This is a genomic window from Ruegeria sp. CH11, from assembly GCF_056537105.1.
This window is the reverse complement of sequence record NZ_JBQFQX010000019.1, coordinates 1-56,235: the sequence shown is the minus strand read 5'-3', so window position 1 is coordinate 56,235 and position 56,235 is coordinate 1. Positions and strand designations below refer to the sequence as shown.

60 protein-coding genes (1 of these 60 only partly in view) are annotated in these 56,235 nt (G+C 55.2%); 33 read left to right on the top strand and 27 right to left on the bottom strand.

Annotated elements, in window-relative coordinates; genetic code table 11:
• Positions 1–263: the 3' end of a DUF7986 domain-containing protein gene (locus ACR0LX_RS20085; protein WP_174819503.1), read on the top strand. It extends 1,144 nt beyond the left edge of the window; the window shows 263 of its 1,407 coding nt (coding positions 1,145–1,407); its start codon lies beyond the left edge, outside the window; it ends in the stop codon at positions 261–263.
• 482 nt (positions 264–745) lie between these two features.
• Here the strand turns inward: ACR0LX_RS20085 and ACR0LX_RS20080 are convergent, their stop codons facing one another.
• Entirely contained in the window at positions 746–1,045 is a 300-nt protein-coding gene (locus ACR0LX_RS20080; RefSeq protein ID WP_170417797.1) for an MBL fold metallo-hydrolase, read from the bottom strand.
• 84 nt (positions 1,046–1,129) lie between these two features.
• Between ACR0LX_RS20080 and ACR0LX_RS20075 the strand changes: the two genes are divergently transcribed.
• The gene (locus ACR0LX_RS20075) at positions 1,130–2,041 is read left to right on the top strand and encodes a homocysteine S-methyltransferase family protein (RefSeq protein WP_170417800.1); all 912 of its coding nucleotides are present in this window, start codon (positions 1,130–1,132) and stop codon (positions 2,039–2,041) included.
• A gap of 464 nt (positions 2,042–2,505) precedes the next feature.
• Here the strand turns inward: ACR0LX_RS20075 and ACR0LX_RS20070 are convergent, their stop codons facing one another.
• The 8 genes from ACR0LX_RS20070 to ACR0LX_RS20035 are packed head-to-tail and all read right to left on the bottom strand — an operon-like array spanning position 2,506 to position 9,886.
• The gene (locus tag ACR0LX_RS20070; RefSeq protein WP_170417803.1) at positions 2,506–3,333 is read right to left on the bottom strand and encodes a citryl-CoA lyase; all 828 of its coding nucleotides are present in this window, start codon (positions 3,331–3,333) and stop codon (positions 2,506–2,508) included.
• A complete protein-coding gene (locus tag ACR0LX_RS20065; protein WP_170417806.1) occupies positions 3,330–4,526 on the bottom strand; it encodes a CaiB/BaiF CoA transferase family protein in 1,197 nt (398 codons plus the stop codon). The genes ACR0LX_RS20070 and ACR0LX_RS20065 overlap by 4 nt, the downstream gene beginning before the upstream one ends.
• Positions 4,526–5,971, bottom strand: a complete 1,446-nt coding sequence (locus ACR0LX_RS20060; protein ID WP_170417809.1) for an aldehyde dehydrogenase family protein — start codon at positions 5,969–5,971, stop codon at positions 4,526–4,528. The genes ACR0LX_RS20065 and ACR0LX_RS20060 overlap by 1 nt, the downstream gene beginning before the upstream one ends.
• A complete protein-coding gene (locus tag ACR0LX_RS20055; protein ID WP_170417812.1) occupies positions 5,968–6,663 on the bottom strand; it encodes a hypothetical protein in 696 nt (231 codons plus the stop codon). Before ACR0LX_RS20055 ends, ACR0LX_RS20060 begins: the two co-directional genes overlap by 4 nt.
• Positions 6,660–7,670: an agmatinase family protein gene (locus ACR0LX_RS20050; protein WP_170417815.1), complete on the bottom strand. Its 1,011-nt coding sequence runs from the start codon at positions 7,668–7,670 to the stop codon at positions 6,660–6,662. Before ACR0LX_RS20050 ends, ACR0LX_RS20055 begins: the two co-directional genes overlap by 4 nt.
• Positions 7,667–8,542 carry an arginase family protein gene (locus tag ACR0LX_RS20045; protein WP_170417818.1) on the bottom strand — a complete coding sequence of 292 codons (876 nt, stop codon included), beginning with the start codon at positions 8,540–8,542 and terminating at the stop codon, positions 7,667–7,669. Before ACR0LX_RS20045 ends, ACR0LX_RS20050 begins: the two co-directional genes overlap by 4 nt.
• Entirely contained in the window at positions 8,542–9,216 is a 675-nt protein-coding gene (locus ACR0LX_RS20040) for a hypothetical protein (RefSeq protein WP_170417821.1), read from the bottom strand. Before ACR0LX_RS20040 ends, ACR0LX_RS20045 begins: the two co-directional genes overlap by 1 nt.
• Positions 9,209–9,886, bottom strand: a complete 678-nt coding sequence (locus tag ACR0LX_RS20035; RefSeq protein WP_170474326.1) for an arginase family protein — start codon at positions 9,884–9,886, stop codon at positions 9,209–9,211. The genes ACR0LX_RS20040 and ACR0LX_RS20035 overlap by 8 nt, the downstream gene beginning before the upstream one ends.
• A gap of 178 nt (positions 9,887–10,064) precedes the next feature.
• Between ACR0LX_RS20035 and ACR0LX_RS20030 the strand changes: the two genes are divergently transcribed.
• Positions 10,065–10,772: an IclR family transcriptional regulator gene (locus ACR0LX_RS20030; protein ID WP_170417827.1), complete on the top strand. Its 708-nt coding sequence runs from the start codon at positions 10,065–10,067 to the stop codon at positions 10,770–10,772.
• An 8-nt stretch (positions 10,773–10,780) separates the two neighbouring features.
• Here ACR0LX_RS20030 and ACR0LX_RS20025 read toward each other — a convergent pair whose 3' ends face one another.
• Genes ACR0LX_RS20025 through ACR0LX_RS20010 form a run of 4 tightly spaced genes read right to left on the bottom strand, consistent with a single transcriptional unit; the run spans position 10,781 to position 14,701 of the window.
• The gene (locus tag ACR0LX_RS20025; RefSeq protein ID WP_170417829.1) at positions 10,781–11,584 is read right to left on the bottom strand and encodes an ABC transporter permease; all 804 of its coding nucleotides are present in this window, start codon (positions 11,582–11,584) and stop codon (positions 10,781–10,783) included.
• 10 nt (positions 11,585–11,594) lie between these two features.
• Entirely contained in the window at positions 11,595–12,497 is a 903-nt protein-coding gene (locus tag ACR0LX_RS20020) for an ABC transporter permease (RefSeq protein WP_170417832.1), read from the bottom strand.
• Entirely contained in the window at positions 12,494–13,582 is a 1,089-nt protein-coding gene (locus tag ACR0LX_RS20015) for an ABC transporter ATP-binding protein (protein WP_170417835.1), read from the bottom strand. Before ACR0LX_RS20015 ends, ACR0LX_RS20020 begins: the two co-directional genes overlap by 4 nt.
• Positions 13,583–13,642: 60 nt before the next feature.
• On the bottom strand, positions 13,643–14,701 hold the full coding sequence (locus ACR0LX_RS20010) for an ABC transporter substrate-binding protein (RefSeq protein ID WP_170417838.1): 1,059 nt from the start codon (positions 14,699–14,701) through the stop codon (positions 13,643–13,645).
• 520 nt (positions 14,702–15,221) lie between these two features.
• Between ACR0LX_RS20010 and ACR0LX_RS20005 the strand changes: the two genes are divergently transcribed.
• The gene (locus ACR0LX_RS20005; protein ID WP_093037018.1) at positions 15,222–15,854 is read left to right on the top strand and encodes a tyrosine-type recombinase/integrase; all 633 of its coding nucleotides are present in this window, start codon (positions 15,222–15,224) and stop codon (positions 15,852–15,854) included.
• Between the two features lie 122 nt (positions 15,855–15,976).
• On the opposite strand, the gene ACR0LX_RS20000 is transcribed toward ACR0LX_RS20005, so the two are convergent.
• The 5 genes from ACR0LX_RS20000 to repA all read right to left on the bottom strand — a co-directional run bounded on the left by ACR0LX_RS20000 (position 15,977) and on the right by repA (position 22,617).
• Positions 15,977–17,638 (bottom strand): caspase family protein, encoded by a 1,662-nt coding sequence (locus tag ACR0LX_RS20000; protein WP_170417841.1) that lies wholly within the window; start codon positions 17,636–17,638, stop codon positions 15,977–15,979.
• Between the two features lie 329 nt (positions 17,639–17,967).
• Complete coding sequence (locus ACR0LX_RS19995; RefSeq protein ID WP_170417844.1) at positions 17,968–19,077, bottom strand: Fic family protein; 1,110 nt, start codon at positions 19,075–19,077, stop codon at positions 17,968–17,970.
• Between the two features lie 154 nt (positions 19,078–19,231).
• Positions 19,232–20,287, bottom strand: a complete 1,056-nt coding sequence (locus ACR0LX_RS19990; RefSeq protein WP_480785203.1) for a helix-turn-helix domain-containing protein — start codon at positions 20,285–20,287, stop codon at positions 19,232–19,234.
• 177 nt (positions 20,288–20,464) lie between these two features.
• Complete coding sequence (gene repB / locus ACR0LX_RS19985; protein ID WP_170417850.1) at positions 20,465–21,433, bottom strand: plasmid partitioning protein RepB; 969 nt, start codon at positions 21,431–21,433, stop codon at positions 20,465–20,467.
• Positions 21,433–22,617, bottom strand: a complete 1,185-nt coding sequence (gene repA, locus ACR0LX_RS19980) for a plasmid partitioning protein RepA (RefSeq protein WP_170417853.1) — start codon at positions 22,615–22,617, stop codon at positions 21,433–21,435. Before repA ends, repB begins: the two co-directional genes overlap by 1 nt.
• A gap of 836 nt (positions 22,618–23,453) precedes the next feature.
• Here repA and ACR0LX_RS19975 point away from each other — a divergent pair.
• Positions 23,454–23,711: a type II toxin-antitoxin system ParD family antitoxin gene (locus tag ACR0LX_RS19975; protein ID WP_170417856.1), complete on the top strand. Its 258-nt coding sequence runs from the start codon at positions 23,454–23,456 to the stop codon at positions 23,709–23,711.
• The gene (locus ACR0LX_RS19970) at positions 23,708–24,052 is read left to right on the top strand and encodes a type II toxin-antitoxin system RelE/ParE family toxin (protein WP_170417859.1); all 345 of its coding nucleotides are present in this window, start codon (positions 23,708–23,710) and stop codon (positions 24,050–24,052) included. Before ACR0LX_RS19975 ends, ACR0LX_RS19970 begins: the two co-directional genes overlap by 4 nt.
• Before the next feature lie 54 nt (positions 24,053–24,106).
• Here ACR0LX_RS19970 and ACR0LX_RS19965 read toward each other — a convergent pair whose 3' ends face one another.
• Positions 24,107–25,162, bottom strand: coding sequence for a tyrosine-type recombinase/integrase (locus ACR0LX_RS19965; protein ID WP_170417862.1), 1,056 nt, complete (start codon positions 25,160–25,162; stop codon positions 24,107–24,109).
• A 184-nt stretch (positions 25,163–25,346) separates the two neighbouring features.
• The gene (locus ACR0LX_RS19960; RefSeq protein WP_170624856.1) at positions 25,347–26,681 is read right to left on the bottom strand and encodes a tetratricopeptide repeat protein; all 1,335 of its coding nucleotides are present in this window, start codon (positions 26,679–26,681) and stop codon (positions 25,347–25,349) included.
• A 99-nt stretch (positions 26,682–26,780) separates the two neighbouring features.
• Here ACR0LX_RS19960 and ACR0LX_RS19955 point away from each other — a divergent pair, with 99 nt between their 5' ends.
• The 3 genes from ACR0LX_RS19955 to ACR0LX_RS19945 are packed head-to-tail and all read left to right on the top strand — an operon-like array spanning position 26,781 to position 29,484.
• The gene (locus tag ACR0LX_RS19955; RefSeq protein ID WP_170624857.1) at positions 26,781–26,999 is read left to right on the top strand and encodes a hypothetical protein; all 219 of its coding nucleotides are present in this window, start codon (positions 26,781–26,783) and stop codon (positions 26,997–26,999) included.
• Positions 27,000–27,024: 25 nt separating this feature from the next.
• Positions 27,025–28,491, top strand: coding sequence for a guanitoxin biosynthesis MBL fold metallo-hydrolase GntH (gene gntH, locus ACR0LX_RS19950; RefSeq protein ID WP_480588556.1), 1,467 nt, complete (start codon positions 27,025–27,027; stop codon positions 28,489–28,491).
• 12 nt (positions 28,492–28,503) lie between these two features.
• Complete coding sequence (locus tag ACR0LX_RS19945; protein ID WP_170624858.1) at positions 28,504–29,484, top strand: CobW family GTP-binding protein; 981 nt, start codon at positions 28,504–28,506, stop codon at positions 29,482–29,484.
• 347 nt (positions 29,485–29,831) lie between these two features.
• Here ACR0LX_RS19945 and ACR0LX_RS19940 read toward each other — a convergent pair whose 3' ends face one another.
• Positions 29,832–31,070, bottom strand: a complete 1,239-nt coding sequence (locus ACR0LX_RS19940; protein WP_170624859.1) for a tetratricopeptide repeat protein — start codon at positions 31,068–31,070, stop codon at positions 29,832–29,834.
• Between the two features lie 106 nt (positions 31,071–31,176).
• Between ACR0LX_RS19940 and ACR0LX_RS19935 the strand changes: the two genes are divergently transcribed.
• The 4 genes from ACR0LX_RS19935 to ACR0LX_RS19920 all read left to right on the top strand — a co-directional run bounded on the left by ACR0LX_RS19935 (position 31,177) and on the right by ACR0LX_RS19920 (position 34,870).
• Positions 31,177–31,551 carry a hypothetical protein gene (locus ACR0LX_RS19935; RefSeq protein WP_170624860.1) on the top strand — a complete coding sequence of 125 codons (375 nt, stop codon included), beginning with the start codon at positions 31,177–31,179 and terminating at the stop codon, positions 31,549–31,551.
• A gap of 21 nt (positions 31,552–31,572) precedes the next feature.
• A complete protein-coding gene (locus tag ACR0LX_RS19930; RefSeq protein ID WP_170624861.1) occupies positions 31,573–33,213 on the top strand; it encodes a sulfatase-like hydrolase/transferase in 1,641 nt (546 codons plus the stop codon).
• A gap of 67 nt (positions 33,214–33,280) precedes the next feature.
• Complete coding sequence (locus ACR0LX_RS19925; RefSeq protein ID WP_170624862.1) at positions 33,281–34,027, top strand: hypothetical protein; 747 nt, start codon at positions 33,281–33,283, stop codon at positions 34,025–34,027.
• A gap of 198 nt (positions 34,028–34,225) precedes the next feature.
• On the top strand, positions 34,226–34,870 hold the full coding sequence (locus ACR0LX_RS19920; RefSeq protein WP_170624863.1) for a hypothetical protein: 645 nt from the start codon (positions 34,226–34,228) through the stop codon (positions 34,868–34,870).
• A 45-nt stretch (positions 34,871–34,915) separates the two neighbouring features.
• Here the strand turns inward: ACR0LX_RS19920 and ACR0LX_RS19915 are convergent, their stop codons facing one another.
• Positions 34,916–36,121, bottom strand: coding sequence for an adenylate/guanylate cyclase domain-containing protein (locus tag ACR0LX_RS19915; protein WP_170624864.1), 1,206 nt, complete (start codon positions 36,119–36,121; stop codon positions 34,916–34,918).
• Here ACR0LX_RS19915 and ACR0LX_RS19910 point away from each other — a divergent pair.
• The 19 genes from ACR0LX_RS19910 to ACR0LX_RS19820 all read left to right on the top strand — a co-directional run bounded on the left by ACR0LX_RS19910 (position 36,110) and on the right by ACR0LX_RS19820 (position 51,789).
• Entirely contained in the window at positions 36,110–36,721 is a 612-nt protein-coding gene (locus ACR0LX_RS19910) for a lipid-binding SYLF domain-containing protein (protein ID WP_480785202.1), read from the top strand. The genes ACR0LX_RS19915 and ACR0LX_RS19910 overlap by 12 nt on opposite strands.
• Positions 36,722–36,780: 59 nt before the next feature.
• Entirely contained in the window at positions 36,781–37,806 is a 1,026-nt protein-coding gene (locus ACR0LX_RS19905) for a DUF3300 domain-containing protein (RefSeq protein ID WP_480785201.1), read from the top strand.
• Positions 37,807–38,198: 392 nt separating this feature from the next.
• A complete protein-coding gene (locus ACR0LX_RS19900) occupies positions 38,199–38,555 on the top strand; it encodes a hypothetical protein (RefSeq protein WP_142638830.1) in 357 nt (118 codons plus the stop codon).
• 48 nt (positions 38,556–38,603) lie between these two features.
• Positions 38,604–39,017 (top strand): thermonuclease family protein, encoded by a 414-nt coding sequence (locus ACR0LX_RS19895; protein ID WP_170602109.1) that lies wholly within the window; start codon positions 38,604–38,606, stop codon positions 39,015–39,017.
• A 463-nt stretch (positions 39,018–39,480) separates the two neighbouring features.
• Positions 39,481–40,164: a lytic transglycosylase domain-containing protein gene (locus tag ACR0LX_RS19890; RefSeq protein ID WP_367396996.1), complete on the top strand. Its 684-nt coding sequence runs from the start codon at positions 39,481–39,483 to the stop codon at positions 40,162–40,164.
• Entirely contained in the window at positions 40,161–40,442 is a 282-nt protein-coding gene (locus ACR0LX_RS19885) for a hypothetical protein (RefSeq protein ID WP_170474368.1), read from the top strand. The genes ACR0LX_RS19890 and ACR0LX_RS19885 overlap by 4 nt, the downstream gene beginning before the upstream one ends.
• A gap of 3 nt (positions 40,443–40,445) precedes the next feature.
• Complete coding sequence (locus tag ACR0LX_RS19880; RefSeq protein WP_170474365.1) at positions 40,446–40,724, top strand: VirB3 family type IV secretion system protein; 279 nt, start codon at positions 40,446–40,448, stop codon at positions 40,722–40,724.
• Complete coding sequence (locus tag ACR0LX_RS19875) at positions 40,717–43,083, top strand: VirB4 family type IV secretion/conjugal transfer ATPase (RefSeq protein WP_480785200.1); 2,367 nt, start codon at positions 40,717–40,719, stop codon at positions 43,081–43,083. Before ACR0LX_RS19880 ends, ACR0LX_RS19875 begins: the two co-directional genes overlap by 8 nt.
• Entirely contained in the window at positions 43,080–43,217 is a 138-nt protein-coding gene (locus tag ACR0LX_RS19870; protein WP_170425207.1) for a hypothetical protein, read from the top strand. Before ACR0LX_RS19875 ends, ACR0LX_RS19870 begins: the two co-directional genes overlap by 4 nt.
• The gene (locus tag ACR0LX_RS19865) at positions 43,217–43,963 is read left to right on the top strand and encodes a type IV secretion system protein (protein ID WP_152460682.1); all 747 of its coding nucleotides are present in this window, start codon (positions 43,217–43,219) and stop codon (positions 43,961–43,963) included. The genes ACR0LX_RS19870 and ACR0LX_RS19865 overlap by 1 nt, the downstream gene beginning before the upstream one ends.
• Positions 43,960–44,460, top strand: coding sequence for a hypothetical protein (locus ACR0LX_RS19860; protein ID WP_152460681.1), 501 nt, complete (start codon positions 43,960–43,962; stop codon positions 44,458–44,460). Before ACR0LX_RS19865 ends, ACR0LX_RS19860 begins: the two co-directional genes overlap by 4 nt.
• A complete protein-coding gene (locus ACR0LX_RS19855; protein WP_152460680.1) occupies positions 44,457–45,512 on the top strand; it encodes a TrbL/VirB6 family protein in 1,056 nt (351 codons plus the stop codon). Before ACR0LX_RS19860 ends, ACR0LX_RS19855 begins: the two co-directional genes overlap by 4 nt.
• 26 nt (positions 45,513–45,538) lie before the next feature.
• Entirely contained in the window at positions 45,539–46,174 is a 636-nt protein-coding gene (locus tag ACR0LX_RS19850) for a VirB8 family type IV secretion system protein (protein ID WP_170624898.1), read from the top strand.
• Positions 46,174–46,989, top strand: a complete 816-nt coding sequence (locus ACR0LX_RS19845; RefSeq protein ID WP_152460678.1) for a TrbG/VirB9 family P-type conjugative transfer protein — start codon at positions 46,174–46,176, stop codon at positions 46,987–46,989. The genes ACR0LX_RS19850 and ACR0LX_RS19845 overlap by 1 nt, the downstream gene beginning before the upstream one ends.
• Positions 46,989–47,669, top strand: a complete 681-nt coding sequence (locus ACR0LX_RS19840; RefSeq protein ID WP_152460677.1) for a hypothetical protein — start codon at positions 46,989–46,991, stop codon at positions 47,667–47,669. The genes ACR0LX_RS19845 and ACR0LX_RS19840 overlap by 1 nt, the downstream gene beginning before the upstream one ends.
• Positions 47,670–47,680: 11 nt before the next feature.
• Positions 47,681–48,514 (top strand): TraB/TrbI/VirB10 family type IV secretion system protein, encoded by an 834-nt coding sequence (locus ACR0LX_RS19835; protein ID WP_170575215.1) that lies wholly within the window; start codon positions 47,681–47,683, stop codon positions 48,512–48,514.
• A 205-nt stretch (positions 48,515–48,719) separates the two neighbouring features.
• A complete protein-coding gene (locus tag ACR0LX_RS19830) occupies positions 48,720–49,733 on the top strand; it encodes an ATPase, T2SS/T4P/T4SS family (RefSeq protein ID WP_152460675.1) in 1,014 nt (337 codons plus the stop codon).
• A gap of 12 nt (positions 49,734–49,745) precedes the next feature.
• Complete coding sequence (locus ACR0LX_RS19825; RefSeq protein ID WP_152460674.1) at positions 49,746–49,904, top strand: DUF4177 domain-containing protein; 159 nt, start codon at positions 49,746–49,748, stop codon at positions 49,902–49,904.
• Positions 49,897–51,789 (top strand): type IV secretory system conjugative DNA transfer family protein, encoded by a 1,893-nt coding sequence (locus tag ACR0LX_RS19820; RefSeq protein WP_170474331.1) that lies wholly within the window; start codon positions 49,897–49,899, stop codon positions 51,787–51,789. The genes ACR0LX_RS19825 and ACR0LX_RS19820 overlap by 8 nt, the downstream gene beginning before the upstream one ends.
• A gap of 214 nt (positions 51,790–52,003) precedes the next feature.
• Here ACR0LX_RS19820 and ACR0LX_RS19815 read toward each other — a convergent pair whose 3' ends face one another.
• The 3 genes from ACR0LX_RS19815 to ACR0LX_RS19805 form a co-directional block, all read right to left on the bottom strand.
• Entirely contained in the window at positions 52,004–52,426 is a 423-nt protein-coding gene (locus ACR0LX_RS19815; protein WP_170474328.1) for a c-type cytochrome, read from the bottom strand.
• Positions 52,427–52,587: 161 nt separating this feature from the next.
• Positions 52,588–53,055, bottom strand: a complete 468-nt coding sequence (locus tag ACR0LX_RS19810) for a DUF411 domain-containing protein (RefSeq protein ID WP_170417767.1) — start codon at positions 53,053–53,055, stop codon at positions 52,588–52,590.
• A 74-nt stretch (positions 53,056–53,129) separates the two neighbouring features.
• Complete coding sequence (locus tag ACR0LX_RS19805; protein WP_170417770.1) at positions 53,130–53,759, bottom strand: cation efflux transmembrane domain-containing protein; 630 nt, start codon at positions 53,757–53,759, stop codon at positions 53,130–53,132.
• Between the two features lie 74 nt (positions 53,760–53,833).
• Between ACR0LX_RS19805 and ACR0LX_RS19800 the strand changes: the two genes are divergently transcribed.
• Positions 53,834–54,250, top strand: a complete 417-nt coding sequence (locus ACR0LX_RS19800; RefSeq protein ID WP_170417773.1) for a MerR family transcriptional regulator — start codon at positions 53,834–53,836, stop codon at positions 54,248–54,250.
• Positions 54,251–54,459: 209 nt separating this feature from the next.
• Here the strand turns inward: ACR0LX_RS19800 and ACR0LX_RS19795 are convergent, their stop codons facing one another.
• Both ACR0LX_RS19795 and ACR0LX_RS19790 read right to left on the bottom strand, forming a co-directional pair.
• Positions 54,460–55,497, bottom strand: a complete 1,038-nt coding sequence (locus ACR0LX_RS19795; protein WP_170417776.1) for a hypothetical protein — start codon at positions 55,495–55,497, stop codon at positions 54,460–54,462.
• 87 nt (positions 55,498–55,584) lie between these two features.
• Positions 55,585–56,235 (bottom strand): hypothetical protein (locus ACR0LX_RS19790; protein ID WP_480785199.1); only part of this gene is annotated, 651 nt, incomplete at its 5' end.

Below are 56,235 nucleotides of genomic sequence, written 5' to 3'. Positions count from 1 at the left end.
GCGATACGCTTGACCAGCCGATTCCTGCCCTGGATGGCAAGACCCCGCGCCAGGCCGTTCGCAGCACGGCGGGCAGGAAGAAAGTCATAGACTGGCTGAAGACAATCGAAAACCGCAGCGCGCGCCAGACCGGCTCTCCGGTGGCTGAGTATGATTTCGGCTGGATGTGGGACGAGCTTGGTCTGTCAGACTACCGAAATTGGACCAGCGATGGTTCTTGCAAAAACCGTTCCAAAGCTTCGCCTCCTGAACCCATCGACTAACCCATGTTTTCCCGGCTGCGTCTTGCAGAGATGTGGCAAGGGTTATGCTGTCGCTGCGCGTCCAGATGGTTTGCCTCGTGACAGCTGGGGCACAACAAAATTTCAGTCTCCGTGGACACACCGGTTTCATAATCGAAACAGTACTCTTGTCCACATATTTCCAGCACCTCTCCACTCTTGGCCAGTTCCGAACTTGTCACCTCGCAGTGATCACAAATTCCGTCCAAGAGAGCTGATTGGAGTTCAGAAAGAACCACTGTTTTCTGAAAATTGCACACTCTGTCACTCATAACTGCTTCAGGCTTTCACAAAATGGTGAAGAGAGAAAGCTTGTGAAACAAGAATTCAAGGGAATGTGACATAGCCCAATGGGTTCGAGATTTAGTTTCGCCGATCATTGCCTGTAAGCTGCGCGGCGCGTCGAACTTTCACGTCAGCCGCCATCCCACAACAGACCCGCGCACATCAAAATACAACCTGGGCTAGTCCTCCCAGCGAAACGCGTCGTTGTCCGCCTTCACCCGACCAATAGACGGCAAAGCGAAGTGGTTTCCCAGCACAATACATCCCGTTTCCGAGGCGCTTTCCAACAGTTTCCGACGGGATGTCACGGCCATCTCAGCATCGGAATCAAACATAAAATGCCACTCGGGATGCCAGCACTGGGCGGTTGTATGGATTGCATCACCTGTAATCAGAGCGCGCCGGTCGCCACTGGTGATTTCGACCGAGACATGACCTGGTGTTTGGCCTGGCGTGGGGATCAGAGTGACGGAATACACCCTGTCGCAGTCCTAAGGTTCACAGGAGGCCCGAGACAAAGTAGGTTTCTTGTGCAGAGGTAACGGCAATAGGCGTGGATCAGAATGGCGCGACAGCTCCCACTCGAAGGTAACAAGCCCTTTCTGGTTTACGCCGGCACTGGCACCGACCTGATTTTCAATCATGGAATTGAGCTTCCCGGTTTCGCGTCGTTTCCATTGCTGGAAGAACCTGGCACCAGGGTGATACTGGCCGGTCAAATGCAGGCTCTTGTCGATCTGGCCCGTGAAATGAATGTCGGATGCATCCTTGATGCGCCCACATGGATGGCGAACGCCGACCGGGCAGCGCCCTTGGGGTACGATGCAGAGCGGCTCGCCGAAGTAAACAAAGATGCGGTCAGTCTAATGGAAGACGTGCGCCAAGCTGCCGCTCGCGATGATGTACTGGTGTCGGCCTGCATCGGCCCGCGCCATGATCCTTACGCCGACATCCCGCCGGTACCCGTCGAAGATGCACGTCAATACCACGCCGCTCAAATGCACAGCCTGAAAGACACAAGCCTCGATCTGGTCACCGCTTATACATTCAACCGCCCAAGCGAGGCAGCGGGATGCATCCTCGCCGCCCGGGACGCTGAACTGCCGATCATCATGTCTCTGGTTGTTGAGACAGACGGGTGCCTGGCAGACGGGACCAAACTTGTGGACGGAATTGACCAGATCGACGCAGCAACCGACTCGGCGGCGCTGTTTTTTATGGTCAACTGCGCTCACCCTACCCATTTCGCCGGAGCGCTTGGCAACCACCCCCGGCTGAGAGGCCTTGTGGCGAACGCTTCGAGTTGCTCGCATGCGGAACTTGACGAAGCAGATGAGCTGGACGAAGGCGATCCAGCTGAACTTGGTAAACAGATTGCCGCGATTGCGAGGCAGAATCCGTCGATCCAAGTATTTGGAGGATGCTGCGGTACCGACATGCGCCATCTGAAATCGATGATCAGCGAACTAGCATAGCCAACTTGGTTCAATCTGAGCGATAACGCTGAGATCTAAGGTGATCCCGTAATTTCTTTCCACAACTTGTTAGGAGATCGGCCCATTCCTGCCGTTGACCGAGGGCGCGCATCGCTGCGGTGCGGCCCACCAGACCGGACTTTAGCTGCGACTGCGAAATCCAGCGATCGACAAACTCACGCATCGCGGACCAAGTGTGAATTCGCCGCGCTTGTCGCGATGGCAGCTCGGTGCGCTTCGCTGACGTCAGAACAAGCGTGAAAATGTATCGATTCTCGCCTGGATTGAAATACCTTCAAAGACAACACCAAAGAAGTGAATCTTTGTTCAGACTAACATGTTGGGTCTGCTTCTAGGGGGGGATGCCCAATGACCGAGACCGGCAAAACAGTCCACACGCCAGTGGCGCTTCAATGCCAAGTTCGGTGTGAATTTAGGCGTTCGCACCATCAATGGTCATCGGGTTAGCGCTCCGATTTGACACCAATATATTCCGGCAGATAACGCGGCGGCATTGGCCCCTTGTTCCGCCCGCCCTGTTGAATCTGTTCCCAGCCATGAGACAAGACGCCAACCGAGCGGGAAAGACAGAACAATCCCCGGGAAAGCGGTGCCGGGAACCCCAATTCGCAAAAGATAACAGCCGTGGCCCCATCGATATTCATCGCGATATCGGCACCGCGCTTACGTCCGATTTCCGTCTGTATAGCTTCACCGATATCGGCAAATCGCCCTTCTACAGTGCCTGACATCGCGGCCTCGCGTACCAACGCCATCAATCGCGGTGCGCGGGGATCGACGGGCTTGTGGAAACGGTGGCCAAAACCCGAGACGATCTTGCCATTTTCCTCACACCAGGCGGCGATACCGTCGCGGACGGCAACTTCCTGTTCAGCGCCGTCATCCATCCGTTTGGCGACGTCGAAATAAAGCTCGGCGCATTGTTCACCGGCGCCGCCATGCACGTCACCCAACATGTTGACCCCGGTGGCCATGACGTTGTTGAGCCCCAGCCCACAGGTCGCGGCCATACGCGCTGCGGCTATCGATGGCGCCTGCGGACCATGATCCACGCCCGCCACCAGCGCGCATTCAAAAAGCGCCGCCTGTTCTGGCGTGGGCAAATTGCCGCGCACCATGAGCCAGATCATCTGAGCAAAGCTGACGTTTCCGATCAGGTCCTGGATCGGGTGGCCGCGAAAGGCGATCCGCCCCGGAGCCATGTCGATAATTTCGGTGCGCCACCAGTGGCAAATGGCATCGGCGTCATTGCGTCCTGCGGGGTCCGTCATATCGCGCCATCCTTTGCCAGTTTTTCAATGTCTTCCGGTGAAAGACCTAACTCGCTCCAGATTTGAGAGTTGTGCTGCCCCAATGTGGGCGGTGGTGCATCGACGGTGGGCGCGCTGCCGTCCAATTTGATCCCGGTCGTGGCAACCTGAATGTCGCGTCCGACGCCGGGGACGTTTTCAAACTGGTCGAGGAAACCGCGGTCTGCAACCTGCGGCATTTCCAATACTTCCGGCACTGTCAAAACCGCTCCTGATGGCACACCAATGCTATTGAGTTCCTTGGCCCAGTCGCGCGGTGACCGGGTCTTCAACACGGTCTCCAGCTCAGTTTTCAGAGCCAGCCTATTGCGTTTGCGATCCTCGCGCGTGGCATATTCAGGCCGCTCGCGCAGCGCGGCCAATCCCAGGTGGTCCGTCAGTAGCTCCCATTGCTGGTCTTTGTTTGCGGCAATGTTGATCAACCCGCCCTTCGCTTCAAACGCACCGGAAGGCGCCGAAGTGGGGTTTTCATTGCCATTGGCAGTCGGATTGACGCCGGCGATCAGATAGTTCGACACCACCCAGCCCATTGTCGCCAGCACCGATTCCAGCATCGACACATCAATAAAGGTGCCGCGCGGATTGGCGTTCAGAGCAGATGAAATCGCAAAGGCTGCGGTGATGCCCCCCACAGTGTCTGCCACCGGATATCCAACGCGCAGCGGCGCGCTGTCGCTATCCCCGGTGATCGACATCACACCCGAGGTTCCCTGTATGATCTGGTCATAAGCCGGGCGGCGTATCCACGGGCCCTCTTGGCCAAAGCCGGAGATAGCACAATAGATGAGGGTCGGATTGGCCTCTTTCAGGGTCTGGTAGCCCACGCCGAGGCGCGTCATGACGCCGGGCCGGAAGTTTTCAACCACGACATCTGCAGTTTCGACCAGTTTCAGAAAAATCTCTCGACCCCGTGGGTTCTTGAGGTTGACCGTGACCGATTTCTTGCCCGCGTTCTGGGCGAGAAAGGACACGCCCATGTTGACTTTGTTCAGCTCTGGGTCGGCCCCCAGTTGGCGGGCGAGATCGCCCCGACCGACGGCTTCGACCTTGATAACCTCGCCGCCCAGATGCGCCAGATGATGACAACAGAACGGACCGGCAAGGACATTGGTCAGATCAAGAACACGAATGCCCTTCAAAGGTGTCTGCGACATTATCCGCGCCCCGCGTGTACAACCTTGGCCGCCGTGAAAAACTCGCGGCAATAGCTGCCTTTTTCCGGTGCACCATAAGAGGATCCCTTTCGGCCCGTAAAGGGTGCGTGGAAATCCATGCCGGCGGTGGGCAGATTGACTTGTATCATGCCTGCTTCGGCGTTCTGCGAGAAGTGATCGATTTTGGCGGGATCCCGCGTGACAATTCCTGCGGACAATCCAAATTCGCAGTCGTTGGACGTGGCCAGGGCGGCGTCGTAATCCGGCACGCGTAACACGGCGGCGATGGGCCCAAAGATTTCGTCTCGTGCCACGGCTGCGTCGGGTGACACATCCGTAAACAACGCAGGCGCAAAGTAATGGCCGGTTGTTTTGGATTTGACCTCGCCACCACCTGCGGCAAGCGTTGCACCGTCATCCACAGCCTGAGACACGTATCGTTTGTCGATGGCGAGCTGCGCTTCACTGGCGACCGGACCAATCTGGGTTTCCGGAGCGCGCGCATCACCGATCCGAAGGTCTTTCATTGCCGCGCAAAGACGGTCAACAAATGCGTCGTGAATGCCCTCGGTCACAATCAGGCGGGAAGACGCTGTGCAGCGTTGTCCGGTTGAGAAAAAGCTGCCCTGAACGGCGCAGTGCACCGCCAGATCCAGATCGGCGTCATCCAGCACGATCAAGGGGTTCTTCCCCCCCATCTCCAGCTGCATTTTCGCTCCTCGCGCAAACAGCGCCGCCCCCATATGGCGACCGACGGGTGTGGAACCGGTGAATGTGACCCCGGACACCTTGGGGTGCGTAACGATTGCCTCCCCAACCTCACGGCCTTTTCCCATCACAAGGTTGAACACCCCCTCAGGCACGCCCGCACGGGCAATAATATCGGACAACATCCATGCCGATCCGGGCACCAGTTCGGCAGGTTTGAACACAACCGTATTGCCATAGGCCAGAGCGGGTGCGATTTTCCATGCGGGGATCGCCAGTGGGAAATTCCAGGGCGTGATTACGCCCACAACGCCGATTGGCTCGCGTACAACATTTAGCGACACACCTTCGCGCAGAGATTGGTAGGTGTCGCCGGTCGCACGATACGCCTCAGCCGCGAAATATTTGAACAAATGCCCGGCGCGATGCGCTTCGGCCTTGGCTTCGGGCAAGGTTTTGCCCTCTTCGCGGGCCAGCATATCGCCCAGCTCGTCTACACGGGCGAGGATTTCCGACCCGATCCGGTCGAGCGCTTCGAACCGGACCAGAGGCGATGTCTTGCGCCAATTCGGCAGGGCCGCGGCCGCGGCCTCGATTGCGTCAACCGTTTGATCGGCGCTTGCCCGGGCATACTCGCCGATCGTGTCGTTCAGGTCGGACGGGTTGACATTGGGGGCCGCGTCGCTGCTAGCAACCCATGATCCGGCGATAAAGTTGGCAAAGGGGTTTGCAGTCATAGCGCTTCCTCAAGAACTGGTCGCCACCCGATATCTTCATGCCGGTGGTCCACAGTATTCACGTAAAAATAGGTCGGGCCATGATAGCCCCTGCACACCCGCCCATCGGCCCGTCTGGCAACCGGTTCGGCGGTCCAGCTGACCGCGCCGAACCAGTTCCACAAACGGTTATGAGGCGAGGTCAGATGATCCGGGCAAAGCGGTGCTGTACTATTGGCCGGGTCCGGTTGCGGAGCGTTCAACGCCCCGCTGCCCCCCACCAGCGCATCCCATTCATTGGGGCGCGTCGCCCCCTGAAAAGGGTCACTACAGGGCGTATCCCCCCCCGTAAGCAACCGGCAGCGAAACAGGCGTCCATCAATCGACAGCTCTGTGCCATGGACATACCCCGCATCATCCAGATCCTGCCAGCTGACGCGGCTCATAAGCATCCGGTCGGCGACCATCAATCTTCTTCCACCGTCCTCAAATAGATGCCAGTTCAGGCGCAGGTTCGGGTCTTTGGGACTGTCGGTGAGCGCCCAGTTGTCCCAATTCGGGTCGCGTTCAAATTCCGGTAGGTTCCCGGGTTGCAGGCCCTCGTAAGGGCAAAGCGCTGACAGGTCTGTGATCCAGGGCCGTGTCGCGGGCGCAAGTGTTTTTCCTGCATGGGAAAACCCACCCAGCTGCTCTGTTCCTTTGTAGTCCATCATTGCTCTGTCACCGCCCCGGTCACAGGTTGTGTGCGGAAGCGACGCAGGATCCGGAACAACATTTCTGCAGCCAGAAATTCGGTACGCTCCGACGGATCAAGAGGAGGGGACACCTCAACAATATCCAGTCCACCCAACGGGGCCTCGGCCAGCCCATCCAGCAGATCGTAATACTGACGCGGTGTAATACCGCTATGAACGATTGAGCCGGTGCCGGGGAGGTAGCCAGCGTCCATCGCATCGATGTCGATTGACAGATACAGTTCGTCACATCCCTTCATGGCATGCTCCAACGCCTGACGAATTGCCTCTGCCGTCCCCAATTTATGTACGTCGCCAGCCGAAAACACCCGACCGCCCTGCTCTTCGATCAAGGCGAGTTCACCGCTGTCGACCCAACCGGTGATCCCGACCCAAACCATATTGGACACGTCGACATTGGGCAGTTCGGAAATCCGACGGGCATTGGTTGCGTGGTTATGGCTGCCCCACGCGCCAAGCCGGTCAGAGAAATCCAGATGACCGTCGATCTGGATATACCCAAAACGTGCATTTGGTGCGCGTTTGGCCAACCCACGGGAATAGCCAAGGCAGGCCGGGAAGCTATTATAGTGATCACCGCCCAGTGCCAGAGGGATCGCCCCTCCAACGCTCAGCGCCTCGGTCATTGCGGCAATGGCCTCGGTGGTTGCGTCTACATCCTCAGGGGTGATCACTGCATCCCCGCAATCCACGAGCCAGTCGCTGGCCGTTGCGCTTCTTTGGCCCGTATCTGGATCAAAACTGACCCCCTGCGGTCGCATGGATTGCAATACCGTCGTTGCCTTACGCAGCGCCTCGGGACCAAACCTGGTTCCGAGCCGGCTTGAATGTGTCCAATCGCTGGGCATACCCACCACACCGATTTGGCCCGGACGGACGTCGGCGGCATCGAGCAGAGGCCCATCAAACAGCCGATACCCCGGTTGTGCCAGAGGCGGGAGAAATGTCGTTATCGCTGCAGTCATGTCAGTACTTTTTCCTTGGAAGTTTGGCGGCGCGGAAAATCAATCCCAAAGCCGAGGCGCGCATAGATAAACGCCAGAAGAGCCGTGACCATCAGGCGTTGGCCAACCTTCACGACACCCATTCCGGGACGGTTCGGATTCAGACCGGTCAACATAATGGCGCTGACCTCGTGCCGTCCCAAAAGCTCAAGCCATTGCACCACCGTCGCAAGATCGCAGCCCCCCAAACGGGGCCGATCACAAAGCGCACTGAGCGATGTTTCAAACACCGAGAGATCAAACCGAACAAACAACGGCTTTGATGGATCCCGCCACTCTGAAAACGCGGCACGCTGCGCGGCAGTATCTCTATTTACCGGCGTGGTCGTTCCGTTCGGCAAGGGCGCAATATGAAAATCGCGCGCATCGGCTGGTGTACCGCCAAGCTGCACTGTCTGACAATGAGGGAGCGCGCTCCGCGCCGTCTCGGACATGCGATCTGATCCGCCCAAAAAGATTGCACAGGCGCCATTGTCGCTGATCTGACGCATGGCCGCCTTCAAGGCCGCGTGGATCGCATCTTCGGACCCCGGTGCAATATCTCCGAGATCACAAAGCCGCTCGTGCAGGCCATCGGTACTGATATCCTGACGCGCATCGATATCTACGGGGTGACTGAATTGTGGATTTGCGTGCCAACCGAAATAGACCGAGGTTTCGCGTAATGCACGCGGCGCCAGAGATTGCCCTGCATGAGGTGCGTTTGTATCTTCAAACGGGATGCCCAGTACGGCCAGATCTCCAGACCGGACGTCGCCGATTGCTTTGGTCTGAGAGCGCATGAACGACAGATGCCCTGCCATGCGCGGCAACGGGGCCGAACGTAGAGGCATCAGCCTGCTCCTTTCTCAAGACGAGCTGTGACCGCTTGCAGGATCGCCAGTGCAGCGCGGGTTTCAGCCTTGCCACGGTTGTCCAGTTCCGGGGCAAGCCCAAAAACCGCAGCCGCGATGGTATCGCCCGGGGTGGCGTCAATTTGCGCGATCATTTGTGCTGGTGACATTCCCGTCAGGCGATGCGGGTGCGATACCCATTTGCCCGCAAGCTCTTGTAAATCCACAGACAGGATGACCGGTTGGGTGCGGGGCAAATGGCTCACTGCGCCGCCATTGACCCCAATGATGGGAACATCCGCACCTGTGACCTGTCTTGCGGCGACGTCAAGCGCTTCCAAACCGCTGGAATCGCCGCCTACCAACACCATGCGGGCACCGGTTTCAAGAACCGATTCACATTGCGAGGCAACTGCGAGAAAATGCTTGTCAGGTTCTAGCGGAAAGACGTTCACGTCCCCAAGGTCAATTGCATTCGCGGGTGTTACTGTGGGGCAGGACGCATACCGAAGCTGGCGCGCGAGATAGCGTTGCCCTGCCGATGGCCGGGCGAGATTGTCACAAAAATAGCCTGCAATCGCGACCTGACCGGGCACGAGATCTTCCAGATCGCCAATGGATGCGCCCAGAAAACTGGGGATCGCGTCAAACTGTATTTGCGCCGCTTCACTCATTGTGCAACGCCGCGTTCAGGGTTTCGATCGCCGCCAGTTCCGACATTCCCCTGGTGTCGCGCGCAGGCGCAAGGCCGGTGATCACAATCGCCTGCCATTTACAGGACATGGCACCAATGACGGAAACCAGCGTTTCAGGTTTCATCCCGCCGGGATTTAGGCCGACGCTGCCAGCTGCATGCCCCAGATCAATGACCGATATGTCGATCCACAAGACAGCGCGCTCGGGCGTGTCAGAATAGTCGCCGTGCCCTTCATCCAACTGCCGCGCGGTGCGCCAATCCATCTTGCGCTGGCTGATCAGATCCCAGACACCAGCAGGTTGATCGCCGTTCAATCCCACCCAGATCGTGTTGGCTGTTCGCGTCGCGATATCACGCCGGGCCAACGGCATGGCCGCGACAACTGGCAGATCAGGCAAGGCCCCCAGCACACCCGAGGCGACATCAGACGCGCCACCCAAGACAACGGGTACAACACCGTGATCCACCATTTGCGTCACAAGTTGTTCCAACGCGGCAGGCCAATCCCCTGACAGGTCCAGATTGCCAAGATCCCGACCATCTACAGGCAGTCCGATCCCAAGTTGGGCAGTCATTTTGCGCAGCGCATCGGGTGCCAGAGAGGTGCCGGATCGGGGCCCGGTGTTAACTTCGCTCGGAACGCCCATAACCCCAACACAATCAGCCTTACATTGCGAATGAATGCCAAAAGGAAGGTCCGCATAACCAGCTGTTATCATTTGTTTCCGCGCGCTATTCATTGCCAGACGCCTTCGTTATTTGCGATTTCCAATTGCGCTCAAACCGGCTATAAAAAGCGACGGATTTGCGTCGAAAGGTCTGCCTATGCCCGACAAGCCCCGATCCCCTGACGCCAATGGTGGTGTCGAAGCGGTAGAGCGCGCATTGCGTGTGCTGGACATCTTTGAGCCGGGCGATGCAGGCCTCTCTTTGAAGGAGGTTGCGGACCGCAGCGGGGTCAACAAGGCGACAATTCTGCGTCTGAGCGTGTCGCTTGAAAAGTTTGGTCATATTACGCGAGACGCCGAGGGTCTGTTTCACCTCGGGCCGTCTTTGTGGCGTCTTGGATCCGTGTTTCGCCAAAACCTGCGGATGGGGCCAATTGTGCGACCGGTGCTTGCGAATTTGGTGAATGCGACCGGCGAAAGTGCGTCGTTTTATGTGCAACGCGGCAACTCTGGCGTGTGCCTCTACCGGGTCAATTCGCCAAGGCTTGCGCGGGATCACGTTCAGGAGGGCGAGATCATTCCGCTGAGCATGGGCTCTTCGGGTCAGGTGCTGGATGCTTATTCCATCCGGCAGGGAAAACAGGCGGCCAGCATCCGAAAGGCCGGGTATTATCTCAGCCTTGGTGAACGCGATCCTGACGTCGCCGGACTGTCGGTTCCTGTTCTTGGGTTCGAAGATGAATTGCTGGGCGCGATCAGCTTGTCCGGCCTGCGCGTCCGCTTCAATGACACAGCCGTCGAAAAGTATCGCGCGGCGGTCCTTGATGCCGCCCGCCAGATTCGGGTGGAGTTTGGCGAAAAATAAGACCCGCATCATTGTGCCTTGTCTTTCCGACGCCCGATCATCTGCACACCGATAAGCGCCGTGATGGACACGACAATCAGACAGGTCGAGATCGCCGCGATTGTCGGATCAAGCTGATCACGCAGTGAATTGAACATGCGCCGGGTGATTGTGGCGTTTTCCCCGCCCGAGACCAGCATCGAGATCACAACCTCGTCCAGCGACGTGATAAATGCCAGAAAAGCCCCTGTCTGGATCGAGAATTTCACCTGCGGTACGGTGATTGTCCACAATGCGTATGCACGGGACGCCCCTAAGCTGCGCGCTGCAAGCTCCTGATCGAAATCATAATTCTGCAATCCCGACATCACCGTCACGATCACGAATGGCAGCGCCAGCGCAGTATGGGCGATCACGATCCCGGTCAGTGTGTAATTGAGCCCCAGCTTGGCATAGAGGCTGAACACTCCAACAGCGATCAGGATCACTGGCACGACAATCGGCATGATCACAAGGATTTGAGCCGCGCTCCTGATACGAGGCGCAGAGCAATGCAGACCATAGGCACAAAGTGAGCCCAGGGGCGTCGCGATTGCCGTGGTCAGCGCCGCCGCGATCAGCGAGGTCTTTGTTGCGCTCATCCATTCCGGCGACGTGACATAGGCCACGTACCAGCGAAACGAGAGCGATGTCGGCGGGAATTCCAGATAGGATGCCCCCGAAAACGACATCGGGATAACGATCAGCGTGGGCAGGATGAGAAAGAACAGCACAGCAATGCCGACCACTGTCAGCCACAGGCCGTCGATTTTACGTTGTCCGACTTGTTCCATTTTCAGATCCTCAGCGCATAAACAGTTTGTCGAGCCCGAAGACACGGTTCATCAGCCAGATCATCGCCAGCGCCAGCAACAGCAGGACCACGCCCAGGGCTGATGCGGCCCCCCAGTTCGAATAGACTGTGATGGTGCTTTCGATACGCTGCGCCAGCATCTGAACCCGGCCACCGCCCAGCAAAGCCGGTGTGACAAAGAACCCAAGCGACAGGATGAAAACCAGCACGATGCCGGCAAAAAGGCCCGGCAGGGACATTGGGAAAAATACCCGCCAAAAGGCCCCGCGCGGGCTGGAACCAAGGCCCACGGCGGCTCGGACCAGGTCGCCGTCAATATTGCGCATAGTGGCGTAGAGCGGCAGAACCAAAAAAGGCAGCATGATATGCACCATGCCAATGATGGAGCCGGTCAGATTGTGCGCCAGTTGCAGCGGTTCTTCGATAATGCCAAGTGACATCAGCGACGAATTGATGATCCCATTGCGCTGCAAAAGCACCAGCCACGCATAGGTCCGCACCAGAACCGAGGTCCAGAAGGGGACCAGCACAAACACCATCAGAATGGCCGCTGTTTTGTTCGGCATCTTTGTCAGCCAGTAGCACAGCGGGTAGCCGAGAAGGACGCAAATCACCGTCACGGCAATGCTGATCTGAAACGTGACGACAAAGGTTCGCCGATAGAGAGCACTACTAAAGATGCGCGTGTAATTTTCCGTGCTCAGTTCGCCTGCCGCATTGAAAAACGACAGCGAAGACAGCCAGAAAATCGGCAGGAAGACGACGATCAAGATCGTCAAAACCGCAGGCATCGAAAGCCCAAGAAACGTCAGTTTTTCGCGGCGTTCTTCGGATTTGAGCGTGCTGGCATTCTGAAGAGTCCCAGCACCTTCATACGTCTCGGCGATACTCATGCCACATGTTCCGGTACGATGATCGTATCTTCGGGATGCAGGGCAAGGCCGATTTGCTCTCCCTTCGACGGCAACCCGGTTTGGCCCGCGCGATTGGCAGGCACACGCACATTGATCTGACCAGCGCTGTCGTGCTGAACGATCACTAGAACGCTGTCGCCCTGATAAATGATGTCATGCACTTGGCCGGACAGGTCATTGGCGGCGTCTGGCACCGCGCCTGCTGTGACTTCCAGCAACTCGGGCCGGATGATCAGACGATGGCCTCCGCTGCCCAGCGCAATAGGCGTATTGGATTTCAGAACGCGCTCGCCAAGCTGCGCCGTGTCATTCGCTACACTAACCGGCAGGGAAATGGATTCCCCGATAAAATCCGCCACAAAGAAACTATGCGGCTGGCGATAGAGCCGCTCAGGCGTCGCGATCTGTTCGATCCGCCCATGATTGACCACTGCAATCCGGTCCGACATCGTCAGGGCTTCGCGCTGGTCATGGGTCACGTAAACGACAGTTGCATCCAGCTTTTCATGCAGCGCCTTCAATTCGATTTGCATATGTTCGCGCAACTTCTTGTCGAGCGCTGACAACGGCTCATCCATCAGAATGATCTGCGGCTCAAAAACCATGGCGCGGGCAAGGGCCACGCGCTGTCTTTGTCCCCCGGATAATTGCGTGATGCGCCGGTCGCCATAACCGCCCAGCTGCACGGTCTCCAGCGCGCGCTCGGCGCGGGCCTTCTGATCGCTTTTGGACACCCCGCGAATTTTCAACGGATAAGCCACGTTTTCTGCGACCGTCATGAACGGAAACAACGCATAGCTTTGGAACACCATGCCAAGGCCGCGCTTGTGGGGCGGCGTTGCAATCATTTCCTGTTCGCCAAACCGGATCGACCCGCCATCAGGACGCACAAATCCGGCCAGCGCCATCAAAAGCGTCGTCTTGCCGGAGCCTGATGGCCCCAGCAATGTCAGGAACTCGCCCGCGGCGATGTTCAAAGACACGTCATTCAGCGCTTTGACCGATCCGTAGGCCTTGCACAGGTTGGATATATCGATGGGAAGGGAGTGGGCTGCAGGTGACATGGGGGCTCCTAACCTGACAAAAATGGGCGCAGCACAAGATGTGCCGCGCCCAGATATTTTTTACTGTTGGATCAGCGTGTCAAACTCTTCGGTCAACTCGCCCAGCTGGCCGATGTAAAAGTTCGGATCGACCAGAAGCTGCTTGCCATAGTTGTCGGGATGTGTGTTGACCTTCACTGCCATCTCATCCGAGATTATCCCGGTGCCGAAGGCACCCGAATTCACCGGACCCAACGGCATGGTCACCGCCAGCCTCGCCTGTGCTTCGGCGCTCAGCAATTCGTTGATAAGGCGCATCGCGTTGTCTTTATTCGGAGCCCCCTTGGGAACCAACAAGCAGTCCACGTCCATCGTGCCGCCATCAAAGGCATAGGCCACATCAATGCCCGACGCGATCACGCTTTCTACGCGGTTATGGCCCATATGGATCACGTCCACTTCGCCGTCACGCAGCAACTGCGCCGATTGCGACCCGCCGCGATACCAAACGGTAACTTCGGGGGCAATCTCACCCAGCTTGTCCCATGCGCGCGCCTTGCCCTCATTCGTGGCCAACGTGTCATAGATCTCGGCCATCGGCACACCATCCGCCATGAGCGCGGCTTCGAGGTTATAGTTCACCTTGCCGTGCATACCGCGCTTGCCGGGGAAGTTTTCCAGATCCCAGAACTCTGCCCAATTGGACGGGCCATTGTCGCCAAATGCATCCTTGCGATAGGCAATCACCTTGGTGAAGTTGATGAAGCCGATGTAATTGTCATGGATCAGCTCTTTCGGAATGCCTGTGGTGTCAACAATCGAATAGTCGATCGGCTCAAGGCTGCCTTCCCGGCTCAGGGTTTCACACGAAGGCAAATCCTGTTCTGTAACGTCCCATGCAACGGCACCCGCCGTGATCTGCGCGCGCACGTCCTGAATGCCGTTTGTCGTATCTTCCTTGACAGTGATATTCAGCGCACCAGCGGCAGGTTCCAGCATGGCTGAGCGCAAGGCATCCTGAAACGAGCCTCCCCAGGACGCAAACACGACCTCTCCCTCGGCAAAGGCAGGCGAAGCAATGGCCAGGCCACCTGCCACTAGCGCCGTGGTGAGCTTCAGTTTTTGGTTATCTTTCATCATGTCAGGCTCCTCCCGAACTGTTGGTTGGTTTGTGGCTTCGCGACATGCGCGGCTCCACATAATCATTCGCAATCGTTTCATCTAGCAAAACGTCATTTCAGTTTTACTAGAGCTGATGTTGGAATTGGTCAAGGATTCTTTTGCCCCGTAGGATTCACACTCCCGTTTCCTGAGCATCAGAGCCTGGAAAATCTCGCAATTCGCGCATTGGTGCAGCATTCATCTGGGTTCGATCTTGCACATATGGCGTCTGAAGCGATCTTCGTCTGACCCGAAGTTAACTGCCACCGATTGAAGCATTTGGTGGAACGTGCGGACCGCAAACTCTCACTCGCTTTGCGTTGATCCGCGAATTTGAGTGGCAGCTTCTTGACAGTATGCGCCAATTGATCCTGACGACAGAATTGGTCAATTTGGGCTCAGCCCCGACCTCGGATGCGACGCAGCATCCCGTGATATGGAGGCATCGTCAACGTCAGGTTGTCGTTGTGGGAGGGCATGGCGGATCGGAGGATCAGTCATGGAAACACCAAACTTACCGGCCATTCGTGCGCTTCGCCCGGCTTGGAACAAAGGGCGCATCGTTGGGCAAAAACGGCCACTGAAACCAAAACACGTCTGGGCAATCCGTGTTCGACTTGAACTCGCCGAGAACCATCGGGACCTGGCGCTGTTCAATATGGCAATCGACAGCAAACTGCGTGGCTGCGATCTCGTGAAGATGAAAGTCGTCGACGTGATGGCGTCCGGCCAGATCAAGGAACGAGCTTCGGTGTTGCAAAGCAAAACGCAGAAGCCGGTTCGTTTTGAAATCTCCGAAGGCACACGCGCCTCGGTTGAAAAGTGGATGGAAGATGAGCTCATGGTCGGCTCGGAGTACCTATGGCCGGGTCGTTTCCATGAACGCTTGCACATCTCGACACGCCAGTACGCCCGGATCGTCCGGGATTGGGTCACGTCGATCGGTCTGGAGGCCAGTGCATACGGAACGCATTCGATGCGGAGGACAAAAGTCACACAGATCTACAAGAAGACCGGCAACCTGCGGGCGGTCCAGCTGCTACTTGGGCACACCAAGATGGACAGCACCGTCCGGTATCTCGGTGTTGAGCTGGAAGATGCGCTTGCGATCGCAGAGGCCATTGAAATCTAACAACTTGGGCCGTCTTCGCGGACGGCCCAAACAAGACCTTGGCGAAATCTGCGGCGAACAGCGACGAGGAGCCCAGAGCGACGGTCTTCTTGCGGAGCAGGCAAGGACATCGCTTTAAAGTTTCAACTGACACGGCGTATTAGAAAATTCAGAAAAAACTGCCCGTCAATCCTGCGCGGCTCGTAGACAAGCCTTCTTCCTGGCGAAAGTCCTTCGGGCAGTTTGACGCTTATATTGACCTTATAGGGTGTCGCCTGCCCGAAATGCGAACTCAATGTGAAGCGCAATTTCAACTGACCGGAGTCATCGAATTTGCCAGTGAAGTCCCTAAACCAAGGCCCTTCGGCCGCAAAGCCTTGGGCAGATAGCAAGGTCAGCTTGTCTCCATTGCGATTGATGCGCAAGGCTGCAAGTGGCTCGATTTTTCCGGGGAAATAGGCCTTGTCGGGCCGACTGGTTGTTTGCCAATAATCATCGTCCCATCTGCGTCTGATTAAGACAATGTAGTCACCATCAAAAGTCGCGAAAGACGGCGCGACCAACTGATTACAGACTCTTCCTTGCTCTCCTCGAAGTGCGGCAAGAGTTTCACTGGTCTCGAGGCTCTCAGGCGTCAGTCCAAGATTCTCTCTAGCGCTGATATACCGAGAGAAAGCAGATCTCGTGCGTGGGCCCGCAACACCGTCCGCTGTGCCAGCGCTGCAGCCAACGCGATTTAGCTCAGTTTGTATATCACGGATCAGGCTGCGCGTCTCTGTATCATCCTTCGCGCTTTGAGGCGATGTCGGCACAAGAGCTGCTACTTTGTCTCGCGCAGTACTACTGTTGCCCGGCACTTCGTCCTTCTGGTGCTCAGCAAGCAAGTCGTCCCGCAACGAAAGGGCGAGCGCGACTGCAAAATGATCCCTTTCGCCTTCGTATCGCTCCAGAAACATCTCGATCGCATCAAGCCTTCCGAGCGAACGCGCAAGTTCAAAGTCCGCATAAATCTGGTCTTCGACACGCTCAATTTCTTCCTCTGGCGTCGAGCCTGCAGCCGCATCTGGAACAAGAAAAATGTCTCTGGCGGGAAGCGAGCCATAAGTAAATGGCTCCTGATAGCCTTCTGTCAGAGTGTAAACCCTGTCGCGGACTCGCCGAAACAACTTGCCAATCTCAAGTCCGGGTTCCTCGATGTGGTTGAGCAGAGCCTGAGCATAGGGGCTGTTGCGGCCATCGCCGTCAAGCGCCAGCGTTCCGCTCCTTGCAGCATATCCAACCAACACACCTCCCGGATCGATACGTGCAAGTCCGCGTCCAATTGAGCGGGTGCTGTTTGTGCGCTCCATAGTCGCGAGGAATGGATTGTTGCGGCAGGCGTCAACCAACACGATCTTCAAGCCGGGTGCGCCCGCGATGGAGCTAATCAATGTGTTGAGGCGGATTGCCTCGAGTTCGATGTCACGGTCGCTCCGCAGTTCCGCACTGACAGGGATCAGGAAGTTCGTGTTGTCCAACTCGATGCCGTGGCCGGCGAAGTATACGATGACCGACTCGGCGTTTTTTGCCTTTTCTCCAAAGTCACGTATGGCAAGGCGCATGTCGCGGTAATCCAGATCAAGACCTGTTGTGACCTCAAACCCGATCCTGCGCAATGCCTCTGCAATGTCGATCGCATCATTCGACGGGTTTTTGAGATTGCTGACATGTTGGTAGTTCGCATTGCCAATTACCAAGGCAACTTTGTCCGCCAGCACCATCGCAGGCAGAAAACAAAACACAACTGAGAACAGGATACGCTTCATGTGAAATATCGCCGTTAACGCGTCTACCATATGAACGTTTCCACACTTTCGGAATTCAATCAATATGACCGGCGTGGACAAGCTCTAGCTCGGCTTAGGCCGCATAGCGGAGTTCGGGATTGACACGACGAAGGTTCGTTTCCCGCCCATTGCGCCAGTTTCGGCATGGACCATTCATATGAAGTACGAACTCGGAGCCGCCTTGCGGCGGGACAGAAAGATGCTCGCTTGGGAAGCTATCTAAACGTCAGCTTCCGCATTTCCTGCGAGCATGCGTAGCGACTGCAGCGAACTTCCACTTCCCGCGCTTCGTGCCGTACTTCAGCCCCCTACCCGTCCCGATCTAGCTTTAACCAATATCGCGTGTACCGGAGTTCACCCGTTCGGATCAAAGCGCCCTTCTCTACCAGGTTCTGGAGATCCCGCGTTGCTGTGGCGCGCGATGTTCCCGTGATCGAGATATAGTTCTCAGCGCTCAATCCCCCTGTGAACCCATCCGGCCCAGCCTTGAACAAACGGGCGATTACCTTGCTTTGGCGAGTGTTGAACTGATCACGGTACCGATCATAGAAGTGCGTCTTGGAAATAAAGAAACCAACCCGCTCAAGCGTCACCTGCTGTGCTGTAAGGACAGTTTCGGCAAACCAGACGAGCCACGGTGTGACTTCCAGCGTCTTTTGATGGCGTTCGAGTTGGTCGTAGTAAGCCTTCCGCTCTCGCTCGATCGTGAAAGCAAGGGCAATCAGACTTGGCTGACCGATATTCTGGGCCAAGGACTTTTCAGCCAGCGCCCTACCCAACCGGCCATTGCCGTCCTCAAAGGGATGAATGCTCTCGAAATACAGATGGCTCAAACCGGCCCGGATCAGTGCGCGCAATGGTTCGGGACCATCCGGTGCGGTCCGGTTGAACCAGGCTACGAACTGGTCCATTTCAGCCGGAACCTGATGTGAAGGTGGAGCTTCGAAATGCACCGTTGGGCGGTCGAGCCTGCCTGAGACGATTTGCATCGCATCCTCATGGCTCCGGTATGATCCAATCGTTTCCAGATGCCTGTCATGGGACAGAAGCATGTCATGCCACCGAAACAGGGTGTCGTGTGACAGTGGTTCCGAATAGTTGGAATAAACATCCACCATCATTTCAGAAACGCCCTGCTCGCGCGGTTTGGATGGATAGCTGTCGGGAGCCAGTCCAAGATGTCGGCGCAAGGAAGATTGCACGCTGAGACGATCCAGCATCTCACCTTCGATCGCGCTGGTCTTCATTGCTTCTTCGCTTAGCAGGTCGATACGCAATTGATCTCGATCCGATGTGTTCACATGATGAACCGCTCCAAGAACTTCCCCTGAGGACAACAGGAACTGTTGCTCGTATGGTTCGAGTCTTGCGGCGTCGTAACGAAAGGTAGGCCAGTCAGGGTTCTGCCAGTTCCACATCGTGAGGTATAAGCTTCCTTTCTATAACTCACTATTTATGGTTGCGTGATTTATAGAGGTCAATCCTATAGCTCACCTTTTTCAGACCCTTCGATCCAGTCATCACTTGGAGGTGTAATCTGAAAACGGTAAATTTCATCCTGTTTCCCCAAATTTACGTAGCATTGGATGTCCGCGAGAGCATTGCCTTTGGAGACAATTCGCCCTTTCCGATCTTGGCCAGCAACGAAATCAGGTAAGCCCCTGGAGATTGTATGTTCTCAGCACGTTGAAAGATGTATCCGAGAACAATGAAGCGAATAGCTGGGCCAAAAGTTGATTTCATTGCATACCAGGTTTGGCCAAGCCGTAGATACTCGGCGATATCATCCATAAGCCGATCACAGTGGTGCTGATCTTTTGCAAAGCGTAGTTCTGAGCATAGCCGTGGAAAACTGCGCTCCATTTGGTCTGGAGAAACCTGAATCTGAGAAAGCTTTTCTTTCTTAACTTCCGGATTCAAAGAGTCCTCTTTGTGCCCCTCAATTTCACTGTCACTGGCCCTCAAATTTTCTGTATCAGTCTGTGTTATCTCGGAGATTTCCACAGAGATTTCTGCCAACAGCTCGCTGAGTACATTCGCATCTGGTTTGCGACGCAGAGCATTGCGTACGGTGGTCACCAAATCAGAGATCGCGGTGTCATTTGCTACGAGTTCCTTAAGGCGCGCCAGAGCGGCGGAAACTTTGTCACGGAGTACAGTGAACTCGAGAACGCGATCAGCATGCCTCTGGGCTTCCTGAATGAACTCAGCGTGCCGTTCAGACAAAGGCATCAAGGAGAGCCCAGTTGCGGTGACCACCCTGCCCTGGCGATCCCGGCGCGCCCATCGCTTACCGTTTGCGCTCATGACGCGGCGGATAAGTCCAAGGTCCACCAGCGTCGAGATATGACGCTCAACTGTCTGCACGCTGACATGAGTTCGTTTGGCTATCGCCGCGTTGGACGCGAAACAGATGTGATGATCATCCTGGTCCGCAGCAATCTGATCACCGCCCATAAAGGAAACCATCGCTCTCAGGACATTGAGAGTTGTGGATTTTAACCCAAGAGGTTCTCTGGCCTCTTCAACGGCGCGAAGAAGTATCCATTTTTTGGGCGTACTGTTCCCCTGCCCTGCCGTTCCCGACAAGGTCGCTCCAATTGGAGCCAATGCTGTTAGTGTTTTCATGATTATCTATCGGCAGACAAAAATTACCCGTTCGCTCAAGAGCGTTTTTTCTTGTGTGGCGATTCGGGTGCTGCTAGATTCTAGGTGTCTAATCTAAGAATTGCGCTTTGCGCAGCAGCCCTCGAAGCTCCGGTTTCGGGGGTTTTGTTTGTTTGCCTTCCTCCTTTCTGCTCGTCCTCAGTTCTTTTTCTTGGCGTTTACAGCTGTAAACTCAGCGTGTGAGCGCTTAATGATTTCAGCCATGTTTTCGTCCAACCAGCTAGCGAAGCCAGCGTTAGCTCCGGTCCTTTTGACCGAAACAGTTAGTGATCCGTTGGTAGATTTGATTGTAACGCCTTCGATTGGGTTGAGTTCGGCTGCACCTTCTCTTTGTCTTGCACCGCGTTTGGCAGCTGCTTTTAGGAGCATTTCCAGCCGATCATCTGACGACATCGATGGCTCAATGGTTGCAAGAAGATTTGCAGCTTCATCTTCCGCTAGCTTGCCTGCAACGAAGTGCTCTGCAAGCACGGTCCATTTTGGGCGGCCTGATTTTGGGGCTGCGCCGATCATGTCACCAATCTTTGCAGGAACATGTTGCGTAATTTTTGTCAGGTGAGACAGCCCTGATTTCGAAACGTTCAATACTTGCCGCACCGTTGCCGTGTCATGCCCGGAAGTCAGGATCGCCTCGGCGAAACGTGCTTTCTCGTAGAAGGAAAGATTGCGCCTCGCAGCATTCTCAAGCCCTTTGGCGAGAAGCGCTGAAGCATCGTCGATATCCTGAACATTGGCGCGGACTTTAATACCAAGTTCACGACAGGCTTTGAGCCTCCTCCGTCCATAAATTGCCTCGTATCGACCGTCGGATTTCGATCTTCTGACAAGAATGGGAACTTGTTGGCCACCGTCTTGTATACTCGACATCAAGCTTTCAAAACTATCGTCTTCTTCGTCAATGTTTACAGCTGTAAACTCACCGAGCCTATCGGCAGGCCCCCAGTCGTCGATCAGAGCAGGGTCAATTTCCCTGATTGCGGCAAGAGAGCCCTGAAGCGCACCAAGAGCAGGGGCATTGGGTTTTGGAGTTTTATCGATGGCCTTGGGGCCAGAGCGCGCGATGGTGTTTGCGATCCCCGACATCTCCTGAAGCGACTTTCTAGCCATTAGCTGCGTCCCCATGCTTGATGGATCATTTGCTCTACCTCAGAGCCGATCGCATCCATTGAGTTCTTTGCCCGATCATAAGTTGCGCGTGTCATTTCTGACCGCACGACTTCGTAAATTGATTGTTTGAGCATTGTGGCGTCACTGACCGCGGTGCTTTTGAGGGCTGTGGCTGACATAACGCGATCCTGAAACAGTGCCCGCATGAACGAAGCCAGTTGTTGAGACGGTACGTCTGTTGGCTCGTCACGCGTTATCAGGAATTTGAAGTTGTCGTATTCGAGCGTAGCGCCGGCATCTTCAATGACTGCCATGTAAGCACCAGCGAGTTCGAGAAATTGAGCCGTCGAAGACACGTCCAGCATCGAAGGTGTAAGTGGCACAAGCAATGAACTGGCGGCCGCCATCCCAGCAATTGTCAAGAATCCTAGCTGAGGTGGGCTATCAATCAGAACAAGGTCAAAATCTCCTTCCACCTGGGCCAGGGCATTCCGTATTCTTGTAAAGAACGGATGGTCTGGGTTGGAGTGAACGGCAGATTCTGTCTCAAATTCGGAAAGAACAAGCCGTGACGGAGCCACAGAGAGACCGGGGAAGTACGTCGGAAGCACGACGTCCGCCATATCTACCGGATCTTCATATCGAATAGCATCGTAAATCGTCAGCCCGTCAAACTCTATTTCGGGGCTTATGCCGCACATGGATGTAAGAGAGCCTTGAGGATCCAGATCAACAGCCAGCACACGGTAACCGCGAAGCGCAAAATAGTGAGCCAAGTGAATTGTTGTGGTGCTCTTACTGCTGCCGCCTTTGAAGTTCATCAACTGCCAGACTTGGAGCTTTTCTCCTTCAGTCCGGCGAGGGACATAGCGCCCTTTTTTGCGTGAGGTTTTCTCAAGCGTTTCGCGAGCCTCCCAAAGTTCTTGGGCAGTATAGTAACGCCTACCGCTGCGTACGTCATTCGGTTCAGGAATCGTTCCCTCTGCGTGGACTTTGCGCATGAATTGACCTGAGACTCCTAAGAGTTCAGCAGCTTCTGGCGCTGCAAAATTTCGCAGTGATTTGGTGTTGTCGGGGGCAAATGCAGCAAGTAGATGTTCCCGGATAGCCGAGTTTAATCTCTCAGATATTTCCGTGGCGAGTGCCGATGGTCTTTCTGCCGCAAGTGGTGTCACGGGAATCATGTAGTTGCCTCAAATTAAAGAATGTGGTCATTTTTGCGCCACTTGAGATAAACAGCCGTGATTCATAGCACTAAGTCAAGGATTTTCGCCTATATTGTAGGTTTTCCAACGCGGAGGACTACATACGCTTTGCATCAGAGCAGGGTGGTTTACAGTTGTAAACTCGGTTGAGCGGGATCATGGGTTCTTTCAGTCGATGAAGTTCTAACGTAGGCATGCGAAGGCATTCCTGTAAAACTCCTCCCTATGCTCCGCTTTGAGTAGAACGCCTCTAGCATGGAGTTGGAGTGAAGGCCGAACGGCTTTTGGCGCAAATTGCGCAATTGGGAAGGGCAGGGAGCTAGTTGAGCTGATTGGTCAAATTCTCTCACCAACAATTTCGTTATCGAGTTTTCTGCGATACCAACTTCGTAACAATACTTCTGCGCCAGTACGGGAGTACGATGCGGTGAGAATGGCATGGCGATCTGGGTCAGATACACCGAGCTCAGCCCGTGCGCAGAGGAAAACACGCGAACATTCCGGCTAGAGTCAGCCGCTCGCCAATTGCCCAAGAAATGGCATACCGTGAGGGCGGGGTTTCGGGAATTGTGCGCCTGTAAGTTGCGACGGAACACGGAACTGTCCTCGATCCAGTGCAGCTGTGCTTGCGCGGCGCGGCTTTTGACGCAAGTCTCTACCGTCATTGGATTCATATGGGATCACAGACATGATCCGTGTGTTCACGTCCCATTAGCGTCCATAAAACCAGCTTGCTCGAATTAGTGATTTTGGGCTCCTCAATCGTTGAACAGACGGTCTCGTTGGCATATATTGCCAAAAAGGAGGCTTACGCCATGGTAACCCGCAATGTTGTACTTACAGAATCGCAGGATCAACTGGTGCAGAATCTGGTTGCGTCCGGTCGATATCAGAACGCCAGTGAAGCGTTGCGCGCCGGCCTTCGGCTTTTGGAGCGGGAAGAAGCGGGGCTGGAGTCTCTCAAACAAGGCTTGCAGGAGGGTGTAGCGCAGGCTCAGGCCGGAGATTTGGCAGAAGGCAGGGGTTCGGATGCGATCCGTCGTGCCTTTGCAAGGGCACGAGCCAAGGCGTGACCAGACCCTTTCGACTGACACGCCGCGCTGAATCCAGCCTGGTGGAAATTGCCCGATGGACCATCGACAAGTTTGGATCGCATCAAGCCGATCTTTATGAACAAGAACTAATAGCGCGCTGTCAGGCCATCACAGAGGGCAGGGTGGCCAGCCGAAGTTGTTCTATATTGGTCGAAGAGGCGGCGGATCTCAGATATGTGCGCGCAGGAGAGCATTTCCTGGTTTATCTGGATCAGCCGGACGCGGTGATCATTGTTGATATCCTGCATTCCCGTTGCGATCTGCCGCGACATGTTTCCGCGCTGGCCACGTTAACAGATGCGACAGGAAACAAGACATAGGCACAGCAGCCGGAGTTTCCCTCAAGCGGGGATTATTAAATAGTCAGTAACTACTCACCCCAGTAGATCAGTCGCCGGGTTATCCGCGATGTCCACATCGTCGTAGTATTTCTGCGCCTGGGCCATGGAGCGATGCAGGGAGAGGCGCATCGCGGCCTGGATCGGGGCGCCGTCCAGCGCGGCCTGGGTCAGGAAGCCCGAGCGCAGCCCATGGGGGGAAGCGAACCCGTCCGGCAGGCCCGCCAGTTTCGCCCGACGCTTGACGATCTGCGCGATGGCATCCGGGCTGAGGCGGCGGGTTAACACCCGATCGGCTTTTGAAACAGGCCGGAACAAGGGGCCGTCCTGAATCTCACCCACCTCGATCCAATGGGCCAGCGCTTGGGCTGCGCGGCCTTTCAACACCAGCCGCGGCGTTTCACCTTTGGTTGTCGTCTTGGTCTCCAGCAGTGAAATCCAAACCAGGCTTTTCTCGTCGAACTCCTTCAGCGAGACGTCTTCAAACATCAACCCGGTGATCTCCGAGCGCCGTCTACCACCCGAAGCCCAACCCAGCATCAAGATGGCGCGGTCGCGGCAATCCCGCCGGGACCCCCGACAAGTGGACAGCAACTGCTCGAGCACATCGCGGGTAATCGGTTGCTGCGATTTTGGGGCAGGGGGCCGGGCGGCGGCGCGGCGCGCCTTGGCACGGGCCTGCTTCACCTGCGGCGCATCAAAAGGGCTGGTCAGGTTCTTCATTCGATGAAAGGCCAGCCAGGAGGCGATGCGCCGGTCCAGCGTAGAAGGGGCCGGGCAGGCGAGGGACTTGCGTAGCCCTTGCGCGATCAACATCTCGGCACTCTGACGCGCGACATCCTCGGGCGCGGCATCTCCCAGATCGCGGGCGTGATCGAGAATGAAGGCCAGCGCTGTGGCCTCGCTCTCGGGCCAGTCCAACGGCACTCCGAACCGTGCTGCCTTCCAGGCCGTTACATAGAGCAAATCGCGCTCATAGGCCCTGAGCGTGTTGGCGGGTGTGCCGCGGACATAGAGATCGGTCAGGGCGTCCTGGTCAGACTGCGACAGGGCAGGGGAGGGGGCGGGGAGATAGGGCTCAGGGGTGCTCATACGGCCCACTCTGCGCCCATTTTCCCGCAAAATCAATTATACTTGATAAGGGATACTTATCGTGTTTATTTGATGAAAGCTGAAACTGGAAATGTTGTGAGCAAAAAGATATGGAATTGCACATTAAGCGGATGGAGCCGTGCAAAGCATCATTTTTTCGATGAGTTGCGCGCGGCTGGATTTGTCAGTACTTTTTCAATGTTTCGAAAACTGCATTGCGAGTTGCGTCGTCGTTTTGAAAAATCCTGTCGGCGAGAAACTCAGACGGAAACTCGGGCCAAGTTTTGCGCATCTCGTTTACGAGGCGTTGTGCCTCTCCCGAATTTCCCAACTGATCCTGTGCAACAGCTTGGAATAATAGGGAAGGAGCGCTGACAGGATCACCAGCGGCTGGTGCGCCCTGAAAGGCATCGACAACATTTTCGTAGTTCCCGAGCATAAGTTGCGACACGCCCCAAATGTTTCTTGCGCCAAAGCGGCCAGATCCTGATCTGGGTCTTTCTGGATTGCTAACTTCGGCGGCGAGTGCAGGGGCATTGGCCATGATAGCAGTGATGCCTGTAAGGTCGAGAATATGGCCATCCTTTGGCGCCAGTTCGACTGACATTCTTGCGTATTTCAATGCCTCGTTTGGCTGGTCTTTGACAGCCAGCACCCAACCATTTACGCTGTTTGCCCACGCGTCGGTTGGAGATAACTCAAGTGCTTTTCCAGACATTTCTGAGGCTTGATTGAAGAGATAATCCCTTTGTGCTTCATCCGGTGACAACACCGCCAGGATCGCAAGGACCTGCGCTGATCCAGCATAGCCGTCGGACAGAGCCGGGTCGAGTTCCATCGCGTGCTGGAACATTCCCAGCGCTATTTGCTGACGCTTGACATCAAAAACGGGGAAAAGCATGCCGCGGGCTTGATCCGCAAGATTGGCTGCCTGGAGTCTTGTCAACGATTGTTCGCCAAGCGCCACACGTTCTGCTTGTTCGATGGATCGAGTTGTTGGCACAACCTCCCTGTTATCCTGGCTCATCCAGATTCCAAGCACAGCGACTAATGCAAGAACACCCAGTCCGGCTGGCAGCAGTTTCAGCGAACGCCGCCACCCATCAGGCTCATCGCTGTCACAAGTACCTGACGCGCGGTTTTCGATTGTAGGTTCGTATGAAAACCGAGGCTTGTATCCGCCGGGGTCGACAAAAATGCGAACACCTTCACCGTCCCAGTGATCTTCGTAAAACGCGTGTAGCAGTCGACGCAGCCGCCTGGCTTCGACGCGAACGAGGTTTTGACTGCCAGTGCCATCAATGCGACGCTCATAGACCTCCACAGCGATAGCTTTACCTCGGATCTGATCGCTTCGACCCGATAAAGATTCCTCTACTATATAGGTTAGAAATTGCTTCAGGCGGGGCGAGGCTTGAAACCCTTCACTTGATACAATTTGATTCAGAGCTTCCCGGATGAGCTCCGGAGAAGGCTGTCCAACATGTTGATTTATTGGCAATTCGTTGGATTTGTTCAATGTCAACTCACCCCCAACTCACGGTGACTCACTTGGCCTTTGCGGTCAACCGCACTCATCTTGATTTGAGAATAGATAGTGGGTGTCGGGATTTTTCCAGTGACGGTGGACCTGATTGAAGAAATTCCAGAACTTTCCGATGTGCTGTCGAGGCACATTGAAACGGACGCGCTTCTCGGCGAGGTCATCGAAGACCTGAAGAAAGCATCTGCGTTTTCGAAAGACGCATCGATCACGGCCTCAGAGCGCGCCGAATGGGCCCACATCAAATCTGAACTCATCAACGAGCTTCGCCGGATATTGAAGCGCAAACTGTGAGATACTTTTAACTGAGGACCGATCCATGACCAAGGAAGACAATAGAAAAGACCAGGACGACAAACAGGCTCAGGCGTCAGACCAAATTGAAGACCCGTCGCGGCGGAGTGTTCTAAAGGGCTTGGCTACTGGAGCGGCTGCGACAGGGGCAGCTGGGTTTGCGGCAGGAAGCGCCGAGGCCCACGAAGGAGACGGCCCTCTAGGAGAAACACTCAAAAACCCATATGGTGGTCGACCCGCAGGCGGCATATCTTTGCCGGAGTACTTCCGTCCTACGAAGTACATGACTGGTTCAAACGCGAACTATTTTCCACTGAGTGAGGAGTTGGGGCCAGATGAGATGCGCATCTCATTCTGTGGTTCAACACCCTATCCGCCGCGCGAAGATCAGGCGGGCACCTGTATTATGGTCGAGCTGGGTAACGGAAAAAGGTTCTTCTTCGATTTTGGATCCGGTTGTGTGCGCAATATCATTGCCATGCAAGTGCCGGGGCAGCTGATCAACGACATCTTCATCTCTCACCTTCATGTCGACCACTACGCCGATATTCCCTATATATACCCATTCCGTGCCTGGTCGGGTGGTTACACGCCACTACGCATCCATGGTCCCTCTGGTCGGACACCCGAACTTGGCACAGCTGGAATGGTTAAAGGCATGCAACAGATGCTCAAATGGCATTTGGAGGCCTTTGATGTTTTCCCGATTGGGGACGGCTACGAGATCGAAGTCAATGAATTCGATTTCCGCCAGGAAGGTGGCATCGTTTATGACGAAGACGGCGTGACTGTTCGGTCTTGGCCGCGCAGTCATGCAAAGGACGGCGCAGTTGGGTATCGGCTCGATTGGAACGGTCTGAGCTTTGTATGGACCGGCGATGGTCGCCCGGATGAGCTTTCACGGAAATACGGCGAAGGTGTGGATGTTTTTGTAACCGAAATGTCGGGACAGGATATTGGTCAGTTGATGACCTACAAATACGGCATTCCACAGGATCTGTTCAACTACACCATCGATACACATCACACCTCCCACTATGCTGTGGGCAAGCTCTTTGCTGATACAAGGCCGCGTCTGGGAATGGTGACACACTACACTCAGGACGAGGATATCGACGCTGAAATGCTGGCGGGCATTCGCGCTCACTACGACGGACTATTCCAATGGGGGCTTGATGTGGCTGTCGTCAACGTTACCAAAGATGCGATCTGGTACCGGAAGGCGGCGTTGCCCGGAAAATCTGGAACTGTTCCGCCATTCCGCGAACTGGCCGCGGCAGCAGAGGCCGGGCGCATTGAGCTTCCAGACGAAGTTACCTTGCCGAACCCAAGGCTCACCCGCGCAGATCAACAAGATCAGAAGTACCGGGATATGGAGATCGATCCGCGCGAATACTACCCGTCAGATGTCTTTCGTGCGCCTGGTGGGGAATGGCCCCAAAACTTCACGATCAAGGTGTCCGATGTAATCGGTCCGCGAGACGAGGACTAGGAGGTGAGTGCCATGATTGAGTTTGGCTCGACCGCTGCTGTCCCAGTCACCATTCTTACCGGCTTTCTAGGAGCCGGTAAGACAACACTTCTAAACCGCATCCTGACCGGCAACCATGGATTGCGCGTGGCCGTTCTTGTGAATGATTTTGGATCAATAAACGTGGACGCCGACCTCGTGGTAGGTGTTGAAGATGACGTAATGAGTCTGGCGAATGGCTGCGTATGCTGCTCGATCCGAGATGACCTGATCGAAACGGTGGAGGCCGTTCTCGCGCGCCCGGAAAAACCGGAATACATCGTGCTTGAAGCAAGTGGAGTGTCGGACCCTTCGTCGATTGCGATGACTTTCACTGACCAACGGTTCCGGGACATGATCCGTTTGGACAGCATCATGTGCCTTGTGGATGCTGAACAAGTATTTGCTGCGCCCGAGCAGATGGAGCTGAAACTACGCCAGATCGCCTTCTCTGACATGGTTATCCTCAACAAGATTGATTTGGTTGACCGTACTACTGTTCAGAAGGTTCACGACTGGCTTGGATCAAGATTCCGTCGCTACCGACTTGTGGAGGCCGTTAACGCTGAAGTACCGCTCGACATCCTTCTGTCGGTGGGGCGTTTTGCCGCCAAGCAGCTAGATACCGAAGTACCAGATCATCACGAACATGGTCCCGGTTGTGGTTGTCCGAACCATGACCATTCTGCCCAGTTCACGACGACCTTCTTGCAATCCGAACGACCCGTCCCCTTGTCCGGACTGCGTGACGCGATCAAGCGTTTGCCTGGCGAGGTCTACCGGGTGAAAGGGTTTGTGCTATCCGAAGAGGATCCGGACCATCGGGTAGTAGTGCAAGTCGTCGGCAAACGCGTCGACATTGCAAGAGAGGAGCCGTGGGGTAACCGCAAGCCCGAAACCCGTCTGGTTGCAATCGGAGCACCTGGAGCGGTTTCAGAGAGTATGCTGGAGGACGTGTTTCTCGAGCCAGTCTGATTGCGTGTCGGATTCATGCAAGTCGATCTGGTGTGTGCTCGAAGCCCTAGTCGTCAGAATTCTCCTGTTGTGAAAAAGCGGTTCGCGCATGGGTCACGCTCACGCGCGGGCTGACCCGTAACCAACTGGTTGACCTTTGTGTCTTCGAACACCTAGCCCTCAAGGCACGGGCACCTTTGCTAAGAGCAACCATGACGTCCAGAGGGTTAACTTGACCGTTGGAAGGTACATAGAAAGCCGATTTCACATCGTCTGTTTCGCATGAATCAGGCATTGCGCAGTTGCTGAGCATTCGGTTTCGATGACATTGAGAGCAAATCTAGCGGCCAAAGTTTGGATTTACGCTCCTAGCCTGGTGGCTTCCAACTGGCCTGTCTCATTGCATTACCAAGGTCTTCCCCGTGTTTCGGATTTGCAAAAAGCTTCTCGAATAGCGCATCCACGCGACTGTCAGGCCAATCGCGTGAGAGTTGTTCCGATAGAGTCCGAGCTTCAGCCTGATTGCCCATCATCTGATGTGACGCAATTAGGTAAGCAACGGATACAGGTCCGACAGGGCCTCCTTTTTCCGTTGCTCGTTCAAAGGCTGACACGGCGCCTTCATAGTCCTTCATATGAAACTTTGCTGACCCCATCGCGTTCTGAAACACGTAACCCCGCTCTAGCTCGATTTTTGAGAGTGCGTCCTCGCTAATTTCTACGACTTGTTCAAATGAACCGGAAAAGAGCAGGACCAGCGACACGAACTCCAACACATGTACGTCGTGTGGTGCCAAACGCTGTGCTCTTTGTGCAAATTCTATGGCCTCAGGCCAGTTTCCCATTGCAAACTTGACCCAAGCCATTGCGGACTGGCTCCAACCCGTTTCCGGGGCCAACTCGATGGCCCTGTTGGCCCGAGCGTCGGCGTAGTTCAACATTTCCTTGGCTAGGTCGGCATCGGATGTCAGCACAGCAATTGTCGCAGCGACCTGCGCAGCGCCTGCATGGCCGCCGAAATAGCTGTCGTCGTTTTCAATTGCCCCCTTGAATATGGTTAAGGCCGCGTCAATACGCGCAGGTTCCAAGGCCGGGAAGATTAGATCACGACCAGTATTGGCTAGATTTACAGCCTGAAGACGCATAGGGGATGCATCAAAAATGGCGCTGCGCTCGTCACGACTCAGGCCATCGACTGGCGAAACGACTGGATCGGCTAGTTTTTTCGATAGCAACACAACAACAACTACAAAACAGGCTAGAACGAAGAGGCCGGCAACTCCAACGAAAGGGCGACGCCAAGTGTTTACTCTGATTTCCAGCCCAAACGGAGGAGGTTGAAGCGTCTCGGGCGACCTGACCAGAATCTCAGGAGCGTAGCCGCCCTTTGGCAGGTCGAATATCATGCCCTCTTCGAGACCATCTCCGGCATAGAATTCGGCAAGCTTGCGACGCAAGCGACCGGCGTCGACCCGAACGACGTTTTCACGGCGCGACATCTCTGACAGGGTCCCACCATAAACATCCATGGCGATGGTCTTGGCACGAATATCGTCAGCTCGACCGTTGAGCGATTCTTCGACCACATACACCAGAAAGTCCTGCAATCGCTGTGAACCCGCGAAAGTCGAAGACCTGACAAGCCGCTGAAGTGCCGCCCGCACATCTTTGGGAGCAGGTGACCCGCTCTCATTCAATTGAGTAGATGTGTTTTTGGATAATCCCATATTTTCAGAAAGTTACGCAATTGGTTACACCGTATTATGCCCCGATAAACCTTTTGTGAGAAGTGAATTCGGGGAAAACTCAGCGAAGTTTGTTGATCCATCGAATGAGCCATCGCAATTGGACGGTTACGCTTTTGATACCCTGTTTCCCGATCACCAATCCGCAATTGCGGATTTACGGCTCGTGGATACGGAATTCGATGAGATCTGCCGCGACTATCAGCTTCTTTGTGACGAGTTTCTGTCAATGAATATCGAGCCGGGAAGCCACTTGTATCAATTCGCCTGCGATATCCGCGATACCCTGGATGGTCTTCGGGATGAAATCACCCAATCGTTGCGGCGCGCAGGAAAGATGTAATCCATAGGGGAAGGGATACCGATGAGATCAATATTGAAACATGCCACAGCCATGGTGCTGATGGCTGGCGCGGGTTTTGCCCAGGATGCGCCTATCATCCATGATGGCGAGTTTGAGTTCCTACGCGCACAGTTTGGCGAGCAATGGGATGCGCAGGACTCCGAGATTGAGGCGAAACTTGCCGAGATCCGCGACGCCAATGGCGGCCAGCCGCCCAATATCCTGTATATCCTGATCGACGATGTCAGCTTCGGTCAAATGGGTAACCGGACGATGAACTACGTCACAGGTTTCGACACGCCCAACATCAACGACTTTGCCAACGAAGGCATGTCCTTGATGAGAATGTATACTGAGCCATCCTGCACACCGACACGAACTGCGATGTTGACCGGTCGTCATCCGGTGCGCGCCGGCGTTGAAGAGGTCAAAGTTGCGCTGGTTGGCGAAGGTCTTGCAGCTGAAGAAGTCACGATTGCCGAGATCCTGAAGGAAGAAGGATACAACACTGCTCATGTCGGGAAATGGCATCAGGGCGATATTGAGCAGGCTTACCCGCACAATCAGGGTTTTGACTGGGCCGCATTCCCTTTGCATCAGCAGGTTCAACTCAGCCTGATGACACGGGATGCGATGGTTGCCAACAATATGCTTGGCTTCCATCCGTCCGGACAGTCCAACCAATTCCAGCTGGATGAGCGATTCAAGCCCTATGGTCTGGTAACCGGCGTTGAAGGGGAAGCAGGTGGCCTTGCTCGCGAAGTCGACATGGCGCCGGGCGAAGAATGGACACAGGCTAAATACGAAGAAATGAACCTGCGCTATCAGCGTCAGGCACTGGAACAGCTTGACCGCCTCGCCTCGCAGGACGACCCATTCTTTATGCAATACTGGCCACTCTATCCGCTGAATTTTGCTTATCCGGATCAGGCCGTTTCCCGCAATGGTGGCTTCCATGCCGACAAGTTGCAGGTTCTGGACGGCTGGATCGGTGAAGTTCTGGCTAAGCTGGATGAAACTGGCAAGGCGGACAACACCATCGTTATGATTATGGCTGACAATGGCCTGATGTATCACTACGAAGGAACGTCCGGTCTGAACCAGTTGATTTATCGCGGCGGAAAGACGCAGCACCTTGAAGGCGGAGTGCGAACTGACGCGTTCATCCGCTGGCCTGGCGCTATCGAGCCAGGCAGTGCAGCAGGTGACATCGTACATGTCTCGGATTTGTTCACGACCTTCGCGCGGATCGCAGGCGCAACTGACCGCATCCCGCGCGACCGCGTGATCGACGGCATTGACCAGACGGCGCTGTTACTTGAAGGCGAAGGCAACTCGCGTCGCGACTACGTCTATGTGTACGAAGGGCCCGTATTGCGCTCAGTCGTGAAGCAAGAGTTCAAGATGCATTTGCCGGCCCCCGGTCAGCCCGGCGCTGCGGCCCCCGTGTTCAATGTCTATCGCGACCCGCGTGAAGAGCATCCGCTTGTCGGGTATTCACTATGGTCCGGTGCATCTTTCCAAGACATGGTGAAGCGCCATCAGAAAACCATTGCAAAGCACCCGCATCTGCCGCTGGGCAAGGGTGTGCCGTATGAAGGTATTGAGAATCTTCGTCCCGAAAGCGAGTTGACCCGAGAAGTCTTCTCCAGCTGGCAATGATGAAGGTAGACGGCGGCGAGAACCTGTCGCCGTCTAACTTGACCATCCAACTTCTCTTAGGTGTCTGATGTCACGCATCTTCCATTGTCTTGTTCCTCTGATCTATGTACTGCTCGTGGTAGGCTCTGCATCAGAAGCTGAGGAAAACGCGTCAAATCCTTTGGCTGCGGTTAACAATACCGACATTCGATATCAGTATTTTGATCTGGGAGGGGGTGCAGACCGTCAGGATGCCTTTGTCGACGGTGCATACATGTTACGCCCCGATCTAAAACTAAAATACGAGCTCCACTACAATTCAACGAATGCGACTGGTGAAAGGTTCGACGGGTTCGAAAAGACCAGCTTCAAGCTGATCTACTTTCCCTCACAGAAACCCTTGAATGACACCTGGAGCGTGAAGTCTGCACTTGGTTTGGAGTGGATCCTCGATTTTGGTGACCCCGACGAAGGCATCGGCACCGGGTCGGATCAGATAGCCCCATTTGGTGGGTTCGCTTTTGCAAACACTAATACTGGGCTGACTCTGATCCCTCTGGTCCAACACTTTGCTTCATATAACGGTTCGACCGATGTCAGCCAGACTGCGATGCGCCTTATTGCGCTTCAGCCATTTGGTGACGGGTATTGGGCCAAAGCAGATATCAAGGCGCCATACGATTGGGAAAATGACGCGTGGCCCGCGACCGCCGAATTCCAGATCGGTAAGAACCTCAGCCCTGGAATTGCACTCTACGCAGATGTGTTGGTCGGTATTGGTACTGACAGACCCTACGACCAAGGTGCCGGGATAGGTCTGAGGTTCAACTACTAAGCGCCGCCAATATGCAAGGAAAATCCGATGCTCCATCGCAGATCAATTAGCGCCCTCGTATTTCTGACCGGCGTATTATCTATGCCCGGGCTTTCCCGTGCTCAGTCTCTACCTGCGCCAGGTCAAAACGAAACAGGCTGGCGGCATGGAGCCTCATTCTATCTGTTCACACCCCTACGAACCACGGGTACGTCAACCGTGGCTGGACAATCCGCGGATTTGGATCTGGACCTTGGTGACGTCCTGGATGTGCTCGATTTCGCAGCAGCCGGCCGGTACGAGGCATGGAACGGGGATTTTGGCATCATCGTGGATGCAAATTATGTGGGGATCGAACAGGATTCCAATCTGCCTGGCCCTCTGGGTGCCGGGGTAAACGTGGACGTTCGTCAAAAATGGTTTGGTGTGCTTGGGGCTTACCGTATTTCAGATGGCGAATACGGCAGCAGCGGCCAGAGGTATGCAATCGATCTCCAAGGTGGTCTGAGGTACAACTCCATCCGTCAGGAAATCGACCTAACTACCCCAGGACCGGGGAACCCACCTACGTTGGGTGGAGATCAGGGTTGGATAGAACCAGTCGTCGGCATACGCGGGATGTGGCGGCTAAACCAGAAATGGACTGGGATTGGGTCCTTGGAACTTGGCGGTTTTGGTGCCGGTGGAAATGACCTCCAGATTGGTGCAAATGTTGGTTTCGACTATCAACCTTGGGAGAAGACCGCGTTCACGTTCGGGTATCGTTACTTTAGCGTCGACTATAGCGACACACTGAGTTCCGGTGAATTTGCCTATGACGTCGACCAGCATGGTCCATACATTGGTATCAAGTACTTTTTCTAACGAACGGGCGTGAAACAAATTCCATGAGAAACAATCGAATGGCGGTTAACACGACAATGCGCCGTGAACGGGCTGCGGTTCGCAAATGCCCGGCAGCTCAAAGAGGCCAACCAAAGGCAACGTTTCGCTGACACGAGCAGCGAACTCAGATGACACCACAATGCGGTAGTTCGTACGGCGGGTGATCGCTTCTAATCGCGCCGCGTAGTTCACGGCAGACCCAATCACGGTGAAGTCAAGTCTATTTACCGCGCCCACATTCCCATAAAGCACTTCACCAATGTGCAAACCAATCCCAAATGAAATCGGCGGATCTCCTACATTACTGCGGTCGGAGTTTAGTCGATCTACGTTTTCGCAAGCTTCACGCGCGGCATTTAACACCGACGAGCACACTTTCGAAGGATCATCGACGTCTGCCGGCAAAGCAAAAAACGCTAGAATGCCGTCTCCCAAAAACTTTAAAATTGTACCTTGGTATTTTTCAACCGGTTTGGCCATAGCGTCGAAAAACTGATTTAGCATTCCAATCAAATCGCTACTGGATAGTGCTTCGCTCATTGACGTAAATCCGGCAAGGTCGCAAAACCATATGATCCCGCTTTGAGTTTTACCGGACCCACGCGTGATTTCACCATTCAGAATGCGGGTACCGGCATCATGCCCCACGTAAGCATCCAAAAGATGAACAGCCGTTCTGCGAGCTGTGAGCAGTTCAACAACACATCCGAGTGCTGGCAAAAGTGATGCGATTTTCATGACGTGTTTTGGAGTGAAACCCGAGGGCTGATCTGTTGCGCAGCACAGAACCTGTGGACGATTTTGACTGAAGCGCAAACTCATAAAGACGGCATCTGTGGCGCCGTCTGACTTGAGGGATTGCCCAAAAGCATACTCAATACTCAAGTCATGCAGCCGTATCATCGGGACACCAGAAAGTATTTTTGGAATAGGACTATTTTTATAGCTATCCAATAGCTGTGCTCCATGAGGGCGGGCAAGGATTTGCGTACCCTTCTTTGCATCCCAGACATAGGTTTCAGCAAATAGTTCGGGGTGGAGTTGCTCCACCCCGACAAACATTTTGACAAGTGGGATATCGAGTGCGGTCAGACGGACATTCAGGGACTCTAACAGCTCACAAACGTTTGCCTTGTCACGACCAGCGCTCAATAGCCACTGGTTTACGGGCGACATCGCTTCGCTTGTTTCAGGAGAGATTTCCGGTAATTTTGCTTCTTGTTGCTGCATGCAGGTCAACCCGTGAATGCTCAGAAGCTGCTGGACAAAGTCACAGAAGGCGTTTCTGGCGTCGCCAAGAAAGTTGGAGATACCGCAGAGGGAGCAAGCGAAGCTGTTGTGGATGCGACCGAAAGCATGACAGCGGCTCAAATTGACAATGGCGTCAATGAGGTTCTTACGCAGCTCTACGCAAGCTCACCTGAGACCAAAGAGCTGTCTGAGAAGGCTGTTGCAGTCTTGGTGTTTCCCAAGATTACCAAGGGTGGGCTGATGGTTGGTGGGCAATATGGCGAGGGAGCTTTGCGGGAAAACGGCAATACGACCGGATACTACAATATTGCGGGCGCATCGTATGGGTTTCAGGCGGGCGTTCAGCAATTCTCTTACGCCATGTTTTTTCTAAATGACACGGCTCTCGAATACCTTAGCAGCAACAATGGTTGGGAAGCAGGTACTGGTCCAACGCTGGTTGGTGGCGACCAAGGTTGGTCGGCATCGATGGGCACAAGTGACCTGAATGGAGACATCGTTCCCATAGTCTTCGGCCAGGAAGGTCTGATGGCAGGCACGAGCCTTCAGGGAACGAAAATCAGCAAGATCGAAAAGTGATCCACTCTGTAGCTACGCAGAGTGCAATACCGTTGTGAACGAGGGGGTCGGACAGGGCCATGTCGATAAAATTTAATCTTCTTTGTGTTGCTTGTCTGGCTGCGTTTGCGACAACCACCCATGCGCAGGACGCTGTTCCCGACCAAGACGGCGGCGTCGAAACCACATCTGAAACAAATGACGCAGCAGTAGACGCGGACTTGCTTACGCAGGCGGAACTGGAAGCGCTTGTCGCACCCGTTGCCCTTTTTCCCGATACCGTCCTGACCCAGTTGTTCATCGCGGCAACGCAGCCCCTCGAAGTGGTGAAAGCGGAACGCCTTCTGGCCGAAAATGAGGGTGCCACCGCAGATGAGCTGACCCCGCTGATCGAGGCGGAAGGATTTGACGAAAGTGTGGAGGTGTTGGCCATTGGCTTTCCCGAGGTCATATCAGGTATGGCCGCCAATATCGATTGGACTGAAACCATGGGGCTGGCGATGCTGGCGCAGACAGAGGACGTCTTGGGCGCAGTACAAACCATGCGTCAGACTGCGATCAATGCCGGCACGCTTGTTTCCGGTGATGAAATGACGGTGACGCAAGATGCAACGGATGCTGTCGTTGTTCAGCCCACTGATCCGGAGGTTGTCTATGTCCCGCAATATGACACCGAAACAGTTTACGTGGAGCAGGAAGACACGACCGGCGACGCACTGCGCAACATCTTATTTGCGGCAGGCACAGTCTATCTCATAAGCGAGATTTTCGATGATGATGATGACCGATATTACTACTGGGGGTGCCGCAACTGCGGAGGATGGAACGGACGCCCGATCATCGGCAACCCGAACACACGTCCGAACATCGACGGGGATGTTAATATCGATATCGACATCGAAAACTCCCGAAACACCGTCTGGCGTGGCTTGGAAACCGTCACCGTATTGGCCGTGATGTGCATCGATCCTTCCTATCGAGATCGCTGCGTCTACCAGTATTGGCTTAGCGGTGTCATCCGATGGAAGCTCTGGAACTGGGCTAGCACTGGTGCGCTTGATGGCTTCCAACCGTTCCATAGGACCCAAGTCCGAGGGGCTGTGTGACGTATTCATCGGACAGCGCCAGAGTTGAAGCGGCGGTTCGACCGGGTAGGGTGTGATGCGCCGAATGAACTCCGCCTTGGCTGCGACGCAATCAGCCGAACTTGGCCAACCCCCGGCGAGGCAAAGGAATATGGCACAGTCAATTGGATAGGCACGAGCCTGCGTGGCTGGCAGTGCAGCGAGTGCAACTGCAAGGGCCTTCGCGCGAGTTCGATTTCCGGATTTTGAGTGTTTCAAGATGGTCTCTCCTGCTTGCGAATCGCCTAAGCAATATCCGGCCAATATATTTCTGACAATCCAATATCGTATATTGGCGGGTTTTCTTATATTGACGTAGATTGTGTTTTAGTCCACAACTTTTGGATGTAGAAGACGGCCCATAGGGGGTCGTCATGGCGGACAACAAGAGACAATACACTGTGGTAACCATCGAGATGGTCCGGGGCCTGAAAGAGGATCAGGTTCCCTTTACATGCCGCTACGAATTTATCGGACTCGCTTCCCTTGGACGACCTAAGTACCACTGCATTTACAGCTCGCCGAACTATGTCGGGGCCTTGTGCAAGTCGAAGATCTCTCGAGCGGGCGCTGAGCCCAGAGAGTTCGATCTTTGGCCGGGCCTCTTCAAGCATCATCAGGAATTTGGTGATGGGCGCATTCTCTGCGTCAAATCAGACTATACGATCGAGTCGATTACCCCAGAGGGTCTCGAAGCAGCTCAGGCCCTGGACGCGAAATCCAAAACCTGATCGGTCACGTTCGAGAACCCGGCTCATCAAAATGCTGGGGCAGGGCGCATGAAACGGCTCTTGTTTCTCAGCGCTACACTCGCGTCTTTGTTTTTTGTTGCGGTCTGGATTGAACCATCAAAACAAACAATAACCCTGAGCGCATCCGAGGTGATTGCCGTTGATGGTGACACCATCGACCACGGTGATGACCGCTACCGCCTCATCGGTTTCGACACTCCTGAGACCTTCCGCGCACAATGTGAGGCCGAGAGAGCTTTGGGTCTGAAAGCCAAAGACCGCCTGACGGAGATCATTCAGACCAGTGGGCAGATAGAATTGGTTATCCAACCAGACCTGGACGTGCATGACCGTTTCCTCGCGGTCGGACGTTCAGGTGGTCAGGAGATAGGGAAAACTCTGATATCCGAAGGTCTCGCGCGACCCTATTCGGGCGGCAAACGCGGGTCCTGGTGCGGCTAGACGAAAGGACTGAGCGACGACTTGCAGAAAATGGAACAAAACCACCGAGCAGTGAGCGGTCCTGTCGATTGCGCCAACAACCGACAGGACAAGAAACGCCCCAAATCCATCCGGGCATTCCTCAAACATCAAGAGAGAACTGTACTATGGTAAAAACAGTAACCCTAGATGCCGATCTTAGATCGGACAGCACCGCGCCAGAGTCAATGGGTGCGACCCTGGACAACGTGCCTGCACCTCCGACCGCTTAGCGCTGTCTGACGATTTGGGCGAGCGGGACATCCGAACGTTTCAGCTAGGCCATCCGACTAAGAGATCCGAACCAGACATTGGTTTTTTGCGGCGCCTCTGAAGGTTCCGTGTTGTGTCCCGGCACCCTTTTCCCACGGCCCAGATGACCTGATGTCGAACCCCATAATAGTAATTATGTAAAAACTACTGACCTAATTTGGAGGACAAATTAGTGACCAGCTCCATCAAAAGCTTCACCGAAAACAGATGTCGGATCAACGCCGTTTGGCCGTTGTTGGCATTCTTGACGGCGACTTTGGGAACGGATGCCAGTGCACAGGTCATCGAATACGAACCGGACGGCAGCGTGTATCTGAACGGTGCGCGGGCAGAAATCGTTAATGGCATCGTCTGTCCAATCCGGATGCGCGAGTACACTCTCGATGAAAAACCGGAAGCTCCGAAGGCCAAGCCACAGAAAAAGATCGAGATTGCGGGCAAGGCACCGCGGCCTCGCAGATCCTCGGGCGGCTGGTCGCAGGAGCGGATCGTTAAAGAAATCCACGCAGCGGCGGAACGCCATGACATTCCGGCAGAGTTGTTCATGGCGCTGGTCTGGCAGGAAAGCCGGTATCAGGCTGATGCTCTGTCGCCCAAGGGTGCCTATGGCTTCGCACAGCTCATGCCCGGAACGGCGAAAGACCTGGGCGTGAACCCAAAGAACCCTGCAGAAAACCTCGACGGTGGTGCCCGCTATTTGGCGGCGCAGTACCGCGAGTTCGGAACCTGGAAGCTGGCGCTTGCCGCCTACAACGCCGGGCCTCACCGCGTCGTCGAATACGGCGGCGTCCCCCCCTTCACCGAAACCCGCAACTACGTGCGGATCATCCTAAGCAAAGTGAGCACTTCCTCATGAAAAGAACCCACTTCATCCAACAGACCGCGTTCTTCGCGCTGGCAATGATTATCGTCAGTGCAGCTCCCGCCTCCGCTGGCTGGCTGCAAGATGCCATTGGCGATTTTATCAACGAAACGCTGGCCGACTCCAAGGTTGTTGGCGTCAGCCTTGCCGCTGTCGGCTTCATCTGGGGCTGTCTTGCCTATGTGTTCGGTTGGGGCTCGCTGAAGGGTCCAGTGGTCGCGATTGTTGTGGGTGCCGTCATTGGCCTTGCCGATACATTCATCGGAGCCTGATCGATGCCGCGCCGAAATACCGTCTTTCGCGGCCTAAGCCGTCCCGCAGAATGGGGCGGCCTACCCGTGATCTATCTGCTGGTGATCCTCGGGATGACCATGCTTTCGTTCTTCATGTTCGGAATAGCGCCAGCAATCATTGCGGGTTTTGCTTTCTACACCGTGCTTCGCCTCTTTTACGAATGGGAACCGGCTTTCTTCCGCGTCCTGTCTGTAACCCTTTCCAAAACTCCGCGCACCAAAAACCGCCAGCATCATGGGGGAGATTACTATAGTGCCTAAGCCTGCTGCCCGAGGCATGTGGACCCTTGCCCGCTCGTTGATCGAGCCGAGCTGGCGCAAGGATGAAATGAGCCTCTTTCAGATGTTGCCGTATGGCTATGTCGTGGATGATGAGGTCATTTCCACACGCAACGGTGGTCTTATCGCCGCTGCGGAAATCACCGGTGTCAACGCAAACACGCTGGACGAAAACGAGTTCGAGTTCCTGGCCGAACGGTTTGAGCGTGTGTTGCGCACAACACCTAATGAGGTGGCTTTTTATATCCATCGACTGACCGTCCCGGCTGAGACTGGTCATGTCATCACAGATCCAACCGGTTTTGCCGGTGCAGTGGCGCAGGCCATGCGCTCAGCGTCCGTCGATGCAGAGCTGAAAGAACGCAAGATCATCATCAGCGCCATTCTCCAAAAGCGGCAGGATGAGCGGGCAAAACAGATGTTCGGCATGTCGTCTGGAACGATAGACGAGGAACGCCGAGAAATGATGGAACAGCTCGACGGTGTGTTCACAACACTGGCGGGCACGCTGGGCGAGGCCCGTGTGCGCCGGCTGAAGCTCAGCGAGGGGCATTGGCTCGGTTATTATGGAATGCTGTTGAACGGTCGGTATCAGCCGATCATTCACACAAACATTGCAGAACCCATCGCCTTCAACATGCCGCAAGAGGATGTGCTGTTTCAGGGCAAGACCGGCAAACTGGTCACAGGCGACGATCAGGAACGCTCCATCCGTGTGTATTCCCTGAAGAATTACCCGATGGTTTCGTTCCCCGGCATTTTCGACGGGCTGGACCTGCCGGTTGATGTTGTGATTTCGCAATCCTTCCTGCCGATCAGCCGCGCCCAGGCGCAGGAAATGGAACGCCGCAAGTCGGGACAAATGCGCTCGGCAGGCGACAAGGCAAAGTCGCTTGAAGAGGATTTGTCCATTCTGGCGGACGGCATTGCCTCCGGCACCATGTCACTCGGCAAGCACCACCTGTCGATCTGCGTGTTTGGGAACGAGGAAGATCTGAAAACCGCCGAAAAACACATCATCGGTGAAATCCAGATTTCGGGTGGCACGGTGAAGCGCGAAGCGATGTCGGCCCGTGCCGTGTACTTCGCACAGCACCCCGGCAATTTCGCGTTCCGCGCCCGTGAAGAACTGATCACGGACCAGAACTTTGCGGATATGGTTGCGTTCCACATGCGCCCCAAAGGGTTGGATGCGGAAAAGCTACCTTGGCCGGGGCCATTGGCGACTTTCCCGACGACACACGGGGACAGCTACGATGTTTCGCTGCACCTTCCCAAGACCAGCAAAGACGCTGAAAACCTGCCCTCCGGCCACACAATCATTCTGGGGCCGAACGGATCGGGTAAAACTGTGATCGCGATGCTGCTGGCGACAATGGCGGTGGCACAGGGCGCGCGGATCATCGCTTTTGACAAAGACCGGGCAATGGAGGCTCCAATGCGGGCGCTCGGCGCACAGTACACCCGCGTCCGAGTTGGTGAACCAACAGGCATGAACCCATTTCAAACCGAGACGGATGAGGCTGGGCAAAGCTGGCTCGCCAATTGGGTCATTGCCCTATTGAGCTATGACGAACCACTGACCACCGATCAGAAGGATGAAATCACAAGGGCTTGCCAAGCCAATGCCACTTTGCCGCCTGCGCTTCAGAACTTCGATTCACTGGTGGAACGGTTCAGAGCCTTTGACGATGACAAGAACCTGTACAAGCGTGCAAGTGAATGGGCGGGCGAAGGCCGCTTGTCCTGGATGTTTGGCGAGGGTGGCTCAGATCCGTTTGCTGCTGGCGACCGTCATCTTGTGTTCGATATTTCTGAGGTTCTGGATGACGAATTGGTGCGGCTGGCATGGATCAGCTACGTCATGCGCCAGATTGAACGCCGCTGCGCCACCAAGATACCCACTGTCTTTGTGATTGATGAAGCATGGGTAATTGCTGGCAACCCTTATGGCGCTGGCATCCTCATAAATGCCTACACCACGTATCGGAAGCTGAACGTCATGATGATGATGATGACGCAGATCCCCGATCACCTCCTGTCGTCAGCGGCAAGTAAGTCGATCCTGGAAAACACCAGCACGCAACTCTTGTTCCCCTCTCGATCCGGCAATGAAGCAGACTACCGGGCAATCGGCTTGAACGATTCAGAGCTGGGCGCGCTGAGGGCGCATTTTGGCGACCGCGTAATGCTCATGAAGAAAGGTGATGAGAGTGTTTGGCTCGATGTCGATGTCGGCGCGCTCGGCCCGCTTCTTCGTGTTCTGAGCGGATCAGACGGAAAATCGTTCCCTGATCCTGACTGGCGAAAAAACCCCAACTTCTGGAAGGAAATCACATGAAAGCCCGCCTTGTCATCACCCTTGTAGTTCTGGCCGCTGTCTCGGCCTGCACCAGCACCTATTCGGGCTATCGCAGCAAATGCGCCTGTGACTTTGAGCGCATGACCTCCCCTGAAAACTTGGAGTTTGTCTGATGGATATTTCAAAGAAATTCCGCACAACCATTGCTGTTTCGGTTCTGGCCGCCCTGCCAGTTATGACGGCAGCCCAAGGTGTTCCGACCATCGACGCCACGGCCATTGCACAGGACGCAGCCAATTCGGCCCGCGAAGTCGCGGAAATGGTCCGCCAATACGAACAGCTGATGCAACAATATGAGAAGCTCGAGCAGCAGAGGGCACTGCTCGAAAACTCCCTCAAAACCATCAGTGGTCTGACGGATCTGGACCAGTTCAACAGCCGCAGCTTTCTGAAACTGGCAACGGCAGCTGACACGCTTGGATACGCCTTGAACGCGACCGAAGATACGATTGGCGATCTTCCAGGCGTCGCCGGACTCGCGATGGAACGCCGATCAATCAGCCTGGGGCTGAACAATGGCATCCTCAAAGAGTTCAGTACGTCAGACGTGCCAGCCCGGCGCATTCTCTCGGAGCGAGGTGGCGCTGGCTTGATGGCATCGGCCTTGGGTGAGAATGGCTATGACATGGCCGGTCAGCTCTCCGAAGATGCAGAAAAGCTGCGCGGTGAAATCGGCCAGCAAGAAGATCTGAAGGATGCAATCGACTACAACACGGCGGTTCTCCTTAAACTCCTTCAGGTTGAAATTGAAATCTTACGCGCAACCTCGGCTAATGCTCTGGCGTCGGGCACGGATCTGGCTGCAACCGCTGCCGATCTTTCGACACTCAGCAACTATGTACGAGGAACCTCACAATGAAACTCCGCTCAACTCTCATCCTGACCATTGCAGCCGCCGCCGTTATGTCGGGGGCTGCATCGGCACAGGTGAAGCTGCGCCCATCACCCAAGGTCGATATGCCGTTCGGTGAATATCGTAAGTGCCTTGGGTACTCGGGTGCGCGTGAGTACGGTCGTCAATTCGTCAAAAACGATCAAGCGCGCATGGCCGAAGCGGGCCAATCCGCAGACAAGCAGCCTCTTGTGACCAACTGGTCGGTGGTGATCCTGAATGAACAGGTCATCGCTGCGCACGAGGCCACCATCGAGCAATGCATTCTGCGCAAATCTGGCGAGACCTTCAGCACCGAATGTCCGCTGGGCGGTTTAAGCCGTGAGGACGCCGCCCAAAAGGTCGGAGCTGACCAAGACGAGTTTTGGACCCAACCGTCCGACAATCTTGCCGCGCTGAAAAAAGAGCAACGGACCCGTCTGGAAGCTCTGCGCCCTGCAATTGAGGAGGCTTGTGGGCCGTGATCCAAGATTTCGTCAGCTCGATTGAGGCTGCGCTAAATAACTTCTCGCAGCAAGCATACAACAGCCTGGCGGCGGATCTAGCATCCGCCCTCTGGGCAATAGCCGCGCTGATCTTCGTGGCAATGCTGATCAACGGTGTGCTTCAAATCCGAGAAATCGGGTTTGGTGGCTATGTCGGCTGGATCATTCGGGCGACGATCATCATTGGTATGGCTTCTAGCTGGAGCTTCTTTCAACCCATTTATCAGGGCATTTCGAGCCTCCCAGACACGATTGCCGGAGAACTGACCGGCACAACAAATGTCTGGGAAGCACTCGATGACATTGCGCTTCAGTGTTTCTTGATGGGCCAGCAGGCTATTGAAAACGCAACCTGGGGTCTGAGCATCACCGGGGCTATTCTCTGGGTTGTTGGGGCTGTCATCGTTGCTTTTGGCACCGGCATGGCGCTGATCGCAAAAGGCGGTCTAGCGGTCCTGCTGGGTCTAGCGCCTGTTTTCATCGCAACGCTGCTCAGCTCGGCAACAGCCAATATCTTCGCAGCCTGGGCGAAAACGACTGTTGGCCTGATCATGGTCATCGTCGTTCTGACAGGCATCGTTTCTCTTATTCAGGCCCTTTTCAGCTCCGAACTGACCGCTGTTGAGGATGTGAACAATATGGAGGCCAGTGGCCGGTTTTTGGCGATCTGCATTGTTTCAATCGTGATGCTCACGCAGATCCCGTCGCTCGCGGGCGGGATGTCGGGTGCAATCGTTTCGGCATCCTCGGGTCTTGCCGTGGCAACTGGTGCTGCAGCAGCCGCAAGAAGTGCATTGGGCACTGCAAGCGACGGCGCAAGGGGTGCAGTAGCCGGTGGGAAAACTGCCGCTGCTATGGCTTCCGCAGCACGTGACGGGACTGGCGTTCGTGACAGCGCGTCTCGCGCAATGCAAGCGCGTCGGGACATAGCGCACAGAGCCCGAAATCAGGATGGGGCAGCTCGTCAGAGCTACGCCGCTGACCGTTACCGGCAGAGCATTCGACAAGCTCGCGCCAATAAATCTTCATAAATCGAGGTACAGAGCAAATGTCACACGTGACAGATCACGAAAAAGAACTCTTTCTGGGCGCACGCCGCGATGCCTTCAAATGGCAGGTATTCGGCATGGTCGGCATGGCAATGGGCGTGGCCTCTATGATTGGCTGGGCGATGCTCCTTCCCCTGAAGGAAATCCGCGCGGTGCCATTCTCCATTGATCCGGACACGAAACTGCCGGTCCTGCTGACTGAAAAAGTCGAAGAACTGGAACCTTCTGAGGCGATGGCCTTCCGTGAAGTCGCAAATTATGTGCGCGACCGGGAAACCTATGATGTCCAGGACAACAACGAGCGCCTGAAATCGGTGCTGCGTCGTTCTGATGAGCTGGCCGAAACGTCCTACCGCGAACTGTGGGACGGTTCGAACGACAACCATCCTGACGAAATCTATACGCCCAAGACAAAGGTGCAGACCGAAATTCTGGGCGTCTCGCCGGTCAACGATGAGACGGTGCAGGTCGAGATCCGCAAGTCCCTGATCGTGCCAAACCAAGCAACGGCCTCAGCCCGCTACGTGGTCACTGTGACCTACGGGTTTGAGGAAAAAATCGTGACGTCGATGGATGAGCTTCTGGAAAATCCGTTCGGCTTCGTCGTCACCAACTACCGCGTAGACGCCATAGGGAAGGTCTGATGCAGCGTTCTTTCAAAACACTCACCGCCACCGCCGCAGCAGTTTTGGCATTCTCTACGCCTCTGCTCGCTGAAATCACACCGACGCCAGACGGAAAGAATGCGGATCATCGCATCACGCATTTCCATTACGTCGAGAACCAGGTGTACCGCATCACTGTAGGTGAACGCCTGATTACCTATGTTCACTTTCCGCAGGGCGAGACCGTCCGCAGCATTGGCGCGGGCGACACTGAGAGTTTTCAGATCACCCGCCTGCAGGAAGGTCGCGTTATTGCGTTCAAGCCAGAAATCCTGAACTCGGATTCAAACCTGACCGTCCTGACCAATCGCGGGACATACAACTTCTATCTGGTTCCGGCCGAGAGCGCCGCCGAACGCAAACGTGTTCCATTTCGGGTCACGTTCTACAACAAAAACAACAGCGGCGGGACCACAACGCGTCGCGGCACAGTCGCTCGGAGCGAGCCGAAGCCAACTGGCCGGTTTGTGAACCAGAACTATTCGCGCTCGGGCAAAGCGGACTTTGCGCCCACCGCCGTGTGGGATGATGGCGTTCACACCTATATGCAAATCCCGCAGGATGCGGAGTTGCCGGGGATTTTCCGTGTCCTGCCTGATGGCCGCGAGCTGATGGTGAACACCACAGTCAAAGAGCGCGGCATTATCCAGGTGCAGGGCCTTTCCGACCTTTGGACACTGCGCATCGAAGACACTTCGATCTGTGTACGAAACGATGGCGACGCGTTTCAGCAGGCGAGTGCAACGGGCAGGCCCGTTACTTCACAGACAGTTAAACCGGGGGGCAGCAAGTAATGGATCGCAATCAGACAATTGCGGCACGGGCGGCGGCTGAACAGCCGTCGCAACGTGTCCGGAAGAAGTTCGACCCAAAGAAGCTGATAACCGTTGCGATCGCAGGAGCGGTGTTCCTGGGCTTTGTATGGTTTGTCATGGGCCATGAAAACAAAAGCACGAACACGGGTGTCCGCGTTGACGCTTTGCAACAAGGTGGTGGCGAGCGATACGGGCTTTTGACCGCACGGGGACCAGAGGCCGATGAGCCGGAACCAGAGGCTTTGCCCGAGGAAATTGAGGTGGCAACACCGGCAACAGTGCCGCAGGTCGATTCCGAAGGGCTGAAACAAGCCTTGAAAACTATCGAGCAACAGAACGGTCGGATTTCCGATCTGCAAGACGAGCTGACGGACGCCAAAGTTTCGCTGTCCGAAAAAGACGGTGAAATCGCAACGCTGAACCTGACCAATGAACGCCTTCAGGTCAGATATGATGAGCGAGAGAAGAAGTTCCAGACGGAACTTGCCCAGGCCATCGCAGATGCGGAGGCCCGGGCACTTGCCAGCGTAAGCCACCTTCAGGCGCAAGGTCTGACCGATGACGAGCGGCGCAGACTCGAAGAACTGAAGAAGATGCGCCAGCGGCAGAACCAGTCGGACGGCATTGTGTTCGATGAAAACCCATACGGCAGAAACTGATGGAGCTGACGATGAACAGAACAGCACTCACCCTCGCCCTGGTCACGTTGGCCTCAAGCGCGATGGCACAGGACGCACCCGGTCAAAACTACCAGCCGATCAATGGTGGATCGCAGCCGGTCATTTTCCAACCCTTCCCTGCAGCGCCGCAGCCGGTTCAAGTCCAGCCAGACGACACCCGCCTGCCTGAAGATCAACGCGGCTATCAGGAAAACCAAAACACGACATGGCAAAACAATCTGGTCGAAGAATATCCCCCCATCGTCGGGGCCTCGATCATTGACGATCCGTCGCGCACCCTGACGCAAGGCACGGTTTTGTCGGCTGTGTTCGGTGGCGCGGTCAGCTCGGAGTTGCCCGGCAGTGTCGTGGCGACGATTACACGTGGCGTCTACTCGATGGACGGCACGCGTTTGCTTCTGCCGCGCGGATCGAAGCTCTTTGGCGAGTATCGAGCGGACACGACATTGGCGCAAACGCGCATCATGATCGTTTGGAGCCGTGTCATCACGCCTGACGGCCTGTCAACTCAGGTCGGATCGGCTGGTACGGACGGTCAAGGCCGGACTGGTGCGACCGGCAGGGTGAACACACACTTTGGGAAACGGTTCGGAACTGCAGCGCTGTTGTCCATCATCGGCATTGCGCCGGTGGCACTGGTCTCTGACAACGATAGCAACAACTCGGTTCGCACTGATCTGGCAACGCAAGTGGGGTCTAACCTGCAGAACGCTACGGCAGCGGCGCTTGATGAATACCTGCGCATTACTCCGACAGTCTTTGTCGATCAGGGCAGTCGCATCAACGCCATCCTGCAGCGCGACGTTGTGTTCGATAGCTTCTGAGCGCGAGCCAATGAGCCGACCGCCTCAGCAGTCTTTCCGGCCGCTGCCAGCATGATCGAGTGCGGTAGCGGCCTTTTTTGAAGCAAATTCAGCACTTTTTGGAAGCAATGAATCTTATGTGGATGCCTTCGTGTTCGAGGCAAAGCCGAGATGCAGCGAAGGCAACCTCCAGTGTTCAAAAAAGTGCTCTACCAAGGACAAGAACATGAGCGGGCGGAACGGCAATAGCCTTCTGGAATACTATACAGGCAAGATCGAGCATCTGTTGCACGATGAAAGCCTGAGCGAAATTTCTGTGAATCCTGACGGATCGGTCTGGGTCGAAGAAATGGGCACAACACACATGACCAGGACAGACATTACTCTGAACAGAGATGATGTGGAAAACATCGGGCGCTGCGTGGCCGGATTCAGCGATGTGACATTCGGAGAAAAGAAGCCGATTGCGACGGCCAACGTGCCGACACAGCAGGGTAAAGCGCGGGTGCAGGTTGTGATTCCGCCAGCAACAACCGGCGTGGGGTCCGTGGCGATCCGCCTGCTCCGCGTGAAAACCGTCGATCTGGGCGCGTTCAGCTTCGCCAGCAAAGAGGCGGCGTTGGCAGAAAACAATGATCACAGCGCGCTTGAAAAGGCTCGGGCTGCTCTCGCTGCCGGAACAATGAACTTTGACGAGCTGGCCGACCTTGCGATGCTAAGCAAATGGAACGTGATCATTGCCGGGGGCACCTCGTCTGGCAAAACCACTGTTCTCAATGCAATGCTGAAGCGCGTCGATCCTGGCGAACGGATCGTGACGATTGAAGAAGTGGCCGAGCTGGACATCGAGCAACCCAATTCTGTCGATCTACTTGCTGACCGTTCCGAAGAAGATGGCCCTCGATCACCAACAAAGCTGCTGGAATCGGCGCTGAGGTTACGGCCTGACCGCCTCGTCTGCGGTGAAATTCGGGGCGACGACGCAAATATGTTCCTGGAACTGGTGAACACCGGCCACGATGGTTCTGTTTGTACCATGCACGCCAACTCACCAGTAGATGCCATTGGACGTATGAGCAAGATGGTGCGTCGCGGATCTCCGACCGTTCAAAAGTCAGAAGTGGTCGATGACATCCGGGCCACCATTCACATGATCGTTCACATGAAGAAAATCGGTGACGAACGGAAGGTCAACGGAGTGATCTTCCCACCCCTGATGACCGCTGATCAACTTATCTGAAGGAGAAATAGAATGAAAAAATTTGAGTATCGTAATGTCTTGATGCGGGTAGAGGAAAATGCAGGCGAGAAGTTTGCGAAGCTCGGGCAAGACGGTTGGGAAATGGTCGGCGTCGTACCTGCCGAGTTTGGCATCGTGTGCTTCTTCAAACGCGAGCTGACCGATGGCTGAGTTTCAGGATCTACCCAAAGGCAAGAAGGTCGCGATAGCCGGTACTATGGGCTTTATCGCTACCTCGGCTTGCGCGGTGTTGGTGGTCGGGCTGGCTCTCGAATACATCAACACCAGAGGCTTTCGCGGGCTGGACATCTGGGCGATCCCAGAGAAGTTCATGGCACAGCCTGCAGAGACGCAGCAGATCATGGGTCTGGTGGCGGTGGTCGCAGTGGGTGTTTTGACCTTTGCATTTGTGGCGGCTGCGCTGCGTGGTCCCTCAACGAAATACGGTGATGCGACCTTTGCAAAGGCCCCTCAGCTCGTCCAGGAAGGCTATGCGTCGGTTCTGAAGCTCAAAGACAAATTGGATAGTGAAATCGTGTTTGCCAAATTTGGTGAGCCAAAGGACAAAAACGCGATCTACTATAAGCCCGGCCCCGGTGTCCAAAAGCCGCACGCGATGTTCATTGCCCCGTCTGGTTCGGGCAAAACCAGCGGCTTTGTGATCCCGAATGTCCTGCGTTTCAATGGGTCTTGCGTCGTCCTGGACATCAAGGGCGAGATTTTCCAGACAACCGGCGCGCGTCGGGCAGCAATGGGCGATGAGGTTTTTATGTTCGACCCCGAGAACCCCGACAAAAGCCACAGCTACAACCCTCTGCGCCGCGCAGCACGTGCCGACAATCTGGACCGGCGATGGGAAGAAGTGATTCAGGTTGCAACTCAGATGTTCGACACGCCCAGCTCGTCCGCGCAGGGCTTTATGGGTGGTGTTGAAGGCATGTTCTGCGCAATGGCGATGCTGGCGATCAAAAGAAAGCGGCCATACATTTCCGAAGTCCTGCGCCTGGTCAAAACGACCAAGCAAAAGGACTATGAGAAAATGGCTGAAGAAGTTGGATATGCGCGAGCTGCAGATGAGTTTCTGAATCTTGCAGCCGAAGAATCCAAAATCCTGCGGTCAACGATTTCGGTTATGTTGAACTCCGGCCTGCAGCTCTGGCGCAACCCGTCGGTAGCAAGAGCCACGCAGGGCAATGACATCAACTTTGAAGATCTGCGTCGGCGCCCCAGCTCGATCTACTTTTCCGTGCCAGGGAAAAAGGTCAAAGAGTTCCGGACGCTCATTCGCCTGTTCTTCCTCGATCTGGTGAACACCATCGAAACTGTTGAGCCGGGCGAAGATGAGCCGTTCAAGGTTTTGATGCTGCTCGATGAGTTCCAACGCCTCGGCCATCTTGAGCGCGTTGTTGAAGCCTATGACACCATGCGATCGTTCGGGGGCAGGCTCGTGGTGATTTCGCAAACACTGTCGCGCCTACAGGACATTTATGGGCACGAGGGTGTGCGGGCGATGCTGGCAAACGCTGGAACCCAGATGTTTGCCGCCTCAGAGGATTCCGAAGTACGCGAACATGTGTCCAGGTCCATCGGGGACAAAACGGTCATAAGCAAGTCGAAGTCTCGAGCACTCGGCAAGATGGAAATGGGCAGCATATCAGAGCGTGAAGAAGGCATTCGGCTGCTCCGGCCAGAGCACGTTGGTCGTCTGCCGGAAAACGAGGTTGTGCTGATCCGCGAAGGCAAGATGCCGGTGATTGCAAACAAGATCCGATACTTCGAAGATCCGTATTTCATGCAGTTCTTGGGTGGCGAAAGTCCGAAGATCAAAGGCACACACCTCGATCTGGCTGTAGAGCAAGCCAGGGACACGGCAAAGGCAGTGGCTGATGCGAAACCGGCCCCTGCCCCGGACAGAGAGGTTTCTGAAAAAGACCAGGAACTTCAGGCGGCATTTGATGCGCAGCGCACGGTCGCAAAGCGGAAAAGTCGGTCAGCGAAAGATATGGCGATGGAGAAAATGAAAGCCAAACGGGCTGAAAGTAGCGCCTTCACTTGACGGGGGTAACAGGACGCGGCCGAACCGGACCTTACTTCAATATGCAGAGAACGGCAGGAGAGAGCCCTAACCTGCTCGTGCTGCGACTTACATATATGTCCGCTTCCGTGAAGCTTACTAGAATGGCGCATTGTCAGCTTTATGCCTGCTGAGAATTGTCGTCATAGTATCGACAGCAAAAACACTCATCAAAAACCAACAGATTGACGACAGATCAAGGGAACCCCGCACGCATATAAACGATGATCTTCCAAAGGTCTTCTTCGCTCAGCGCTTCCTTGAAGGCTGGCATGTCTGTTCCGAAGCGTTCGCCGCCCTCGGAAATTGCCCAAAGAAGGTACTCGTCCCCCGACATCGGCATCTGAACGAACCATCGTAGGAGAGCGGGAGAGGGCGCGAGCGAACGTCCGGCTTCACCATCGCCCAAACCCTCAGCTCCATGACAGCTTGCGCAGTTTTCCGTATATAGCGTCTTGCCCTCCGAAACATTCTCGGGCGTTGCACGAATGGTGCTCCGAGCCCCGCGGTAGGCTGCGGGCACGTCCTCGTTCATATACGTCCAATGTCGTTGCATGCGCTGCTGCTGGCCAGGCCCCATATTGCCGTGCCCCCAACCACGCATGTGCTCAGACCTCATGTGGTTAGATCCCATTGGCCCGTGACCCCACCAATCTCCTCGTTGTTGTTGTGCGCAACCCACTGTAGCAATGGTGATAGACAGAACGCTTAAGGTAAGAGTGCGTAATCCAAGCTTCGTCATCTTCTCCTCCTTACTGTTTCCGCTCGATGAACGTCGCCTCAGGCCGCTTCGTAACTCTTGAACACCTCGGTGCTACCGTCCTTGAGGATCAAAAACACGTCGTAGGCCTCACGACGATCTTCCGGCCCCATCCCAGGGGAACCGTAGGGCATGCCAGGAACAGCAAGTCCAACAGCACTGGGTTGCTCCTCCAGCAGACGACGAATGTCTGCAACCGGCACATGCCCCTCGATCATATAGCCATCGATCTCGCCTGTGTGGCAGGACATCATTTCTTCGGGAATGCCGTTGTCCAATTTGTGGCGGACAAGCTGTGTTCCAAAGCTGCGCTCCTCGGTAATGCGAAAGCCTTCCTGCCGCAGGATGTCGATCCAAACCTGGCAACAGCCGCAGTTCGGATCCTTGAGAACACGGACGGAAGGCGTGTCTTGCGCAAACGCGGCAAATGGTACTGTGCTGGCAAAGCCAGCGGCGTAAGTCAGTACTTGGCGGCGTTTCAGGTTCATGGCGAGAGTCCTTGGTATTTCCAACTAAATTGAGCCGATTTCGTATCATTCGAGATCAAAGGTCATAATCCACGTCAAACATGCTCATGTTCGCCAACTTCCCGACGCTCGGCGAGCGCTTGGCGCACGATCTGGAAAGCAGAGGAAAGAAACAACGTTGCCATGACCGCCGCAACAATCAGGTCAGGCCAACCGCTAGCTGTGCCCCAGACGCCTAAAGCTGCAAACATAACGGCCACATTGCCAATGGCGTCATTACGCGAACATAGCCAGACAGAGCGCACATTTGCATCGCCGTCCTTGTAACGGACGAGCAAGAGAACACTTGCGAGATTGGTCATAAGAGCGAAAAAGCCAACGATGCCCATGATCTCGGCCTCCGGCACTCCGACATAGAACACCCGGTACACGGTCGATCCAAACACCCAAAGACCCATCAGCAGCAAGCTCACCCCTTTCGCCAGAGCGGCATTGGTGCGTGCACGGATTGAAGCCCCGATCACTGCCAGCGAGATACCGTAGGTCAAAGCATCCCCAAGGAAGTCTAGAGCGTCGGCCTGAAGTGCCTGAGACTTTGCATAGTGACCGGCAGTCATCTCGACGACGAACATCACCGCGTTCAGAGCAATGACAATCCACAGCCTCCTTTTGTAGTCGTCTGATACGCCGTCGAATTTGGCGTTGTGTCCGCAACATGCTGACATTGGGAAGCCCTTTTTGTATCTGTCGTGACCATAGTGTAGTGTCTCTAGTTACTAGAGGTTCAAGAGGTATTTTCATGTTTTCTATCGGGGAGCTTTCCAAGCGCACGAAGGTCAAAGTTCCGACTATCCGCTACTATGAGGAAATGGGCCTGCTTGCCGCACCAGAACGCACCGAAGGCAACCAACGGCGCTACGATGTGGCAGGGCTAGAGCGTCTCAGTTTCATCAAGCATGCACGCGATCTTGGTTTCTCAATTGAAGCGATCTCCGAATTGATTGTGCTTCAAGGCCACCCGGATCGTTCATGCCAAGCCGCAACGGACATCGCCGTCTCACAACTTTCCGAAGTAAGAGCAAAGATCAAACGACTACGGGCTCTTGAAAAAGAGCTGGTTCGGATTTCGAAGGGCTGTGATGACGAAGGAGTGTCAGAGAACTGCTATGTGCTCGCGTCTCTTGCCGATCATAAACTCTGTCACCACGATCACTAAACTATGAGCGGACATTGCTTTAGTCCCAGCGAAAGACTGTTTTGTCCGCTTCTTGCCTATTCAAACGTGGTGCAGCGAATGCCCGGAATGTCCAAGGACAAGAGTCCGTCCCAATCGGAACAGACCCCACATTACTCCAACCCGGTGGTCTCGCTGTTCCCGGCAACACATTCACCGGCGCGAACAATCATCTATCATGTCCTCCGTGGTTAAAGACTGTGTCCATCATACTCATGGACGTGGGTAGCCTGTTCGCGGGTATGGGCAATCTCTTGCACCACGGCGGCAATCTTGCTGGATGAAACTTGGTGCAGCTCACCAACAACGGCCTCCGCGCGCTCGTAGCTGTCCGGAACGCCTTGGCTGTTGAAATGGGCGGCAGCGGTGGAAATGTCCGCGTCTTTCCAAGTCGCCGTTGTGCCGATTGAAACGCTGTCATGATCGTTGTAGCGGGCCAGGAACTTGCTTCCGTCGAGACCGAAGCTGTGCGCGGTCGCCACAATGTCATCACGCACAGCCAGCCATTTTTCGGCTTCCGTGGGGTCCAGGTTGTCCAACTCGGCCGCATTCATGGATGTGGTGTAGCTGTCATCAGCCAAAGTGTATGCCTGCAGGTCGGTGTCATATGGGCGCAGTTCGGCAACATCGCCTTTCAACTCCCCGATCTGAACGTCCATTGCGGCACGCAAGTGTGGATCTTCGACCTCTCGTGCAAGAGCCTCCATGTTCTCGATGGAGTTCACGATGTCCTTGGTCTGCTGCTCGTAGTTCTCAAAGATGGCCTCCCCCAAAGCGGATTGCATATACTGAACATAGCGATCACCGGGCGACTGGTAGTCGTCGGACTCCTGAAAATCCTTGTCACCACTCAGATCCGCAAGGGACGAATAGTAAGGGTGATACAGATCGTATTCCTGAGCATCACTCATGTGCTGAGAAACCAAAGCCTGCATATCGTTCAGATCAACCGGCTCCCCTGACCGCTCCGCAGCTTCAAATTCGATTTTGAATTCTTCGACCAGATCTTGTTGCGCAGTATGTTCGTCAACACGGCGGTTGGCCTGGTCCTCGATGTCGAAGCTGTTTGAGGCGATGGCTGCACGATCAAAGCCCATCGCCTGCTGTTCTTTCCTGATGATGTCGATCTGCTCTGAAACGCGATCTTCACGCGGGGCGGATTGATCAAATCTGGAATAGGGTGCGAAGTGTTCGACTTCGTTCAAAAGATAGTCTGTACGCGAAACCATAGTTTTTCCTTTGCGAGTTGATGGAAAACTCTGTGATGGGTCTGCCTGGGGCGTTGGCGCGCGCATCAGGCAGACCGGTTAAAGTCCTTACAAGCTGTGCCCGTCATCGTCACCGCGCCCCTGCAAGAGCGGGTGCGTTGCGTGGGCGTGAACGTCTGAAAGTTCTTCTGAGATTGCGATGATCCTGGAAGACGCAAGCTGGTGCAGCTCGTCAACAACGGCCTCAGCGCGGTCGTGGCTGTCGGGTAATCCTTGCGCCTGGAAGTGGGCCGCGGCGGTCGAAATGTCGTCGCTGCGCCATCCCATTGTTGTACCCAGGGTGACGTTCTGATGATCGCCAAAGCGGGCAACGAACGCCTCGCCATCGAGGCCGTAGCTGCTGGCCGTGTCGGTGACTTCTTTGCGGATCGCTGCCCACTTGCCGGCCTCTGAATAATCCAAGACATCCATTTCGGCAGTGCCCATTCCCATCATCGTTGAATAGCGGCGGTCCTCGATGATGAAGGCTTGAAGGTCCGGATCGTTGGTGCGCAGGTCCGCAACGTCGCCCTTCAACTCGCCAATTTGAATATCCATAGCGACACGCAGATGAGGGTCGTCAACCTCACGGGCCAGCCCTTCCATCTTGTCGATGGATTGCAGCAATTCTTTGGTCTGAGTCTGGAAGTCCTCATAGGCCCCCTTGCCCAAGGTGTCCTGTATATAGACCTCGTACCGGCGTGCTGCCGGGGCATAATC

What these genes read in the sequence shown, in the direction of transcription:
- ACR0LX_RS20010 (WP_170417838.1), bottom strand. Translation starts at nt 14,701, where the DNA reads ATGATGAAAGATAACCAAAAACTGAAGCTCACCACGGCGCTAGTGGCA.
- ACR0LX_RS19810 (WP_170417767.1), bottom strand. Translation starts at nt 53,055, where the DNA reads ATGAACCTGAAACGCCGCCAAGTACTGACTTACGCCGCTGGCTTTGCC.
- ACR0LX_RS19815 (WP_170474328.1), bottom strand. Translation starts at nt 52,426, where the DNA reads ATGAGGTCTGAGCACATGCGTGGTTGGGGGCACGGCAATATGGGGCCT.
- ACR0LX_RS20030 (WP_170417827.1), top strand. Translation starts at nt 10,065, where the DNA reads ATGCCCGACAAGCCCCGATCCCCTGACGCCAATGGTGGTGTCGAAGCG.
- ACR0LX_RS19835 (WP_170575215.1), top strand. Translation starts at nt 47,681, where the DNA reads ATGAACAGAACAGCACTCACCCTCGCCCTGGTCACGTTGGCCTCAAGC.
- ACR0LX_RS19795 (WP_170417776.1), bottom strand. Translation starts at nt 55,497, where the DNA reads ATGGTTTCGCGTACAGACTATCTTTTGAACGAAGTCGAACACTTCGCA.
- ACR0LX_RS20045 (WP_170417818.1), bottom strand. Translation starts at nt 8,542, where the DNA reads ATGCCTCTACGTTCGGCCCCGTTGCCGCGCATGGCAGGGCATCTGTCG.
- ACR0LX_RS19860 (WP_152460681.1), top strand. Translation starts at nt 43,960, where the DNA reads ATGAAACTCCGCTCAACTCTCATCCTGACCATTGCAGCCGCCGCCGTT.
- ACR0LX_RS20020 (WP_170417832.1), bottom strand. Translation starts at nt 12,497, where the DNA reads ATGAGTATCGCCGAGACGTATGAAGGTGCTGGGACTCTTCAGAATGCC.
- ACR0LX_RS19820 (WP_170474331.1), top strand. Translation starts at nt 49,897, where the DNA reads ATGGCTGAGTTTCAGGATCTACCCAAAGGCAAGAAGGTCGCGATAGCC.
- repA (WP_170417853.1), bottom strand. Translation starts at nt 22,617, where the DNA reads ATGATTCCCGTGACACCACTTGCGGCAGAAAGACCATCGGCACTCGCC.
- ACR0LX_RS20015 (WP_170417835.1), bottom strand. Translation starts at nt 13,582, where the DNA reads ATGTCACCTGCAGCCCACTCCCTTCCCATCGATATATCCAACCTGTGC.
- ACR0LX_RS19995 (WP_170417844.1), bottom strand. Translation starts at nt 19,077, where the DNA reads ATGTGGAACTGGCAGAACCCTGACTGGCCTACCTTTCGTTACGACGCC.
- ACR0LX_RS19870 (WP_170425207.1), top strand. Translation starts at nt 43,080, where the DNA reads ATGAAAGCCCGCCTTGTCATCACCCTTGTAGTTCTGGCCGCTGTCTCG.
- ACR0LX_RS20050 (WP_170417815.1), bottom strand. Translation starts at nt 7,670, where the DNA reads ATGACTGCAGCGATAACGACATTTCTCCCGCCTCTGGCACAACCGGGG.
- ACR0LX_RS19975 (WP_170417856.1), top strand. Translation starts at nt 23,454, where the DNA reads ATGGTAACCCGCAATGTTGTACTTACAGAATCGCAGGATCAACTGGTG.
- ACR0LX_RS20060 (WP_170417809.1), bottom strand. Translation starts at nt 5,971, where the DNA reads ATGACTGCAAACCCCTTTGCCAACTTTATCGCCGGATCATGGGTTGCT.
- ACR0LX_RS19895 (WP_170602109.1), top strand. Translation starts at nt 38,604, where the DNA reads ATGAAACGGCTCTTGTTTCTCAGCGCTACACTCGCGTCTTTGTTTTTT.
- ACR0LX_RS19990 (WP_480785203.1), bottom strand. Translation starts at nt 20,287, where the DNA reads ATGAAAACACTAACAGCATTGGCTCCAATTGGAGCGACCTTGTCGGGA.
- repB (WP_170417850.1), bottom strand. Translation starts at nt 21,433, where the DNA reads ATGGCTAGAAAGTCGCTTCAGGAGATGTCGGGGATCGCAAACACCATC.
- ACR0LX_RS19965 (WP_170417862.1), bottom strand. Translation starts at nt 25,162, where the DNA reads ATGAGCACCCCTGAGCCCTATCTCCCCGCCCCCTCCCCTGCCCTGTCG.
- ACR0LX_RS19830 (WP_152460675.1), top strand. Translation starts at nt 48,720, where the DNA reads ATGAGCGGGCGGAACGGCAATAGCCTTCTGGAATACTATACAGGCAAG.
- ACR0LX_RS20035 (WP_170474326.1), bottom strand. Translation starts at nt 9,886, where the DNA reads ATGGGCGTTCCGAGCGAAGTTAACACCGGGCCCCGATCCGGCACCTCT.
- ACR0LX_RS19945 (WP_170624858.1), top strand. Translation starts at nt 28,504, where the DNA reads ATGATTGAGTTTGGCTCGACCGCTGCTGTCCCAGTCACCATTCTTACC.
- ACR0LX_RS19915 (WP_170624864.1), bottom strand. Translation starts at nt 36,121, where the DNA reads ATGCAGCAACAAGAAGCAAAATTACCGGAAATCTCTCCTGAAACAAGC.
- ACR0LX_RS19885 (WP_170474368.1), top strand. Translation starts at nt 40,161, where the DNA reads ATGAAAAGAACCCACTTCATCCAACAGACCGCGTTCTTCGCGCTGGCA.
- ACR0LX_RS20070 (WP_170417803.1), bottom strand. Translation starts at nt 3,333, where the DNA reads ATGACGGACCCCGCAGGACGCAATGACGCCGATGCCATTTGCCACTGG.
- ACR0LX_RS19905 (WP_480785201.1), top strand. Translation starts at nt 36,781, where the DNA reads ATGTCGATAAAATTTAATCTTCTTTGTGTTGCTTGTCTGGCTGCGTTT.
- ACR0LX_RS20000 (WP_170417841.1), bottom strand. Translation starts at nt 17,638, where the DNA reads ATGAAGCGTATCCTGTTCTCAGTTGTGTTTTGTTTTCTGCCTGCGATG.
- ACR0LX_RS20025 (WP_170417829.1), bottom strand. Translation starts at nt 11,584, where the DNA reads ATGGAACAAGTCGGACAACGTAAAATCGACGGCCTGTGGCTGACAGTG.
- ACR0LX_RS19865 (WP_152460682.1), top strand. Translation starts at nt 43,217, where the DNA reads ATGGATATTTCAAAGAAATTCCGCACAACCATTGCTGTTTCGGTTCTG.
- ACR0LX_RS19845 (WP_152460678.1), top strand. Translation starts at nt 46,174, where the DNA reads ATGCAGCGTTCTTTCAAAACACTCACCGCCACCGCCGCAGCAGTTTTG.
- ACR0LX_RS19840 (WP_152460677.1), top strand. Translation starts at nt 46,989, where the DNA reads ATGGATCGCAATCAGACAATTGCGGCACGGGCGGCGGCTGAACAGCCG.
- ACR0LX_RS19925 (WP_170624862.1), top strand. Translation starts at nt 33,281, where the DNA reads ATGTCACGCATCTTCCATTGTCTTGTTCCTCTGATCTATGTACTGCTC.
- ACR0LX_RS19880 (WP_170474365.1), top strand. Translation starts at nt 40,446, where the DNA reads ATGCCGCGCCGAAATACCGTCTTTCGCGGCCTAAGCCGTCCCGCAGAA.
- ACR0LX_RS19800 (WP_170417773.1), top strand. Translation starts at nt 53,834, where the DNA reads ATGTTTTCTATCGGGGAGCTTTCCAAGCGCACGAAGGTCAAAGTTCCG.
- ACR0LX_RS19825 (WP_152460674.1), top strand. Translation starts at nt 49,746, where the DNA reads ATGAAAAAATTTGAGTATCGTAATGTCTTGATGCGGGTAGAGGAAAAT.
- ACR0LX_RS19930 (WP_170624861.1), top strand. Translation starts at nt 31,573, where the DNA reads ATGAGATCAATATTGAAACATGCCACAGCCATGGTGCTGATGGCTGGC.
- gntH (WP_480588556.1), top strand. Translation starts at nt 27,025, where the DNA reads ATGACCAAGGAAGACAATAGAAAAGACCAGGACGACAAACAGGCTCAG.
- ACR0LX_RS19900 (WP_142638830.1), top strand. Translation starts at nt 38,199, where the DNA reads ATGGCGGACAACAAGAGACAATACACTGTGGTAACCATCGAGATGGTC.
- ACR0LX_RS20040 (WP_170417821.1), bottom strand. Translation starts at nt 9,216, where the DNA reads ATGAGTGAAGCGGCGCAAATACAGTTTGACGCGATCCCCAGTTTTCTG.
- ACR0LX_RS19805 (WP_170417770.1), bottom strand. Translation starts at nt 53,759, where the DNA reads ATGTCAGCATGTTGCGGACACAACGCCAAATTCGACGGCGTATCAGAC.
- ACR0LX_RS20005 (WP_093037018.1), top strand. Translation starts at nt 15,222, where the DNA reads ATGGAAACACCAAACTTACCGGCCATTCGTGCGCTTCGCCCGGCTTGG.
- ACR0LX_RS20055 (WP_170417812.1), bottom strand. Translation starts at nt 6,663, where the DNA reads ATGATGGACTACAAAGGAACAGAGCAGCTGGGTGGGTTTTCCCATGCA.
- ACR0LX_RS20075 (WP_170417800.1), top strand. Translation starts at nt 1,130, where the DNA reads ATGGCGCGACAGCTCCCACTCGAAGGTAACAAGCCCTTTCTGGTTTAC.
- ACR0LX_RS20065 (WP_170417806.1), bottom strand. Translation starts at nt 4,526, where the DNA reads ATGTCGCAGACACCTTTGAAGGGCATTCGTGTTCTTGATCTGACCAAT.